58 protein-coding genes and 1 tRNA gene (2 of these 59 cut by a window edge) are annotated in these 56,414 nt (G+C 61.2%); 20 read left to right on the top strand and 39 right to left on the bottom strand.

Going from position 1 to position 56,414, the window contains the following annotated elements; genetic code table 11:
• From yut to AC3WQS_RS15010, 23 genes are all read right to left on the bottom strand, one after another.
• Positions 1-881: the 5' portion of an urea transporter gene (gene yut, locus AC3WQS_RS15120; protein WP_020905834.1), read on the bottom strand. The gene continues 163 nt to the left of window position 1, outside the view; the window shows 881 of its 1,044 coding nt (coding positions 1-881); its start codon is at positions 879-881; its stop codon lies off the left edge, out of view.
• A 34-nt stretch (positions 882-915) separates the two neighbouring features.
• Complete coding sequence (locus AC3WQS_RS15115; protein WP_080910535.1) at positions 916-1,863, bottom strand: urease accessory protein UreD; 948 nt, start codon at positions 1,861-1,863, stop codon at positions 916-918.
• Positions 1,860-2,501, bottom strand: coding sequence for an urease accessory protein UreG (gene ureG, locus AC3WQS_RS15110; RefSeq protein WP_007731713.1), 642 nt, complete (start codon positions 2,499-2,501; stop codon positions 1,860-1,862). The genes AC3WQS_RS15115 and ureG overlap by 4 nt, the downstream gene beginning before the upstream one ends.
• 10 nt (positions 2,502-2,511) lie before the next feature.
• A complete protein-coding gene (locus AC3WQS_RS15105; RefSeq protein ID WP_060939555.1) occupies positions 2,512-3,225 on the bottom strand; it encodes an urease accessory protein UreF in 714 nt (237 codons plus the stop codon).
• Positions 3,209-3,856, bottom strand: a complete 648-nt coding sequence (locus AC3WQS_RS15100; protein ID WP_007731715.1) for an urease accessory protein UreE — start codon at positions 3,854-3,856, stop codon at positions 3,209-3,211. Before AC3WQS_RS15100 ends, AC3WQS_RS15105 begins: the two co-directional genes overlap by 17 nt.
• A 9-nt stretch (positions 3,857-3,865) precedes the next feature.
• Positions 3,866-5,584 (bottom strand): urease subunit alpha, encoded by a 1,719-nt coding sequence (locus AC3WQS_RS15095; RefSeq protein ID WP_003943847.1) that lies wholly within the window; start codon positions 5,582-5,584, stop codon positions 3,866-3,868.
• A 35-nt stretch (positions 5,585-5,619) separates the two neighbouring features.
• Positions 5,620-6,057 (bottom strand): urease subunit beta, encoded by a 438-nt coding sequence (locus tag AC3WQS_RS15090; RefSeq protein ID WP_080910534.1) that lies wholly within the window; start codon positions 6,055-6,057, stop codon positions 5,620-5,622.
• Positions 6,058-6,086: 29 nt separating this feature from the next.
• Positions 6,087-6,389, bottom strand: coding sequence for an urease subunit gamma (locus AC3WQS_RS15085; protein WP_020905830.1), 303 nt, complete (start codon positions 6,387-6,389; stop codon positions 6,087-6,089).
• A gap of 51 nt (positions 6,390-6,440) precedes the next feature.
• The gene (amt, locus tag AC3WQS_RS15080; protein WP_230091063.1) at positions 6,441-8,120 is read right to left on the bottom strand and encodes an ammonium transporter; all 1,680 of its coding nucleotides are present in this window, start codon (positions 8,118-8,120) and stop codon (positions 6,441-6,443) included.
• A 576-nt stretch (positions 8,121-8,696) separates the two neighbouring features.
• On the bottom strand, positions 8,697-9,692 hold the full coding sequence (locus tag AC3WQS_RS15075; RefSeq protein WP_080910533.1) for a prenyltransferase/squalene oxidase repeat-containing protein: 996 nt from the start codon (positions 9,690-9,692) through the stop codon (positions 8,697-8,699).
• Between the two features lie 92 nt (positions 9,693-9,784).
• The gene (locus tag AC3WQS_RS15070; protein ID WP_241896127.1) at positions 9,785-10,480 is read right to left on the bottom strand and encodes an Imm52 family immunity protein; all 696 of its coding nucleotides are present in this window, start codon (positions 10,478-10,480) and stop codon (positions 9,785-9,787) included.
• Complete coding sequence (locus tag AC3WQS_RS15065) at positions 10,477-10,656, bottom strand: hypothetical protein (RefSeq protein ID WP_133053434.1); 180 nt, start codon at positions 10,654-10,656, stop codon at positions 10,477-10,479. Before AC3WQS_RS15065 ends, AC3WQS_RS15070 begins: the two co-directional genes overlap by 4 nt.
• 40 nt (positions 10,657-10,696) lie before the next feature.
• Entirely contained in the window at positions 10,697-11,116 is a 420-nt protein-coding gene (locus AC3WQS_RS15060; RefSeq protein ID WP_029254248.1) for a hypothetical protein, read from the bottom strand.
• A 60-nt stretch (positions 11,117-11,176) separates the two neighbouring features.
• Positions 11,177-11,998, bottom strand: coding sequence for a hypothetical protein (locus tag AC3WQS_RS15055; RefSeq protein ID WP_133053433.1), 822 nt, complete (start codon positions 11,996-11,998; stop codon positions 11,177-11,179).
• A 280-nt stretch (positions 11,999-12,278) separates the two neighbouring features.
• The gene (locus AC3WQS_RS15050) at positions 12,279-12,557 is read right to left on the bottom strand and encodes a hypothetical protein (protein ID WP_029254246.1); all 279 of its coding nucleotides are present in this window, start codon (positions 12,555-12,557) and stop codon (positions 12,279-12,281) included.
• Between the two features lie 338 nt (positions 12,558-12,895).
• Positions 12,896-13,447: a hypothetical protein gene (locus AC3WQS_RS15045; protein ID WP_133053432.1), complete on the bottom strand. Its 552-nt coding sequence runs from the start codon at positions 13,445-13,447 to the stop codon at positions 12,896-12,898.
• Positions 13,398-13,616, bottom strand: a complete 219-nt coding sequence (locus tag AC3WQS_RS15040) for an HNH endonuclease signature motif containing protein (RefSeq protein WP_080910531.1) — start codon at positions 13,614-13,616, stop codon at positions 13,398-13,400. The genes AC3WQS_RS15045 and AC3WQS_RS15040 overlap by 50 nt, the downstream gene beginning before the upstream one ends.
• A gap of 365 nt (positions 13,617-13,981) precedes the next feature.
• Entirely contained in the window at positions 13,982-14,755 is a 774-nt protein-coding gene (locus AC3WQS_RS15035) for a hypothetical protein (RefSeq protein WP_020905821.1), read from the bottom strand.
• A 3-nt stretch (positions 14,756-14,758) separates the two neighbouring features.
• A complete protein-coding gene (locus tag AC3WQS_RS15030) occupies positions 14,759-17,593 on the bottom strand; it encodes a Tox-REase-5 domain-containing protein (RefSeq protein WP_492713207.1) in 2,835 nt (944 codons plus the stop codon).
• Complete coding sequence (locus AC3WQS_RS15025; RefSeq protein ID WP_492713206.1) at positions 17,590-17,928, bottom strand: hypothetical protein; 339 nt, start codon at positions 17,926-17,928, stop codon at positions 17,590-17,592. Before AC3WQS_RS15025 ends, AC3WQS_RS15030 begins: the two co-directional genes overlap by 4 nt.
• Before the next feature lie 62 nt (positions 17,929-17,990).
• Positions 17,991-18,383, bottom strand: a complete 393-nt coding sequence (locus tag AC3WQS_RS15020) for a hypothetical protein (RefSeq protein ID WP_029254241.1) — start codon at positions 18,381-18,383, stop codon at positions 17,991-17,993.
• Positions 18,384-18,475: 92 nt separating this feature from the next.
• Complete coding sequence (locus AC3WQS_RS15015; RefSeq protein WP_059016389.1) at positions 18,476-19,159, bottom strand: MspA family porin; 684 nt, start codon at positions 19,157-19,159, stop codon at positions 18,476-18,478.
• Between the two features lie 590 nt (positions 19,160-19,749).
• Entirely contained in the window at positions 19,750-20,601 is an 852-nt protein-coding gene (locus tag AC3WQS_RS15010) for a glycoside hydrolase family 43 protein (RefSeq protein WP_225320427.1), read from the bottom strand.
• Between the two features lie 250 nt (positions 20,602-20,851).
• On the opposite strand from AC3WQS_RS15010, the gene AC3WQS_RS15005 reads away from it, so the two are divergent.
• Both AC3WQS_RS15005 and AC3WQS_RS15000 read left to right on the top strand, forming a co-directional pair.
• Positions 20,852-21,346, top strand: a complete 495-nt coding sequence (locus tag AC3WQS_RS15005; protein ID WP_492713205.1) for a YfbM family protein — start codon at positions 20,852-20,854, stop codon at positions 21,344-21,346.
• Between the two features lie 403 nt (positions 21,347-21,749).
• Positions 21,750-22,130 carry a hypothetical protein gene (locus AC3WQS_RS15000; protein WP_019746448.1) on the top strand — a complete coding sequence of 127 codons (381 nt, stop codon included), beginning with the start codon at positions 21,750-21,752 and terminating at the stop codon, positions 22,128-22,130.
• Positions 22,131-23,370: 1,240 nt separating this feature from the next.
• Here the strand turns inward: AC3WQS_RS15000 and AC3WQS_RS14995 are convergent.
• Entirely contained in the window at positions 23,371-23,772 is a 402-nt protein-coding gene (locus AC3WQS_RS14995; protein WP_020905813.1) for a hypothetical protein, read from the bottom strand.
• A gap of 35 nt (positions 23,773-23,807) precedes the next feature.
• On the opposite strand from AC3WQS_RS14995, the gene AC3WQS_RS14990 reads away from it, so the two are divergent.
• On the top strand, positions 23,808-23,966 hold the full coding sequence (locus AC3WQS_RS14990) for a hypothetical protein (protein WP_155250639.1): 159 nt from the start codon (positions 23,808-23,810) through the stop codon (positions 23,964-23,966).
• 414 nt (positions 23,967-24,380) lie between these two features.
• Here the strand turns inward: AC3WQS_RS14990 and AC3WQS_RS14985 are convergent, their stop codons facing one another.
• The 7 genes from AC3WQS_RS14985 to AC3WQS_RS14955 all read right to left on the bottom strand — a co-directional run bounded on the left by AC3WQS_RS14985 (position 24,381) and on the right by AC3WQS_RS14955 (position 31,008).
• Positions 24,381-26,747: a hypothetical protein gene (locus tag AC3WQS_RS14985; protein ID WP_258955662.1), complete on the bottom strand. Its 2,367-nt coding sequence runs from the start codon at positions 26,745-26,747 to the stop codon at positions 24,381-24,383.
• Positions 26,744-27,085, bottom strand: a complete 342-nt coding sequence (locus AC3WQS_RS14980) for a hypothetical protein (protein WP_050768562.1) — start codon at positions 27,083-27,085, stop codon at positions 26,744-26,746. Before AC3WQS_RS14980 ends, AC3WQS_RS14985 begins: the two co-directional genes overlap by 4 nt.
• An 84-nt stretch (positions 27,086-27,169) precedes the next feature.
• Positions 27,170-27,565, bottom strand: a complete 396-nt coding sequence (locus tag AC3WQS_RS14975; RefSeq protein WP_020905809.1) for a hypothetical protein — start codon at positions 27,563-27,565, stop codon at positions 27,170-27,172.
• Positions 27,566-27,694: 129 nt separating this feature from the next.
• Positions 27,695-28,378, bottom strand: coding sequence for an MspA family porin (locus tag AC3WQS_RS14970; RefSeq protein WP_047888765.1), 684 nt, complete (start codon positions 28,376-28,378; stop codon positions 27,695-27,697).
• 697 nt (positions 28,379-29,075) lie between these two features.
• Positions 29,076-29,165 (bottom strand) — tRNA-Ser (locus AC3WQS_RS14965).
• Positions 29,166-29,215: 50 nt separating this feature from the next.
• Positions 29,216-29,641: a MarR family winged helix-turn-helix transcriptional regulator gene (locus tag AC3WQS_RS14960; RefSeq protein ID WP_020968140.1), complete on the bottom strand. Its 426-nt coding sequence runs from the start codon at positions 29,639-29,641 to the stop codon at positions 29,216-29,218.
• Between the two features lie 128 nt (positions 29,642-29,769).
• On the bottom strand, positions 29,770-31,008 hold the full coding sequence (locus tag AC3WQS_RS14955) for a lactate 2-monooxygenase (protein ID WP_492713116.1): 1,239 nt from the start codon (positions 31,006-31,008) through the stop codon (positions 29,770-29,772).
• Here AC3WQS_RS14955 and AC3WQS_RS14950 point away from each other — a divergent pair.
• Entirely contained in the window at positions 31,007-31,996 is a 990-nt protein-coding gene (locus AC3WQS_RS14950) for an NAD(P)H-quinone oxidoreductase (protein ID WP_134998578.1), read from the top strand. The two genes, AC3WQS_RS14955 and AC3WQS_RS14950, sit on opposite strands and share 2 nt — an antisense overlap.
• A gap of 15 nt (positions 31,997-32,011) precedes the next feature.
• Here the strand turns inward: AC3WQS_RS14950 and AC3WQS_RS14945 are convergent, their stop codons facing one another.
• A complete protein-coding gene (locus tag AC3WQS_RS14945; RefSeq protein ID WP_007731767.1) occupies positions 32,012-33,214 on the bottom strand; it encodes a cysteine desulfurase-like protein in 1,203 nt (400 codons plus the stop codon).
• A gap of 132 nt (positions 33,215-33,346) precedes the next feature.
• Here AC3WQS_RS14945 and AC3WQS_RS14940 point away from each other — a divergent pair, with 132 nt between their 5' ends.
• The 6 genes from AC3WQS_RS14940 to AC3WQS_RS14915 all read left to right on the top strand — a co-directional run bounded on the left by AC3WQS_RS14940 (position 33,347) and on the right by AC3WQS_RS14915 (position 38,721).
• Positions 33,347-33,916: a bacterial proteasome activator family protein gene (locus AC3WQS_RS14940; protein ID WP_003943894.1), complete on the top strand. Its 570-nt coding sequence runs from the start codon at positions 33,347-33,349 to the stop codon at positions 33,914-33,916.
• A gap of 64 nt (positions 33,917-33,980) precedes the next feature.
• The gene (wzm, locus tag AC3WQS_RS14935; RefSeq protein ID WP_020905804.1) at positions 33,981-34,853 is read left to right on the top strand and encodes a galactan export ABC transporter permease subunit Wzm/RfbD; all 873 of its coding nucleotides are present in this window, start codon (positions 33,981-33,983) and stop codon (positions 34,851-34,853) included.
• A gap of 10 nt (positions 34,854-34,863) precedes the next feature.
• Complete coding sequence (gene wzt / locus AC3WQS_RS14930; protein WP_020905803.1) at positions 34,864-35,670, top strand: galactan export ABC transporter ATP-binding subunit Wzt/RfbE; 807 nt, start codon at positions 34,864-34,866, stop codon at positions 35,668-35,670.
• Positions 35,667-36,563 carry a galactofuranosyltransferase GlfT1 gene (glfT1, locus tag AC3WQS_RS14925; protein WP_019746444.1) on the top strand — a complete coding sequence of 299 codons (897 nt, stop codon included), beginning with the start codon at positions 35,667-35,669 and terminating at the stop codon, positions 36,561-36,563. The genes wzt and glfT1 overlap by 4 nt, the downstream gene beginning before the upstream one ends.
• A gap of 198 nt (positions 36,564-36,761) precedes the next feature.
• Entirely contained in the window at positions 36,762-37,847 is a 1,086-nt protein-coding gene (gene rsgA, locus AC3WQS_RS14920) for a ribosome small subunit-dependent GTPase A (RefSeq protein ID WP_492713117.1), read from the top strand.
• A 46-nt stretch (positions 37,848-37,893) separates the two neighbouring features.
• Positions 37,894-38,721, top strand: coding sequence for a TylF/MycF/NovP-related O-methyltransferase (locus AC3WQS_RS14915; RefSeq protein WP_197941341.1), 828 nt, complete (start codon positions 37,894-37,896; stop codon positions 38,719-38,721).
• A 3-nt stretch (positions 38,722-38,724) separates the two neighbouring features.
• Here the strand turns inward: AC3WQS_RS14915 and AC3WQS_RS14910 are convergent, their stop codons facing one another.
• A complete protein-coding gene (locus AC3WQS_RS14910; RefSeq protein WP_047888763.1) occupies positions 38,725-40,578 on the bottom strand; it encodes a glycosyltransferase in 1,854 nt (617 codons plus the stop codon).
• Positions 40,579-40,713: 135 nt separating this feature from the next.
• On the opposite strand from AC3WQS_RS14910, the gene AC3WQS_RS14905 reads away from it, so the two are divergent.
• A complete protein-coding gene (locus tag AC3WQS_RS14905) occupies positions 40,714-42,933 on the top strand; it encodes a hypothetical protein (protein ID WP_041815503.1) in 2,220 nt (739 codons plus the stop codon).
• Here AC3WQS_RS14905 and AC3WQS_RS14900 read toward each other — a convergent pair.
• Positions 42,888-43,568 (bottom strand): class I SAM-dependent methyltransferase, encoded by a 681-nt coding sequence (locus tag AC3WQS_RS14900; protein WP_492713118.1) that lies wholly within the window; start codon positions 43,566-43,568, stop codon positions 42,888-42,890. The genes AC3WQS_RS14905 and AC3WQS_RS14900 overlap by 46 nt on opposite strands.
• Before the next feature lie 108 nt (positions 43,569-43,676).
• Here AC3WQS_RS14900 and AC3WQS_RS14895 point away from each other — a divergent pair, with 108 nt between their 5' ends.
• Both AC3WQS_RS14895 and AC3WQS_RS14890 read left to right on the top strand, forming a co-directional pair.
• Entirely contained in the window at positions 43,677-44,705 is a 1,029-nt protein-coding gene (locus AC3WQS_RS14895; protein WP_241896020.1) for a glycosyltransferase, read from the top strand.
• Positions 44,706-44,707: 2 nt separating this feature from the next.
• Positions 44,708-45,634: an NAD-dependent epimerase/dehydratase family protein gene (locus AC3WQS_RS14890; RefSeq protein ID WP_020905795.1), complete on the top strand. Its 927-nt coding sequence runs from the start codon at positions 44,708-44,710 to the stop codon at positions 45,632-45,634.
• Here AC3WQS_RS14890 and rfbB read toward each other — a convergent pair.
• Positions 45,631-46,638 (bottom strand): dTDP-glucose 4,6-dehydratase, encoded by a 1,008-nt coding sequence (gene rfbB / locus AC3WQS_RS14885; protein WP_024488303.1) that lies wholly within the window; start codon positions 46,636-46,638, stop codon positions 45,631-45,633. The genes AC3WQS_RS14890 and rfbB overlap by 4 nt on opposite strands.
• 107 nt (positions 46,639-46,745) lie before the next feature.
• Between rfbB and rfbA the strand changes: the two genes are divergently transcribed.
• From rfbA to AC3WQS_RS14855, 6 genes are all read left to right on the top strand, one after another.
• On the top strand, positions 46,746-47,621 hold the full coding sequence (rfbA, locus tag AC3WQS_RS14880) for a glucose-1-phosphate thymidylyltransferase RfbA (RefSeq protein ID WP_020905793.1): 876 nt from the start codon (positions 46,746-46,748) through the stop codon (positions 47,619-47,621).
• A 1-nt stretch (position 47,622) separates the two neighbouring features.
• The gene (locus tag AC3WQS_RS14875; RefSeq protein WP_223257871.1) at positions 47,623-48,234 is read left to right on the top strand and encodes a dTDP-4-dehydrorhamnose 3,5-epimerase family protein; all 612 of its coding nucleotides are present in this window, start codon (positions 47,623-47,625) and stop codon (positions 48,232-48,234) included.
• Positions 48,234-48,704 (top strand): GtrA family protein, encoded by a 471-nt coding sequence (locus tag AC3WQS_RS14870; RefSeq protein WP_047888762.1) that lies wholly within the window; start codon positions 48,234-48,236, stop codon positions 48,702-48,704. Before AC3WQS_RS14875 ends, AC3WQS_RS14870 begins: the two co-directional genes overlap by 1 nt.
• Positions 48,701-49,531 (top strand): glycosyltransferase family 2 protein, encoded by an 831-nt coding sequence (locus AC3WQS_RS14865; RefSeq protein WP_020905790.1) that lies wholly within the window; start codon positions 48,701-48,703, stop codon positions 49,529-49,531. The genes AC3WQS_RS14870 and AC3WQS_RS14865 overlap by 4 nt, the downstream gene beginning before the upstream one ends.
• A 69-nt stretch (positions 49,532-49,600) precedes the next feature.
• Complete coding sequence (locus AC3WQS_RS14860; RefSeq protein ID WP_492713138.1) at positions 49,601-50,692, top strand: S1C family serine protease; 1,092 nt, start codon at positions 49,601-49,603, stop codon at positions 50,690-50,692.
• Positions 50,693-50,726: 34 nt separating this feature from the next.
• Positions 50,727-51,503 (top strand): ATP-grasp domain-containing protein, encoded by a 777-nt coding sequence (locus AC3WQS_RS14855; RefSeq protein WP_492713119.1) that lies wholly within the window; start codon positions 50,727-50,729, stop codon positions 51,501-51,503.
• Between the two features lie 71 nt (positions 51,504-51,574).
• On the opposite strand, the gene AC3WQS_RS14850 is transcribed toward AC3WQS_RS14855, so the two are convergent.
• Genes AC3WQS_RS14850 through AC3WQS_RS14835 form a run of 4 tightly spaced genes read right to left on the bottom strand, consistent with a single transcriptional unit; the run spans position 51,575 to position 56,131 of the window.
• Positions 51,575-53,122 carry an AMP-binding protein gene (locus AC3WQS_RS14850; RefSeq protein WP_492713120.1) on the bottom strand — a complete coding sequence of 516 codons (1,548 nt, stop codon included), beginning with the start codon at positions 53,120-53,122 and terminating at the stop codon, positions 51,575-51,577.
• Positions 53,119-54,357, bottom strand: a complete 1,239-nt coding sequence (locus AC3WQS_RS14845) for a thiolase family protein (RefSeq protein ID WP_020905787.1) — start codon at positions 54,355-54,357, stop codon at positions 53,119-53,121. Before AC3WQS_RS14845 ends, AC3WQS_RS14850 begins: the two co-directional genes overlap by 4 nt.
• Entirely contained in the window at positions 54,354-55,286 is a 933-nt protein-coding gene (locus AC3WQS_RS14840; RefSeq protein WP_019746428.1) for a fumarylacetoacetate hydrolase family protein, read from the bottom strand. Before AC3WQS_RS14840 ends, AC3WQS_RS14845 begins: the two co-directional genes overlap by 4 nt.
• A 53-nt stretch (positions 55,287-55,339) precedes the next feature.
• Entirely contained in the window at positions 55,340-56,131 is a 792-nt protein-coding gene (locus tag AC3WQS_RS14835; protein WP_070385939.1) for a cyclase family protein, read from the bottom strand.
• Positions 56,132-56,340: 209 nt separating this feature from the next.
• On the opposite strand from AC3WQS_RS14835, the gene AC3WQS_RS14830 reads away from it, so the two are divergent.
• On the top strand, positions 56,341-56,414 hold the beginning of the coding sequence (locus AC3WQS_RS14830; RefSeq protein WP_492713121.1) for a TetR/AcrR family transcriptional regulator. It continues 535 nt past the right edge of the window; only the first 74 of its 609 coding nucleotides appear in the window; the start codon lies at positions 56,341-56,343; the stop codon falls past the right edge of the window.

Below are 56,414 nucleotides of genomic sequence, written 5' to 3'. Positions count from 1 at the left end.
ACCAGCGTGCCGTGGATGACAACAGTGACCAACACTCCGAAGACGGTGTAGACGAACACACGCCACGACGGGTTGTAGAACACCGATCCGAGAGCAATTGCCGTCAGCACCGAACTGAGCCCGTAGAGACCATTCCCGATGTCGACGGTGTTGGCGCCCAGCGCCAGTACCGAACCCATCGCTATCGCGGAACCGATGAGCGCGAACAACGCCGCCCAACGCGACGCGACCAGCAGCGCGATCACGAAGATAATGCCGGTGACAGTGTTGTTGATCAGAAAGATCTGGGAGACGTTGCGAAACAGCGTGTCCCACAAGAAGTTGAAAGTGATGTCGGCATGAACCGACGCGTCCCCGATGTGCTGGGGAAACTGGCCGGCGCTGAGGTCCGACGTTTCGATCCGCAGGAACTGGAACGCCGCGAGGAGGAAAAACCAGTTGACGAGGTTGAACGGAAAGGTCAGCGCCGGTACGCCCCAGGTCTTGAAGACATTGGCGACAGCCAGGAACGCGATGGTCGACGCGGCAGCTCCCACCACGAGGTAGATCCACAGCATCACGCCACCGGCAAGGAACGTCGGAAAGGCAGCTCCCACAAGAATTCCGTTGTATCCGTACAGGCCGATACGCATCGAATCGTCGTCGGAGTGCAGCATCATGCCGGTGACGGTGGATACCACCAGACCCACCACGGCACCGATCGCGACGGTGATCGTGTCCGCGGCTATCGCTCCCCAGAAGATACCGACCAGAAACAGCAGGCCCGTCAGCGCATTGCCCTGGAACATCACCTGCCCGGAGCCTTTGAGATTGGTGTCGATGAATCTGAGCACGACGTTCTTGTCCGCGACGTCGTCCCACGGTTTGGTGATGGTGGTCATCGCACGTCCCTCGATCCTTCTCCGGCGATCCGCGTCATCCCCAGAGCGGGACGGGCGGAATGGTGGTGTCCAGAACTGCCTTTCGCACCAGAGCCCAGAAATCACGAACCTTTGCCTTGACGGGTTCGCTCTCCGGACCGAGGACTTTGAAGATGAGACCGGCGTCGTTCGGTAGCCGACTCGCTCCGGAAACGACCTTGCCGTCACGGCCCGGAACTACCTCTTCGAGAATCGCGTCGGCATGCTCCTTCGGTGTCAACAAGATGACATTGCCGAACACGTCGTGGTCACCCATGATTCCGCCGTATCGCACGGGGAAGCGTGCCGGTTCGATCACCAACTTCTCGGTGAAGAGGTTCTTCCCGTCCGGACGCTCCGCCTTGATCATTGTGGAGTACAGGTCGTAGACGAACATCTCTCCGCCGTCGTGGTACTTGCGACCCGGCATCACGATCTCCGAGAACAACAGCGTTGCAGTCGGATCCACCGTGATGTCGGTGCGCGCGTAGTACCTCGCGTTGCGGTGTGGGATCGTCACCCCCGGCATCAGTTCGAGATACGAATTCTCCGCGAGCACCACTTTCTGGAGTTGCGACGCGTGATTCGCATCCATCCGGTGAACCTTGGTGGCCGACTGAGTGGTCACGTGCGCGAGAGAACCCGGCTCCATCTCGATGGTCAGGAACAGTCGATCACCTTGCAACACACTGCCGGACGTCGAGATCATGTAGACGCACGGCATGGTCGGCAACGCTTCGTCCCAGTACAGCGCCTGCTGAACGAGCAACGGTGTCTTGCGGTACATGTCCCGCAGAATCGTCTTGTCGCCACGGTCGACAAATCGCATCTCGAGAACGCCGGTCTTCCCGACCTTGCCGGCCGGAGCCTGCTTCGGCTGGTCCTGGTACTGGTCGAGTTCCGGGATGGTCGGGATCGGACCCGGGAGCGCCCGCGATGCTCCCGGGGCGGGCGGTGCGCTCACGGTGCGCTCGCTCCCACTTCCTCTTCGTCGAAGAGGACTCCGTGCACGATGAGGTCCACCACTTCCTTGATGCCTTCCCCGGTCATGCAATTGGTGAAGACGAACGGCTTGTCTCCCCGCATTCCCTTGGAGTCGCGATCCATGACTCCGAGATCGGCGTTGACGTACGGTGCGAGATCGGTCTTGTTGATGACCAGGATGTCGGACTGCGAGATTCCCGGACCGTTCTTACGCGGAATCTTGTCGCCTGCGGCCACATCGATGACGTAGATGAAGAAGTCGACGAGAGCCGGACTGAATGTCAGTGTGAGGTTGTCGCCACCACTTTCGATGAAGACCACGTCAGTGTCAGGGAACGTCTTCTCCATGTCCTCGACGGCCGCGAGGTTCATACTCGGGTCTTCGCGAACGGCGGTGTGCGGACAGGCCCCCGTCTCGACGCCGACGATGCGTTCCTCCACGAGAACACCTTTGAGAGCCTTGCGCACATGCTTGGCATCTTCGGTGGTGACCACGTCGTTGGTGATGATCAGAACGCTGGTGCCCCGCTTGATGAACTCCGGCGTGATCGCCTCGATGAGTGCGGTCTTACCCGAACCCACGGGTCCGCCGATTCCGATGCGCGTTGTCTTCTTCATCGTTCTCCTTCTAGTTCATGAACATTCGGACGTGCGCCTTGACGTGAACCGCAGCCAGAATGTCGATCATCGGGGCGAAATTGGACATGTCGTCGAGTCCGTAATCACGCACTGCGGCGTACTCACGGCCGGCGCTCTGATTGACCTCGAACAGAATCTCCTGTGTCGCAAGGTGATCTACTCGGACGATGCGAAGGGCAGCGCCGAGCAACGTCATCGCGACACCGTACTGATTGACCGTGAAAGCGTCCTCCTCCGGAGAACCCATCTCCGCGAAAGCAATTCCGAGGCCGACGGGGTAGGTACCCGGCGTCTCCCCCGATGCGATCGCGGCCAACCACTTGTTGAACAGGGTCTCACCGGCCAAGCGCCCGCCGAGTTCGGCCAACTTCTTACCCATCCGGGTACTCATCGTGCGTGCTTCTTCGTTGAGCTTGCGTTCGATCACTGCATGATCAGCGGCGAGGATCGCCGAGAAGTCACCGGCGGTCGCGCCCCGGTGCGCCGCGAGTACGGCGATACCGTCGCACGTCGCACCCTGATGGGTGGCCGAGAGCACAAACTCCCGCAGCGACGGACCGCCCGTGACAATTCCTTGCGCCACGGCCGATTCCAAACCGTTGGAGAACGAGAAGGAACCGACCGGGAACATGGAATCGGAAAACTGCATCATCCGCATCGCGCGGTTGATGCTGAGCCCGGATCCCTCAGACGAGAGGGTCATGGGTATGCCCCTCGCCCTCACGCGCGGCCGCACCGAACAAACGGCGTGCCTCGTGTGGAGCGATGTAGGGAATGACCTCGGCGCCCGGGATGAAGGTGTACTCGATGCCCTCGAAAGCATGTGTCCGCATCACCGAGCCCATGACCGCCTTGTCGACGGTCAACGGAACGTAGACCTTCATTCCCTTCACCACCGCAGGCCAGTGCTGGTTACCCACGGCATGTCCCAACTCCAGGCACGTCTGAATCATCTTCTCGGGCGTGACGTCGACCAGCGCGCTCAGGTCGATCTCCAACACGTCCTTGAGGTTGATCCTGGCCACGACCACGGTGTTCGCCGGCTCGTCCCACAGCAGAATGTCGCCGTCCTGCAACTGAATACCCCGATCGAGCGAGACGGCCAATTCACGGCCACCGATCGTGGTGCGTCGTAACCGACTCTTCTGCGCTTCCCACTGATCGAGCGACAAGACGTCGACTACCGCATTGTCGAGTCGACCGGCCCACTCCTCGTCGGTCTCCTTCCCGAGCAGCGCGTCGACTCGCGTCGGCTTTCCGCTCGGCGCGGTCATCTCGCCGTGCGTGTGTGGCGTCGCATCGGCGCCGTGCGTGTGTGTGATTGTTCCCGACACAGGAGACCCCTAACTGAAGAAGTAAAGTTGGTTCAAGCGAATGGATTCGGCAGGTTCGACGTATGCGTGGACGCCGTCCGCAGTCACCGCGAAGGTCTCCGGGTCCACCTTGATTTCCGGAGTGGCCGAGTTGCGAACCAGATCACGCTTGGTGACTGTTCTGGTCCCCTCGACAGCAACAACCTGACGTTCGAGACCGAGCCGGTCCTTGATGCCGTCGTCGAGTGCCGCTCGCGAGACGAACGAGACCGAACTCTGCGGCAACGCCTTGCCGAATCCACCGAACATCGGCCGGTAGATCACCGGTTGTGGTGTCGGGAGCGACGCATTCGGATCTCCCATGGCGTGCCAGCTGATCAGACCGTTCTTGATGATCGTCTTCGGCTTCGCACCGAAGAATGCGGGCTCCCAGAGAACAAGATCCGCCATCTTCCCGACACCGATCGACCCGACCACATGCGAAAGACCGAACGTCAACGCGGGATTGATCGTGACCTTCGCGACGTAACGCAACACGCGGAAGTTGTCGTGCGTCGGCGAATCCTCGGGCAGCTTCCCGCGGGACCGCTTCATGCAGTCCGCTGTTTGGATCGCGCGTAGCCAGTTTTCTCCGACGCGGCCCATCGCCTGTGAGTCACTCGAGAACATCGAGATGACGCCCATGTCCTGCAGTACGTTCTCGGCCCCGATCGTCTCGGCGCGAACGCGGGACTCGGCAAACGAAACATCGGAGGGCACTTTGGGATTGAGGTTGTGACAGACCATGATCATGTCGAAGAGTTCGGCCTGAGTATTGATGCCGTACGGCAACGTCGGATTGGTCGACGCCGGAAGTACGTTGTCCTCTCCCGTCACCCGCAGAATGTCGGGTGCGTGACCGCCGCCCGCGCCCTCGCTGTGATAGGTGTGAATGGTACGGCCTTCGAAGGCCGCGATGGTGTCCTCGACGTATCCGGCCTCGTTGAGTGTGTCCGTGTGAATGGCGACCTGAACGTCCATTTCGTCTGCCACCCGCAGAGACTCACGAATTGTGGCCGGGGTTGCGCCCCAGTCCTCGTGGACCTTCAGTCCGGCCGCACCGGCCTTGATCTGTTCGACCAACGACTGATGCCCGGACGAGTTGCCCTTGCCCAGCATGCATACGTTGACCGGCAAACCCTCATTGGCCTTGAGCATCATCTCCATGTTCCAGATACCGGAAGTGATGGTGGTGCCGTTGGTTCCGTCGGTCGGGCCGATACCACCACCGATCAGCGTCGTCACTCCCCCACTGAGTGCGTGGTACGCCTGTTGTGGTGACACGAGGTGCACGTGCGGATCGATGCCGGCGGCAGTGAGAATCATCTGCTCACCGGAGATCGCGTCGGTCGCCGGACCGGTGGTCAGCCCCGGAGTGACGCCTTCCATCGTGCTGGAGTTTCCCGCCTTGCCCCAGCCGACGATCTTGCCGTCCTTGATTCCCACGTCAGCTTTGACGACCCCGATGGTCGCATCGACGATGACCACGTTGGTGATCACGAGGTCGAGCGCACCGTCGATGCTGCACGACTCCGGATCCTGGCCCATGCCGTCGCGCAGCGTCTTGCCGCCGCCGTAGATCGACTCGTCTCCGATGGTTCGAAGATCTTCCTCGACCTCGATGTACAGGTCGGTATTACCCAGTCTGATCTGGTCACCTGTGGTGACCCCGAACAGACCTGAATACTCTTGTCTCGAAATGCTTGTCATGGGTGTTGCTCTCCTTCGTCCGCCGTGAACGAGAATCAGTCGGTTTGAGGTTCGGACAGGAAGCCGAGTTCCTCGGCACGCTGGACGGCTCCGGGAAGCCGAGGGCGGTAGGCGGCGTGGGTCGGCGCCCAACCGTCGACAAGTCCGTTGAAGCCTTGAACCCGTTGCTTGCCGCCTAACGGCACCAACGTCACTTCCTTTTCGTCGCCCGGCTCGAATCTGACCGCCGTGCCCGCTGGAATGTCGAGGCGCCAGCCGAAGGACTGTTCACGATCGAAGGACAACGCGCGATTGACTTCCATGAAGTGATAGTGCGAACCCACCTGGATGGGACGGTCACCGGTGTTTCGGACTCGCAACTTCAAACGGGGACGGCCCTCGTTCAGTTCGATCGGCTCGTCCCGCAACACGTATCCGCCGACCGGCACTTTCTTCTCGCCGCCGGAATCCTTCTTCGTCGATTTGCTTGCCATCTTGGAGTGCTCCTGACATCTCGGTCGGGCTACTGGATCGGAGAGTGCACGGTGACGAGCCGGCTACCGTCGAGGAACACCGCCTCGACCTGCACACGCGGAATCATCTCCGCGACACCTTCCATCACGTCGTCGACCGTCAAGGCGTGCGATGCGTCGGCCATGACCTCCTCGAGAGTCTTGCCCTCCCGAGCTCCCTCCAGAGCGGCTGCAGTGATGACTGCGACGGACTCCGGATGGTTGAGTCTGAGCCCCTTTGCCTTTCGCCTCAGTGCGACATCCGCCAACATGAGAATTGTCAGCTTGTCGAGTTCTCGCGGTGTCAGATGCATTCCGAACGCTCCTTGTCGATCATGCGGTAACTCCCTGTCGTCGAATACATGTCAGCTCCCCTGTTCCGTCGCTTCGGTGAGTGGTTCGGCCGCTTGCTGGACAAAACCGCTCCTCCTGCCGCCCGAGTACTCGTTGATCGCGTCCAGGACCGCCTGGGCATGTTCCGAGGCGACCAACACTTCGACACGCAACCGCTCGGTGAACACGACGTCGTTGCGTTGCCCGCGGAACTTGAGCGAGGCCGAGTCACTCGCGGAGACATGCGCTTCCGATACGACTATCGACTCCGCTCCGGCAGCCAGCAGCGCCTCCCGAAGCTTCTCGGACTCGATGGTCTGCAATACCGCGGTGATGAGTTCGTGCTTCGGGGCGGCGAGGTTCGGAACAAGTTTTGTCCCCTCGACCAGGACCCCCGAGTCGAACCCGCTGGTCTGCGGCGCACCACCGGCGTCGACGAACGCGGCGTTGTAGCGGTATGCGTCCATGCCTTGCTGACGACGGTCGATGTCCACCTGGTCTTTCGGGGCCAACTTGAGACCGATGGTCTTCTCGATGCCCGTGGCGATCAGCCAGGTCACTACGAACGAGAAAGCGATGACGACGATCAACGCCAACGCCTGCTCGCCGAGTAGTCCGGCGCCGCCGCCGAAGAAGAGTCCGTCGCGGCCGATCGAATTGATCGCCTTTTCGCCGAACAAACCGAGGAGGAGTGAACCGAGGATGCCGCCGATGAAGTGGACCGCGATGACGTCGAGCGCGTCGTCGAACTTGAAGATCGACTTGAGCGCGAGCGCGAAGTGGCAGACCAGTCCGGCAAGCGCGCCGATCGCCAACGCGGAGAAGGTGCTGACGAAGCCGGCGCAGGGGGTGACGGTCGCGAGACCGGCTACCGCGCCGGTGATCCCACCGATCGCCGTGGCCTTGCCCTCGGTATACCTTTCGATGACGAGCCAGACGACCATGCCGCCCGCTGCGGCTATGTGAGTGTTCATCAAGGCTTGTGCCGCAACACCATCGGCGGCCAATCCGTCGCCTGCGTTGAATCCGAACCAGCCGAACCACAGGATGCCTGCGCCGATCAACGCCAGGGGCACCGAGTGCGGGACTGCCTCGGCGTTGGGCCATCCCGGGCGTTTACCGACCACCAGTAAGATTGCCAGGGCGGCGGCACCGGCGGATGCGTGGACGACAATTCCGCCGGCCCAGTCCTGAGCTCCGCGGAGCGCCAGCCAGCCTTCGGGATTGAAGAGCCAGTGCGCAATCGGGGGGTAGACGATGATCGACCACAGCACGAGCAGAACGGCCCAGCCCAAGGGCTTGAGCCGGTTTGCGGTCGCACCGGTGATCAGCGCGGGCGTGATGATCGCGAACATCATCTGATAGACCACGAACGCCAGAGTCGGTACCGCGACTGCACCTTCGATCAGGTGGAAGCCCGGGGCGGCGGCTGTGTGTATGTCCTGCAAGCCGAACAATTTGAGGTCACCGAGGAAGCCGGAACCCCAGTCTCCACTGAACGCGAAGCTGTATCCGAACACGACCCAGGTAATCGAGACGAGTCCGAGTGGGACGAGGTTCTGCTGCAACATGACGAGCGCACTGCTACCACGCACCAGACCGGCGTAGAAGAAGGCGAGTCCGGGAACCATGAACAGAACCAGGCCCGCGGAGATCAGCACCCATGCCGTGTCCCCACTGTCTATCACTGCTTCGGCTAACACCATTTCCATCGACATCGACGACCTCCGAGCATTATTCGGACCTGAACAAAGTCATTGGTTAGAGCAGCAATTCGCGATGTTCCGGTTCGCTGCGACAGTTACGCTACGCCCCATAGTTGCACCTTCTCAGCAAAATCGGGGGAACATCCGGTTTTCACGTTTAGTAGAGCATTGTTCTGGGAAAAGATGGGACTTTGCCTAAACATTGCGGACGCTCCACAACCTACAATTGCGGGACCAATTCTCGCCGAAAGTGGTTTAAGTCTTGCAAAATGGGGAACGTAGCCGCAGGTGAGCGACACTTTCGAAGCAGAAATGCCGTTTCCAGCTCGGGACTTAGCTCCCTAACCAAGACAGCCGCGAGCGCCCTATTTGATTACCAACGTCGGTGACCCGCCTATCCAATCGGGTAGGTAATTTCACCGAACATCTTCTCACCTGTTCAGATGATTAACCTTCACCGCACTGAGGGCAATCCTGTCGTTAATATGTTCTTCATCCGTACTGGATATTTCGACCGGAAAGTCGAAGATCACCTTTCGATAACCTTTAAAGGTGAAAAAAACTCTCGCTGTAACTCTTTTGTTATGCGGAACCTAGAGGGGAGGATTGATCCCACCAGGCGAGCACTCGGATGCCGGACAAAGTCAGCCACTTCGACGGCTCCCCCGCCTCTGTGTCGACCTCGAACCACACCCGCCCCGGTTGGCGACCGGCCTGGAGCCACGTCCCATCCGAGGCTCGAGCGGCCCGGATCATCTCGATCGCGTCCGCCATTCGCGGATCAGGCTCATTTCCATACGACAACGACGCTTCACGGAAGTAGTCGGCTGCGTTGAGCACGTTGTAACGCCACCGGAACGGGTACGCGAACCGGCCGACCCAAGGCCCCACCGGTTCGCCGGTCGAGAGTCGCCGGAACAGACCGCGCTGCAGCAAGAATTCCTCACCGGATCGTCGAGCCGCGCTCGTCTCCTTTGTTCCCCCGGTCGCGATCTCGTACGCGAGAAGCCCTTTGAGTGAATTGAGGGACGAATGAAACGACGATCGCGTCGAACCTTCGATCCACTCGCAGTTCCACCCGCCATCCGGAAGTTGATGCTGCACAAACCAATCAGCCAGTTCATCAACACGCATGTCGAGCCACACACCGTTTGCCACCGTCCAGGCGTTGATGCAGCAATCGACCTCACCGTCCCAGTACGGCCGGCCCTCGTACTCCCAGCGACAGTTCTCCGCGAGCAGTTCTGCGGTACGACGCTCCCGCAGAACACCGGCATCGAGGCCCCACTCACGCAAGGAGTTGAGCGTCCAAGTAGTTGCCGTCCAGGGTTGCGGACCTTGTTCTGCTGCTTCGGGTCCCGCAAAGTCGAATTCTGCCGGGAAAAACGCCCCACCCGCCCATTGGCCGTCTCGATCCTGCAATGAAAGCAGGCGTGCACCAAATCCTTTGGTAGCGATCGACGCGCGCGTCGCCACCCACACAGTGGGCGCTTCGTTCAACAGATCGCGCTCCACCTGCCACCGAATCGCTGGATCCGAATCGAGGAGCCACGCGAGCAAGTCGGTTCGGAGTGCCATCTGACGATACTATCGAAAGGCGAAGCAGGCCATCCGGTTAACACATTTCTCGACGTCTGATGCAATGGTGAACTCCGGACCCATTGCGGGGCCTACACCGGGTAACCCAACGCCGCCCGCACCGCCACAATGTCGGCGGCAGCGACCTCCATTGGCTTGTCCCCCAACCGAATCAACGTGCCATTGAGCAGATCCTCTACCACCGCAGACTGGGGCAGCGCGCTGCGATCGAACGTAACTCCGGAATGGAAGTACGTTTCCCATCCCACCTCGACCTCACCTTTCGACCGATTCTGAAGGTGCCGGTAGTCTCCGATGCTCCACCGAGCTCGCTCCGGTTCCCAATGCTTGACGATCACTCTCATGATCGCGTCTCCGATATCCGGGTCGAGCAACCGCCGGGTACTGTCGGTGAGCTGCGTCTCCGTCGGCAACGACACCAGGACACTGTTGGGAGCACTGGTTTCCAGCCCGCCGACCCAGGCACCGACCCGGCGCGCGGTCCCATCTTCGGGTGACAAGTCGATGTCGTAGCCCGGTCCCGGGGTGTCCGAATACCCCATCTCCTTCGAGCGGGAATGCTCGAAGGTACGCACCAACCCGTCCACACTGAGATCTGCTGGCACCTTGTCGAACTCGGCAGTCGAGACCAACGACAACGCCAACTCCGGGTCGATCGCTTCCAGGTCGTCGAGGAAAGCGCGCATCGTCTGCGCCACTTCCAGACTCGACTGCACCCGCGTGCCCCAATATCCGGCTACCGTCGGCCGCCGCCCAAACATGCTCATCGCCCCGTCCTTTCCAATCCGACCTGATCTCCATAGCCCGACACTGCGCGCACTGCCACGATGTCGGCGGCACCGACGTGCATAGGCTTGTCTCCCAACCGGATCAACGTGTCAGTGGGTAGTTCCTCGATCACGGCGACTTGGGGGAGCGCGCTGCGCTCATGGCATGCCATCACATAGTTTCACCACGGCAAAGCATATGTTGGGCAAGTTGGTTCAGCCGAGCCATTCGGAGATGGTGGCGTTGTCGATACCGCCACCGAAAGAGTGGAACACCAGCAACGCTTGCCCCGACATCACCAGGCGACCGTCCTCGGTGAGGCCGATATCGAGCATCCCCGCTTGCCCATGCACCTGACACCACACAAAGTCGGGAACCCGCAACAACCCCGACGCCGGGTCCGTATCGAGGTCCGCCGGATGAAGGGACACTTCACCGAAGACGTTGTCCTCGAGCGCTTCCGCGGTCTCACGGTCCACCAACACCAGCGGGCCCGCACCGATCAGTCCGTCGGTAGGTTGCCGCGTGAACACGAAGTGCGCCCTCTCCACCGTCGGCGGCAAGGTTGCGGTATCGACAACTGTACGATCCCCGACAAACCCTGGCTCTTCCGGGACGACGACCCAGTAGTCCATTAATTTCTCCCCTTGAAGTGTTGTGGTCGAAGCAAATCCGAGATTCTTGCACTCACATGACTAACCGTCGCCCAGGTCTTCGAGAACATCGGCGAACACCGAATCCGGTAACGGGTAGTGCTCACGCACCGTGGCACGTCGATGCTCGTCGAGCCACCGCAGTGTCCTCTCTCGATCACCGGCAGCAGCGACCTCACGAAACTGTTCCCAGAACATCACAAGTGGACCTGCCGGGTCGGCAGCCCGGCTGCGGAGATAGTCGAGTTGGCTGTCGATGACCTCGAGCGGTGACCCGGTGTCGGTGATCACGCGATACGCCGCCAGAAACCTCCAGCTGGTGCTACGCGACTGGTCTCGGACCAGATACTTCTCCTCCAGAAATGCCGAGAAAAGCTCAGCAGGCTTGGTGTCGAATAGTTGCATTGCTGGGCCCTGAGCCCACTGCGTCACTGTTGCCGCAGCGGAGGCGGTGTCGAAGATGTCGATCTGCAGTCGGCGGAACTCCTGGTCCTGAAGCCTACTGTCGGGAATGTCCTGCCTCAGAGTGATGGCACGAGGAATGAGCGGTTCGAAGAGCCGGACATGGCCGATGGTCAGTTGTTCTCTGTTGGGGATCGGATCGATCCCGACGGTGTCGAACCACCACCGAACTGGCGTGTGCAGCAGTTCCGCTCGCAAACCGCTACCGATGATCGTCCAGTTGGGCCCGAGCTTCTTCACCGCCGTGCCCAGCACCTTCTCCCACGCAGCGCCTCTTCCTTTCTTCGGAGTCAAGTCTGCGATCGCATCTTTCGCCATCTCCCGCAACTGATCCCGGTCCGTTCCCAGGGACTCGAGCACCTCAGTGACCGATTTCGGTGGCTTAGGCTTGTCATCGCTCATGTGCATGCTTGCCATAAAGGACCATTCATATTATTTGGTAGACGAAAAGGAGCGACTGTGCGCACCGACAGCGGTTTCTCCGACGCGGCGCGCGATCCATCCGATTCCACTCCCTCACGCCTACTTCCCTCGGCTACGAGTCCTCAGTACGGAAAATCACATCGGCAAACGCAGAATCCCGAAGCCCGTATGCATCCTTTACAGAACGACGTCTTTCTTCGTCCAGCCACTGCAATGTCGCTAGTCGGTCTCTGTTTTCCGCGACCGCGCGAAATTCTCGTCAGAAACTTTGGACGTGGCCACCGACGTCACGGCGAGCCAACTCCCAGAGGACGCTGTCGATGACCTCGATTGGCGAACCGGTGTCAGCTATCACCCGCAGTCCAGCCGAAATCATCCAATCCCGGCAAGGCTCTTCCTTGCGGTCGGCATAAGCCTGCTCGTCTGCAGCTACCGAGTCGGGAAGCGGCGGTGCAGCAAAGAACTTGGTGGACGGACCGAGCGCCCACCAGCGCACGATCTCCGCAGCACCGCGGGTATCGAAGATGTCCATCTGCATGTTCGGTGGTCCAGAATCTGTGGGACCAGATTGATATGAACTCTGCCGAAAGGTGATAGTGCCCGGCGTGAATTCTCTCATCAGGGGCACATGACTGAAGGTCAACTCTTCCCGGTTCGGTTTGGGATCCAACCCAATGGAATTGAACCACCATCGCACTGGTAAATGGATCAACTCCCCCTAGGTGCCAGATCGTGCCACAACCCACTATGGGCCAAGGTTGCTCGCCGCAGCCTTCAACACCCGCTCCCATGCAGAACCGCGCACCTTCCTCGGGGTCGCCATGGCCAAGCCATCGATTCCCTCGAGGATGGAAGCCAACTTCGCTCTCCGGTGCATCAAACGATCGAGCGCTGCCAGTGGCCTTCTCCAGGTAAATCACGATAACGCAGCAAGAAGTCGGAAATATTCCGCCCCACGATAGGCCAGTCCCCACGTCCGTCGAGAGTTGAAGCTAACAGAACATTGAAGTCGTTTTTTCTTGTGTCGAATACAATGAAATCTGGCTCGACCACCATTGTGCCGATTATTATGTCACTCTTCAAGAAGCGCCCATCCTCGTCATCCCAGAATTCCAGCTCGCGTTCCGTAACTTCTCGAGCTTTGGGCGGAGAAAGGAGTGTTATTCCACCCTTTCCTGAGCCCCTATCGTGGTGAAGTCTGCATTCTCTCGCGCTTCTCCATAAATCGAAGAGATCTCTCGGCAGGGTATCTAGATTCCAATACTGAGACACCTCTTCAGCCTCTGCCGGCGGGTCGTAGGTGTTGCAGATGTCGAATGATCGGCCTGGATGCGTCGGGACTAGGAACCGCTGGATGTCGGAATAGGACTCCAGCGCATCAGTTATAGATATCGGCATAAAATTCCCACCATCGAGTGAAGAGTGCATGTATAGAAGTGGGCAGGGGAACTAGATTCCAGAATTCATTCGTACCTCCGTACTTTCGGGGAAGTATGTGATGCACCTCCCAGCGCCTTCGACCGCGCCGGAATCTCCCACATCGACTGGATCGCCGAAGGGTTCGACGCCATAGACAAAGGCCGCAGCCGGCCGCCAGCCTTCGAAAACGGTATGGTCTCCGCTGACCGCCTCACTACCGACCCACGAATCATCCGCACAATTAGCCCCGGCCTACCTGGCAGTCCGGACATCATCCCTCAGTATCAAGCACTATCTGCGAGGGTTCCGGAATCGCGGGATCCGGGCGTGCAGGTTCATTCACGGACGGAACAGAGGGTTGATCATGCTCGGCAGGTGGAACTGTGCCGTCCATGGCGGGTATGCCGCGCGGTGGCACTCCACCCGGAGCGTCGATCAGCTGGTGCGTAGCCGGATCGGGATCGTGGCGCAGTAATTGCGGGCAGGCTGGTCGGTCCGCGCCATCCTACCTGCAGGCAGCCCCGAGTGCGCCCAACGTAGGGCTCACAGCCGTCTGAAACCTTTGGGTAGAGGAATCTCCGGTCGTTCGGTCGGCAGTCCTGCTGCTGCGCGGATGCTTCGGATGTCCTCGACGGTTAACGGCGTGGACAGATTCTTCTGGATGACGATTGTGCCGTCCTGGTAGGGAAATGCCTCCACGCTGGGCGGGAGCTGCGTTTCCTTGATCGGCAACTCAGGACCGAAGTAGGTGCAACTGCCCACGATTGCGTCACCCGGTACGTTGCGCTGAGGCGATGATTCGGTTCGGCGGTAGAGCACGGTGACACGCGAGTCCCAGATGTCGGCTAGTCCCTGTACGAGCTTCGATGCCAGCGAAATCAGTGATTCGTCGGCAAAGGCACATGCGAATGCGCCGGACCCTGAGGTGCCCCCGAAACTAACAACGACTTTGACGTCTCCAGCGGGTGAATACAGGGTCATATGTCGTCCCAATGAGAGGGGATACATACCGCCGGTGGCATCAGGGGATCGTCTGCGCTCGATCAATGCGGCTTCGATCGATTTTTCCGTCGGAGGTACAAGGATCTGACGGATATTCGACGCCAAGGCTTGCTCGACTCCGGCACCGTCGGGGAGGGCATCGCCTACTGTTTGGTACAAGTCGACGTCGAAGACAGGATCGATGTCGCGAAGCAATCGTAGCGAACGTGCAACGAGCGCGGCCGTGACGGCCTCGCTTTCAGGCGCACCCTTTCGTGGAATGACCTTCACTGTCAAGCCCGCCGTAGGATTGCGGCGCAGTGATGATGTAGGCACTCTTCACTCCCCTCCAAATACGATGATGTTGATGTTCTCCAGCCCGATGACCTCGTCGAACGCATCCTCCATTATCTGCGCAGCTTGTTCTTGCAGAAACACCCATTGGAGGTGTGCATCGCTGCCCGCAAGAGCTATGGCTCGGACCTGTCGCTCAGCTTGCTCAAGCATGCCATCGACAATATTGTCGCGCATGAAGTCTGGTACATGCGGTCTGAACAGCATGTCGTAATTACCTTTGACCTCTTGAAGCATATTGAGTTCTTGGATCCAGTTGTCGATACTGATGCGCCCGGTTGGTCTGAAAGGCGCCGGAAGGTAGTAAGTGAACGCTGGGTCAACTCCGGTAACAAACTGCTGAAAAGCTGCGTTGGGTGTCAAATTGCCGTTCTGGTCGAACATCGACGCGATCTCTGATGGATAGGCGTTGTCCCAAATACCGTGACCGCCCTCAGGATCTCCGAGTATCGGAATACGACCTGCAGGAACGTCTGCGGGTTCACCGGTTTCGATTCCGCCAGGATCCGTCTGCGTGTTGGTAATCGGAAGCGATACGCCTGGTTCGCCAGAATCGGGCTGTAGCGGCGGGGTAGCGACAGTCGGCCGGTCTGTCGGACCTGGAATAACACCTGGCTGCTCGATCGTGCTCGGATCGGTGGCGAAGGGGTCGAATTCCGGTGGTCCGGGTTGCTGCGGAGCGCCGGGAGCATCCGGATTCACCGGCACATGACCGACATCGGGCAAAGTCGGCACACTCGGTTCCTCGACGTGACCTGGCGAGGGAGCCTTCGGTTCTGGGTTCGACCCCGGATCAGCAACCTCACCGGGCGAGGGTGATTCCCACTCGCCACGATCGGGATCGCCGGGCGAAGTGGGTTGCGAGGGTTCCGGAATCGTGGGATCCGGGCGTGCAGGTTCATTCACGGAAGGGATCGTGGGCTGGTCATGTTCGGCAGGTGGAACGGTGCCGTCGATGACGGGTATGCCGCGCGGTGGCACTGTGCCCGGCCGGGGAACACTCTGCGCCGGAACAGCCGGTGAAGTAACCGGGGGGCGGGTCGGTGCTGTCCGGTTCGAGACGATCAGGTCTTCGGCCCGGACTGCGCCAGCAATCAGACGCCCCCCACGCAATGGTGGGAGAACGAAGCTCATGATCTCGCCGGTGTAAGGCTGATCGTAAGCGACACCGGGGTCCAGATGCTGCGCGTCGCCTATCCGAACTGGTTCGCCGGTGCTCCAGTCGTACAGGGACAGTTCCGAGTTGGAATGGTCGAAAACCTGGTAGGGACGTCCCTGCTCGTCGTAGGTGACCTGCAGGTCGTGCTCTTCTCCCTGCGCGTCGGTGTACGTCCAACTCCACACGTTCGGCACCTTCGAGGGTGTGCCGGACCAGTTGGTTCCGTTTTCGTCCGTGAAGGAGGTGTCAGTGACGACAGGTTCTGTGGTGTAGTCCTGCCCGCCGATGTTCGAAGTGATCGGCTCCTGCGTTTGATCGGCGAGTATCGCGTCGCCGACAGGGTTTCCGGTTCCTGTTTCGGCGATCGGTGGTTCGGAGACCTCGTGGTTGGGGTCACCGACCATGAGCTGGCCGAGGTCTGAATCCGCCGACTCCGGAGGGTTGGCGGCGAGGACGTTTTGTGCGTCCCGGCGTGCTTGTTCGCCCTCCGGGGTCATCGGGCCGATGAAGTTCGCCTGCGCTTCGAGCGCAGCACGTTCTTCCGGTGTCAGCTCCGGGTCGGCGAGGATCGGGTACAGCAGGTTCTCTATGCCTGCGGTGTCGACGAACTGGACGAGTTGCCCGTCCCGGATCTCGTAGTGCGTCGGGATGGGTGTGCCGTTGGCGTCGTACGCCCACGGGGCATCGATTGTCGAGACCGGGTTTCCGTCGGCGTCGAAGACGGTGACCGTGCCATCGGGGTTGACGCTCATGTGACCGCCGGGCGGCACCGTCACCGGAATCACGGATTCGTGCGACGACGTTTCGTCGTGGATCAGGAAGAAGAACCGGCTTCCGCCGGTGATCGGATCGAACACCCGCAACGAGGACTGCCCGCCAGGTGCGTACGCAGTCAACGGCGACGCGACAGTCCCGACCGCCTGGGAGAGTACTGATTCGGGCGTGCGGGGGCTGAAAGGTCCCGGCCGCCCGCGCACTCCGATACCCGCAGCGGTGAACGCTGCAGCGCCGATCAGGGTGAGTTCGAGATACCGGTCACGGCCCGAGTCCTCCCCGTCGGTGGAAACATCTGCTGCCGGGTCCGGAACCGTTTGGGCCGGTGCGGTATTCGAATCCGAATCCGTGGGGATCGGTCCGGGACCACGATCGGTGGTGGTTCCCTCACCCGGGGTGGGTGTGGGTGAGGGAACCGCTGATGCCGATGCATTGGGGAATGCACCGACACCAGTTTCCGAGGCCGGGGACTCGGAAGCAATGGGCGGAACCTCGATCGTCGGCACAGGGACGATGGGGGTGCCGTTGTAGGTGGGAAAGTTCGTCGGAGCATTGGCCCCGACATTTGGGCCACCGCCTGGAGCCTGCGCACCGGGGAGCCCGACAGTGGTCGTCGGCGCAGTGGTCGACGTCGTGGACGGCGCACTCAGGCACGGGTTGATGATCTCTGGCGGGATGGGCGCACCAGGTGGCAGCGACGCAATGAGATTCAGGTAGATCTGATGATCACGTGCCCGCACCGCCGCGCAGTCTTCTTCCGGCGTCGCGTTCGCCGGAGCGGCGGAGAGTGCGATTCCCGCACCGATCGCTCCGGCCGCTCCGGTCAACAGCGCCCCGGCGGCAAGCACTCCCGCGAGAGTCCGGCGAAGTCGTCTACCGGACTTCACCGGTGCGCACCACGATTGTCACTCTTCTTCGTTCGGAGTAGCGCGATGAGTTTGTCGGCGCCCCACCAGAACAACCGTCCGGAGATCGACATCCACAAGAAGAATGCCAGGTAAACCAGGATCGTCCCGTAGTCGTTCGCCCAGCCGGCGAGCTTCCCGATCACCGCGAATGCCGCGATCAGCAACCCCAGTCCGACTGCGGTGGCGATCACAGCCTTGGAAAGTGGACTGAGTTCGCTGTCCGGATCCCAGTCATCAACGTCTGCAACGTCTTTAATATCGACGGCAGTGGATTCCGACTGGACACTGCGGCGTTCGGCGTTGTTGACGGTCATGGCTGGAACTCCAAATAGGAAGGGAGAGCGGGGACAACGGGTCGCCGGCGTTCGGCCTGGTATCAGTTCCAGTACTGCTCCGTCAGCACTATGTGCCCCTCACTGGCGGGGTGATTCGGGTCGGAGACAAAGACATTGGCATGCCCACCACGCGCGGCTGCTTCACCGAGCACAGCTCCTTCGAGGGCGTCGACCTTGCCATCGGTAACAGTTATCGCGGAACCAGGCGCCAACCAGACCCCCCTCAGCGAACCTGGAACGATGTTCGCAATCGCATCAGGAATCGGGCTCGCCGCCAGCGCCGCCGTTTCGGCGTTCGAAAGTGAAAGTCCGATCCGGCCATGTTCCGGTTGCACGATCGGAGTTGCAGCAGATGCCACGCCGGCGCCGAGAACACCGATCAGGGCGATACCTGCGGTGAGGGTTCCGGCAGTGGCCAAGGTACGAATCTTCATGATTTCTCCTCTGTGAGCGTGATGAGTAACCACCCCGGGACGGGACGGATCAGGAATTGCTCGCCAGCAGCGCTGACGACGGCTGCTCGGGGTTAGAGCCAGGTGGGATCGGAGTACACGAACAACGTGTTATCCGACGTCGCCGTCGACACCGAGAGTTGTGCATACGAGCGGATCGTCACCGGCCCCATGCACGCATCAACCTTCACGTGCACGTTCTCTGCCGTGATCGACGCCTTCGACGACTCGAGATCCTTCTTCCCCAACGGAATCGTCGTGATCGTGCCCGGCGCAATCGTCGACTGAATACTCGGATTCACCGACGCATTCACACCCACGTTCGCCGACGGGACACCCGAAATACTCACACCGACAGAAGGGCCGAGCGAAAAGCCAAGCCCCAAGCCAAGTCCGGAGGAGACATCGATCTGGCAGCCGATCTGCAATCCCTGCTCGACATAACCGGTCTTCACTGCCGAATCGCCCGCACCACCGATCGTGCCGGTCACCTTCGCCGACACGAACCCCTCACGGGTGAACGCCGTCGTCGCCAGATTCGGCACCGGGTTCGCCGACAGTTTCGTGGCGGCAAGATCCAACGACCAGCCGTCATCGGTGATCGTGCTCGCGAATTTGTCCGACAACGCCGTTGGCGTTGCCGATGCGCTCCCTGCGAAGACCACACCAGACGACAGCGCGGCAACCGCACACGCCGCGAGCCCTACCGCGGCCCTCGATCGACGATGGGATACGCCGTTTTGCGATTCGATCGACATGAACTGCTCCTCCACGTGACACAGCAACCAGAGCGGTAGCCGACAACTAACTGAATTAGTTACCGGACGGTACCAATCGTCCTGTTTGCCCGCCAGCGCGCCATCTCCCCCATCTTGGATTTAGGGTGAACTTTCGGTAACAGATATATATCGACAGCCTTATCAGCTGCGAAAAGGACCTAGGTCCCACTATGAGCAAGGTCACGGTTTAAAGGTAAGAAGATCCCTCGGAAACGGTGCGGCAAACCGGACTGAACCCACATTTCGCGGTCCTCAGTGCAGTTGAAGGCCGAAAGTGCGGGTACCAGGCCGGTGCGCGTACTTGAATATGAAACTAACAGGCATTACTTGGCAATCAATCGTGAAGTACGGCGCCCGAGCGGGGCCTGGGAGCGCAACTCTGCACAGCTCACGCGGAGATACTCACTTCGTGGTCGGCGCGAAATCGTAGAACCCACTGGCATCGCATCGTTAGCTTGTCAATCACTGATTCGCGCAGACTACGCACACAAGTAGTACGCAAGTACGAGAAAAGGCTCTGACCAAGACCGGAGTCCTTGATCAGAGCCCTACCAACTCGGGGTCGAAAGTTATGCCGGTTCTCTCATGATGCCGAGATGCCGTGCAGTCCCGGACACCCCAGGAACCTCTTGCACCGGAGACCAGGTGTTCAGCCCGTCCGTGCTGTCGGAGTAGAGATACTTTCCTTCGGTATAGGCGTCGAGATAGATCCGCCAGTCGCCGCTCGGCAACTGAACCACGGCCGGACCTTCGACAAGCGAACCCCAATTTCCGGGCGGGACAAACGAATAAGGTCCCGTCACCGAAGGAGCGACCGCATGCTCGACGACCTTCTTCGTCTCGTTCTTGGTGAACGCATGATAGGTCGATCCGACTTTGACCACGGTGGTGTCGATGTGGTCCGCACCGATCCCGGCGAGCGGAACAGGCGGGCTCCACAACCGGAGCGACGGTTCCAACGCCGTCATCAGATACGGCACAAATCCTCCACCGGTCGACATCGACAGGATGACGTTGACGCGATCGCCGTCCACAAACCATTCAGGCGCCCAGGCCTTGGTGACGAATGGTGACAGCGACGGTCCGTCGCTGAATCCGGCCGAACCCGAGAAGCCCGGGGGGCTCGCAGAACCGGTGCCATCTCCCGTACCAGGCATCAAGGCGCAGCAAAACGGAACCGGATAGTTCCCCAGCGGCGTCCAGTTGATGCGGTCGCTGCTGCGTGCGAACCCGATGTTCGCCCCACCACCCGTCGTGTAGGTGAGGTAGTACAACCCGTCCGTGTTCCGGAAGATGCTCGGATCACGCACGAGCCCAGACGGTGGCCTGTACGCCGACTGCTGGACGAGCTGAAAGCCGGTGCCGTCGACCGACTCGTAGACATCCATGTCACGGTCGCTGGCATTGCTGAACGCCACCATTGTGTATTTCCAGTCAGGCGGCGGCGCGGCGCTGCTGGCAGGGGCTGCGACCAGCAACCCCGCGACGACGAGGATCACCAGCGATACAACAGAAAGGCCGGTCCGTTTTGTCGGAATCACCGATGAAGTATGTATGACAGCAGGCCCACCATGGGTAACTTCGGTCGGAGGCAGAGCAGGATCGTTACCTAAGTCGATTCGTCTTGTAGTGACGGCGGGACGGCGGCAGGTCGGCCGTTAGCATCACGCCATGGAACTTGGGGTGCATTTCGCGCTGTCAGACAGCGTGGCAGCGGAACTTCTGAACGCGCGCGGCGACGACGACAAACTCGGCGCTGTGGTCGAGGACATCGAGGAGACGGGCCGATCCGAGTTCTCGTGCGACACGGACAAGGCGTGGGATCCGATCCTGTGCGCCCTCTCCAGCACGGGGTACGAGCGCGTGTCCGAGAACTGGCCGGCCTACGGCGTGATCCTGGGGGACGAAGACCTCAACACCGACACCGACGACCAACTCGTCACCTACCTGGCACCCGATCGGGTCGCCGAAGTCTCCTCGTACCTGGCGGAAATCACCGAATCCGAGTTCGGCGTGCGCTACGACGCGATGCCACTCGACGACCGCAACCCGGAGTACGGTTCCGACGAGCGCGGGTACGCCTGGGGCTGGCTTCAGGAAGTGGCGGACTTTTTCCAGCGCGCGGCCCGCGAGCGTCGCCACGTGGTATTCACCGTGCGGTTCTGACAGTCGAGAGCCCACTGCCGAAGCAGCGCGCCCTCGAAGAATGAAAGACCGCTTTGACAGTGGCGCTCAACTGCGGAGAACCCACTGCGCGGGTTCTTGCTCTGACAATTCCTGTGCCGCAGCGTTTCTGGGTGACCGCGTACGTGCCCTTCTCGCAGCCAGACTGAGTAGTAACGGAACCGTAACGACAGCCCGCGCGCTTCTCCGGCATTCACGATCTTGACCAGCAGTTTCACTGAAACAGTTTATTCTTCAACGGATTTCCAGTAGTGAGCTGCATCTCAAACCAACCCAATGGATTGCTCATTGTTTGCGACATGTCGTTGACTGTTACCGGAAGAATCAGACAAAGTGGCCCGTGGAGGCGCCAACTCGAGTGGGCCACCGACGAGGGAGAAGCCGAATGACGCACCTACGCAAGATGATTACCGCGGCCGCATTGATACCTGCCGGTATCGCAGCCATCGCACTCAGCGGCGCGGGCGCCGCATCAGCTGTTACTCCGATCGCCGACAACGGGCGCATCGGCGTGCAACTGAACCAAGGTGAGACGGCATTGTTCGGCCAGCTCAATGCCGGCGCTGCGATCGAAAGCATCACTAACTCCAACCAGATCGGCGTGCGCCTCGCACCAGGATCGCGCTTCGAGAGCGGCCCCAACGTCGTCTGGGGACGTCTCGACCAGTTCGCCAACGAAGCAGCCTCCCGTGGTGGAGAAATTTCTCTCGGCGTACTCAACCCGGCGAGGGGTTCACAGCAGTTCTTCTTCATTCAGAACTGGTAATACGCTCCGCCGTCGAATTGATGCTTCACTCTTCCTCCGGCGGGGCGGAGCATTTTTCGTTTCCCGTGGCAATGTTCGTCGCCGAGTGTTGAACAGGCGACGTTATCCCGGACGACTTTTGCGAGGACTGCAAACGGGCACCGATGCGTGCGGGAAATTCCCTGTGCCGCTGCGTAATAACGCATCCACAACCGACCCCTGAGGCGAACGAATGAGCTGGACTCGAAAAGAGATAGCGATCATCGTGACCGCCACCGCGGTGAAACGGGTGCTGCCGTCATGGTGCGAAATGGTGTGACGCTGTTCCCAGCAGGATCCGGTCCCACAGGGTTCAGCGTGTGCATGGTGAATGGTAAGCAAAACAGCAGCGCGGGACCATCGCTGAGGTGGTCAAGACCGTCTTTGATTAATCGTCCCCGGACCGAACAAAAAGGACTACGGAAGCAATTCCAAGAATTCTTGGATAAATTCTCGAACTGCCGTCTCATTTTTGGATGCCTTCGCGGGATCGTCCCACCGCACCGCATTTACTATTTCAATCTGAAACCACGCACCCCTCAATTCCTCGAAATCGGGCGCATTTTCGGATTCACGTGCGTCCACATAACTCTCAAATATATCGACGAGCGTTTGTAAGGATATTTTACCTTCCCTGTAATCACGACTAACTTGCTCGCCTTCAGTGCGATATTTTCCGTTTCCCGTCATATCAACTTCACTTTCCTCTTAGCCGACCAAATGAGGTCGTCACAACTGTACCGACCTCGTTAACGACGACTGATAGGTTATTTGCCGAATCATAGAATACGATCGTTGCGTCGCTGCTAGGGGTGGCCACCCCATTTCGAATTGCCTGTTCGACAAGGGAGGGGAGGTTGCCGCGCCGCTGCATTCGATCAAACGCATGCCCAGTGTATTCGCGACCGTTGACCACTCCCGGAGGATTGGTTCCTGGCTTTACGTCCAATTCGCGGCGGATGCTCGAAAAAATGGGATGAGCTGCAGAGACTAGGGGAAGAGGACTACCGCTCGCGATGGCGTTGACAGCTACTGAATTGGGCTGCGCGAAGAGCAGTTTCGAGCCATCGATCATCCTGGTTGCTGTACAGCTTGCGCAAACCGGGCGCGTGTACGCCGCCATGTGGAAAGTACTGTTTCCCATGGCATCTCACTACAAGCTGTTCGGGTACGCGCGAGGGTGGTATTGAGGACATCACGTCAAAGCGCTCTACGCGCCGGCTCAGGTGTTGACCTGATTTCCGTCAGAATCGGTATCTCGTGCTTGGCGGTCAGTGTCTTTGTAGTGCAGTTTGTCGTACCTGTTTACCGGAGGTGCATCCTTCTGCTCGCGGTAGAGCGCCCGTGTCAGCCAAGCACCGAAAACATCGTTGAATCCGGTGGGATGCCTTCGCGTGAGGAAGGGGGTCCACCACCACGCCACGAACACAGCAGCGAAACCGCACAAAAGGACAGGTCCGAGAATCGACCGCTGAGGAGCGGTGAGCCAACCGAAAACGATGGTCAGGATCGACGAACTCCAGTAGATCGTTCTCGCATGACTGCGGTACATCACGTAGGGCGTGGATGCGATCAACGCCACAGCCCCTGTGGTGATCGCACAAATTGCATAAAAGGTGGTCATGGTGCCGATTCCGCTTGAGGAACGGTGTGTTGTCGGTGCACAGGACTCTTCTGCTGGACGCTGCTGTACAGGTAGTCGGTTTTACCTGGAATCATCAGGATGTGGTTGTGTTCCTCTGGGATGCGGTAGGCGAGGTAGTCGTGATCGGCGATCAGGGCAAATGGATGGCCACCCTCGAAGGCGAAGACGTCTGAACCGTCAGCCTGCGAATCCTAATCTGCTCCCACATCACAATAAGCAACTGCTGGCCAGTGTCACTTGACATGACACTGGTCGCGCAAGTGAGTCAAAGCCTGCCTTGATTAGTCGCCCCTGGACCGAGAAAAGAGACTACGGAAGCAAGTCCAAGAATTCTTGAATAACTTCTCGCACCTCCGACTCATTTTTGCTCGAATTCGAAGGATCATCCTGGTTAATTGCATTCATTATTTCAATTTGACCCCAGGCCCCCCTCAGGGTTTCGGAATCTGATGCACGCTCCGATTCGCGTTCTCTGACGTACCTCTCGAATATTTCAACTAGCGCATGCAAGGATATTTTTCCGTCACAATAATCGCGATTAACCTGCTCAGCTTCCAGGCGGTAAATTGATTGATCCGTCATGTTTTTCACTTTCCCGATAAATTGCCAAATGAGGTGGTCACAACTCTGCCCGTTTCATTGATGATAACTGATAGGTTGTTTATCGAATCATAGATCACGGTCGTGTTTCCTCTGCTCGGGGTCGCCACCCCTTCACGAATGGCCTGTTCAACCAGGGATGGGAGTATGCCGCGCTCTTGCATTCGGTCGAACGCATGCCCCGTATATTCACGACCGTTGACTATTCCAGGACGATTGGTTCCGGGCTTTACATTTATTTCGCGATCTCCGCGCCCACCCACAGGCGTCGAGGCCGGTCTGTCTCCGACGGGAATAGTCGGATCGCTAGGGGCTCTATTCCCGGCCTCACCGGCGGTGGCGGCTGCCCTGCGACCTGCGGCTTCGGCGTCTGCGGCGGTTCCGCCGCGCCGCAGAACAGCCTCCACCGCTTCTTGCACGGCAGCTCCGCCGACTCTGCCTCCTGTGCCTACGATCGGAATGAGGGAGACGATATTTGCTGCTGCGGCAGCGATCTCAGCCGGAGAATGCTCGGGTGAAGGTTGTGCTCGTTGGCCGCGATTGAAGCCGAACGGATCGACGGCGGCATCGTGCACGGGGACTACGAGGAAGTTTCGCCACGCATCTCCGAGCGTTCCGACGCTATCGACTGTTGTGTCGACGGCACTTTCCCCGACACCCCACGCGGTGTCCCATACTTTTTGCGGGAACGATCGGTCGTCGGGCGCGTTCGGATCTGGCGGGATCGGCACATTGCCGGTGAACCCGGCAGGCACGTCCCCGTGCGCTTCGGCAAGCTGGTTCGCAGCTTGTTGACGTGGACTGACAGTGGGTTTGGGGCCCGGACTGGTTGTGGTGCGTGGCGACTGATTTGGTTGCGCGGGTTTCGAAGGTGCAACCGGAGGGACTTCGCCGTGTGCTTGGGCGAGTTGGTTCGTTGCTTGTTCCTGAGAGGTCGGCGCGGGCTTCGGTCCAGGTTTGGTGGTGGTGCGCGGTGACTGATTGGGAGATGCAGGTTTCGTGACCGGAGCGGAGCCTTGGGTGGTGATCCCGGCGTACTTACCAGCGGTGGTGCCGCTGTTCGTGGCTCCGGAAGTGTTGCCCGAGTTCGTGTTTCCACTGTTCTGCGGTTTCTGCGGACTTGTGCGCGAGGTCATCGAATTCGGCTTGGGTGCGGCGGTGTTCGTATTTTTCTGGACTTGTTTCGAAGCGACAGAGGTGGGTGCTTTCGCCTTCTTTTCCGGCGGATCAGCCAAAATCGGGTACGCGGTCGCTTCGTCGGCGTACACCGTCTGAATCAGGCGGCCGTCGCGAACTTCGTAGTCGGTGGGAACAGGATTGCCGTTGGCGTCGTACGCCCACGGAGCTGCGACGACCGAGATCGGGTTTCCGTCCGCGTCGAAGACGGTGACTGAGCCGTCCGGATTAACGCTCATATGCCCGCCGGGCGGGACGTCGACGGGGATTTCCGCTTCGTGTGAGGACGTCGCGTCGTGGATGAGGAAGAACGTACGACGTCCTCCGCCGGGTTCGGTGACTGTGATCTTCGACTGGCCACCCTTGACGTACTGCATCAGCGGTGAGGCGAGGGTACCGACTGTCTGGGAGAGGATCGATTCCGGCGTACGCCCACCCAACGGTATGCGTGGGCCGAACGGTGAACGACGCCCACGTACTCCGATCCCGCCGGCTGTGAATGCGGCGGCACCGACCAACACGAGTTCGAGGTACCGGTCACGGCCGTCGCCTTTGTCGAGCCCCGAGGGGGTGACCGTGGGATTTGATTCCGATTGCCCGGGAGCACTATTCGGCGTTCCAGAGGGAACAGGTCCGGGACCACGATCGGGGACCGCTGTGGGTGCGGTCGATCCAGCGGGTTGGGGTGTGGTCGGGGCAGGTCCGCTGGTGGTCGTCGGAACCGGGACTCCTGCAGGGTTCTCGATACCAGATGGTGTCGGCGTATTCGGCTGTCCAGGCAGCGCGGCGCCGGGGACGGGGACGATGGGGGTGCCGTTGTAAGCGGGGAAGTTCGTCGGCGCGTTCGCGCCGACGTTCGGGCCACCGCCCGGAGCCTGTGCACCCGGTAGTCCGACGGTGGTTGTCGGGGCCGCCGTCGGAGTCGTGGTGGGTGCGCTCAGGCACGGGTTGATGTACTCGGGCGGGACGGGGGCACCGGGTGGCAGTGACGCGATCAGGTTCAGGTAGATCTGATGATCACGTGCCCGCACCGCCGCGCAATCCTCCGCCGGTCCCGCAGTCGCAGGTCCAGCGGTCAGCGCGATTCCCGCACCGATCACCCCCGCCACCCCGGTCAACAGTGCTCCGGCGGCGAGTGCTCCCGCGATGGACCTGCGCAGCTTCAGCACGGACTTCACCGGCGATCGCCCGTGTTCGACTTCTTCCGCGCCTCGGCGATGAGCTTGTCTGCGCCCCACCAGAACACCCGGCCCGCGATCGACATCCACAGAAAGAACGCCAGATATACGAGAATCGTCCCGTAGTCAGCCGCCCAGCCCCCGAGCCGTCCGATCGCCGCGAACGCCGCAATCAACAATGCGAGACCGAAGACGGTGGCGATCACGGCCTTCGAGGTTTCGCTCAGCTCGCTGTCGGGGTCCCAGTCGTCGGTATCCGCACTGCGGGCGCCGCGAGCAGTGGCCGGCGGCTCAGTCATCGGGCGGGACCGAGCGTGTTCAGCGTTGCGGATGGTCATGACAGAAACTCCAAACGGCGGATAGGTGAAGTGAAACAACGAGTTCGGCGGCAGCAGTCAGGGTCTGGGTTTACCGGCCCTAGTTCAGTTCCAGTGCTGGTAGGTCTGCACGATGTAGCCCCCGGTGACGGGATTGTTCGGGTCGGACACGTAGATGTTGACGTAGCCACCCGGATGCGCAGCAGCTTCGGCGATCACGACCCGATCGGGGGCGCTGGCCCTGCCGTCGACGTTCGTGATGACCGAACCCGGTGCCCGACCAACCCACCGCTGCGAGCCGAGAACAATGTTCGCGATTGCATCGGGGATCGGGCCCGCCGCCAGTGCTGCGGTTTCCGCATTCGAGAGCGAAAGCCCAATCCGACCATGATCCGGCTGCACGATCGGGGTGGCAGCCGATGCCACGCCCCCGCCGAGAACACCGATTACGGCGATGCCTGCGGTGAGCACTCCGGCTGTGGCCAAGGTACGAATCTTCATGAACTTCTCCTGTGATGGTGATTGATGGGCAGACCCATGCCTAGGGCCTCGCCTGATGAGTGCGCGCGGACACGGCGACTTGCACGGATCGGATTTCGACGGCAGCCCTGACGGTGCCCCGTCAGGCGTCTAGAGCCAGGTCGGATCGGAGTACACGAACAACGTGTTGTCCGACGTCGCCGTCGACACCGAGAGTTGTGCATACGAGCGGATCGTCACCGGCCCCATGCACGCATCAACCTTCACGTGCACGTTCTCTGCCGTGATCGACGCCTTCGACGACTCGAGATCCTTCTTCCCCAACGGAATCGTCGTGATCGTGCCCGGCGCAATCGTCGACTGAATACTCGGATTCACCGACGCATTCACACCCACGTTCGCCGACGGGACACCCGAAATACTCACACCGACAGACGGGCCGAGCGAAAAACCAAGCCCCATGCCAAGTCCGGAGGAAACATCGATCTGGCAGCCGATCTGCAATCCCTGCTCGACATAACCGGTCTTCACCGCCGAATCGCCCGCACCACCGATCGTGCCGGTCACCTTCGCCGACACGAACCCCTCACGGGTGAACGCCGTCGTCGCCAGATTCGGCACCGGGTTCGACGACAGTTTCGTGGCGGCGAGATCCAACGACCAGCCGTCATCGGTGACCGTGCTCGCGAATTTGTCCGCCAACGCCGTCGGCGTTGCCGATGCGCTCCCTGCGAAGACCACACCAGACGACAGCGCGGCAACCGCACACGCCGCGAGCCCTACCGCGGCCCTCGATCGACGGCGAGATGTTCGTGCTTTCAATTCGGTTGCCATGAGTAACTCCTACGTCGCGGACCAGCAACCAATTCGGTAGCTGAACACTAACTAAATGCAAGTTACCGGACAGTACCAAGCGTTCCGTTTTATCAACAGGCTCCCGCGACCAACTATCGGAGACTTGCGGTGAACTTCCGGTAACAGATACATATCGACAGGGCTCAGAGCAGGGAATGGGACTTAGGTCCCAATGTGGCGAACGACACCAAACTTGGACCATCCGCCCAGTGGTGACAGTCGAGCAAACGTGCAAACAAGGCACGATCCGGAGCATTTCAGCAGATTGCATGCAACGCGGTCTCTGGCGATATGGCCACGCAAACTTATTGAACGGTCAACAGTTAATTGGTGGCGCGCAGCTCATTCGGACACCAAGCGCAAGGAGGCCGCGTAAACCACGAGCCCATCTAGCCAAGGAGGGAATCGAATTGACCACCAGCCGCACGATGCGATCACCTGGAACTCTCGTCGCCGAGCGCCGCAATGGCTGATCGTTCACCACAGCACAACGAGAACCGGCAGATTGCCGCAACATCGGACGTAGCACCGAAGTGGCGAAGCCATTGCTTCACCCGGCGACCCCAGGGCGGCAAAGATTGCTACACATCCGACTCCTCGACGCTCCTGCGCTTCGTAGGGCACGAAAAAACCCAGCCCACGCTTTCGCGCGGGCTGGGTTTGAACAACGAACATTTGGCGGAAGCGGAGGGATTTGAACCCCCGGTGGGTTTAACGCCACGCTCGCTTTCAAGGCGAGTGCATTCGGCCGCTCTGCCACGCTTCCGTGGGCGATCCTATCGGGTGTTCCCACGGACCGCGAAAACGGCTCCGGCCTCAGCGCTCGCCAATGGCTTTGTCGACCTTCTCGAAGACGTCTGCCAGCACGTCCAGTTCCTGGGGAGTCAGCAGATCGACCAGATTGTTCCGCACTCCGGCCACGTGAGTAGGCGCTGCCTCGGCGAGACGACGCCTACCCTCTTCCGTGATCCGCGCGAGCACCCCGCGACCGTCTTCGACGCAGGTGTCTCGCACGACGATGCCCTGGGATTCCATCCGCCTGATCTGGTGTGTGAGGCGGCTGCGCGAAGACAGCACGCCGTCTGCCAGGTCACTCATCCGCAACGACCCGTCAGCTGACTCCGAGAGCATGACCAGAATGCGGTAATCGGCCAACGACAGGTCGTGTGAATCCTGCAGTTCGCGGTTGAGAACCTCCATGAGGCGCTGATTACCGTCCATGTAGCCGCGCCATGCACGCATCTCGCATGGCGTCAGCCACGGTGTCTCACCGTGCGCCGCCTGCGAGGTCTCCTCGGTTGTCGCTTCAGCTGTCACAGGTTCCAAGTTTAGACCTGTGTCCGCCCGTCACAGTAAGACTCACCCTAAAGTCACGAATTGGACATCAGGATCGAACGGTCGATTTCGGCGACCGATGCCAGCCCCGCCAGCCCCATGGTGAGATCCAGGTCGGCCAGGAGACTGCGCAATGCATGACGCACTCCGTCCGCTCCGGCCAATCCCAACCCGTACACCCACGGCCGCCCGTACAGCACTGCGTCGGCACCCAAGGCCAGAGCCTTGATTACGTCTGCGCCACAACGAATTCCGGAGTCCATCAGAATGTCCACCTCATGCCCCACCGCATCAGCGACAGGACCGAGAGCATCGAGTGCCGAAATCGACCCGTCGACCTGACGCCCACCATGGTTGCTCACGACAATGCCGTTGGCGCCGGCCGCGACGGCCTCACGTGCGTCGTCGGGATGGACAATTCCCTTCACCGCGATCGGAAGTGTCGTCCACTGGCGAAGTTTCGCGATATCCGCGATCCGCACCGCGTGATTGCCGAACAACGACACCCACGTGAGAACCGCGATCTGCAGGGCTTCTGCGCTCTCCTCGGGCGGCGCCGCCAGTTTGGCGCGGAACACCGGATCCGACAGGTAGTTGGCAATACCCTTCGCCTGCAGGAACGGAAGGTGACCGAGTTCGAGATCCCTTGGACGCCAACCCATACCGGGAGTATCGGCAGTCAGGACGATAGCCTTCGCGCCCGCCGTCTCCGCCCGACGGACAAACGACTCGGCAAGCTCGTCGTCGGCCGGCCAGTACAGCTGGTACCACCAGTTCTCGCCGGAGGCCGCCGCTACGTCTTCGATGGTCGAGGATGCCGCCGTCGAGAGAATCGATCCGATCCCCAACTCGGCAGTGACCGAACCGACCGCAACCTCGGCGTCGTCGTGGACCAAGCCGAGCACGCCCACCGGAGCCGTCAGGATCGGTGCAGCCAACCGCGTCCCCAACACCTCGACGCTCAGATCACGCGCGTCGGGCGCCGCAGTCCCCCGCAACATCCGCGGCACGATCGCATGCTTGTCGAACGCCCGCAGATTCGACACCGCGGTTCGTTCGGTCGACGCGCTACCGGCGATGTACCCGAAGGCCTCCGGTGAGAGTTGCTCGCGCGCGGCATCTTCCAAGCCTGCCGCAGTCATCGGCAAAGCCGGCTTCGCGCCGCTCAGTCCAGTCAGATAGATCTCGTTCTGCATGTTCCCGAAGTAAGTCACGTCCGCGACGGTAGCGGCAAAACACCCGTCAGCGGGGAGATTCGCTAGCGTCGTATCCATGTACGCCATAACGATCGATCAGCCCGGCGGTCCCGAGGTCATGAAATGGGCGCAGCAGCCCGATCCTGAACTACCTCGCGGGCACGTACTCGTCGAGGTCGCCGCGACCGCAGTCAACCGCGCCGACCTGCTCCAACGTCAAGGCTTCTACCCGCCGCCGCCCGGCGCGAGTGACATTCTCGGCCTCGAATGCTCGGGTGTGATCACCGAACTCGGCGAAGACGTCACCGGTTGGTCCGTCGGCGACGAAGTCTGCGCACTGCTGGCCGGCGGTGGCTATGCCGAGAAGGTTGCGGTCCCGGCAACACAACTTCTCCCCGTTCCCGCTGGCGTCGATCTCCGTGTCGCAGCGTCACTGCCGGAAGTTGCGTGCACAGTGTGGTCCAACGTCGTGATGCGCGGCGGACTACGACGCGGACAGGTACTACTCGTCCATGGCGGTGGCGGCGGAATCGGCACCCACGCCATCCAGGTCGGCAAAGCCCTCGGTGCCCGCGTCGCAGTTACCGCGGGTTCGGAGGACAAATTGAACCGCTGCCGCGAATTGGGCGCGGATATTCTCATCAACTATCGCGACAGCGACTTCGTAGCATCACTCGCCGAAGCCACCGACAACCACGGCGCCGATGTGGTTCTGGACAACATGGGAGCGTCGTACCTCGGGCGCAACGTCGACGCACTCGCGATGGATGGCCACGTCGTGATCATCGGAATGCAGGGTGGCCGCAAGGGCGAGGTCGACATCGCCAAGCTGATGGGAAAGCGCGGAAACATCACGTCGACGGGCCTGCGCGGGCGTCCGCTCACCGGCCCCGGCGGTAAAGCGGACATCGTCGCCGACGTCCGTGCGAAGTTGTGGCCGTTGATCGCCGACGGATCGGTTCAACCGATCGTGTCGACCGAACTTTCGATCACCGAGGCGCCATTAGCCCATCAGTTGCTGGATTCGCCGGAAACCGTAGGCAAGGTCATCCTCACCGTGAAGTGAGCCGAGCGGGATCGATCAGCCCAGGGCGCCGAGTTCGGCGACCAGCTGATTGATCTCGTACCGAGTCGTGTACGGCGCAAGGCCGACAGTGACCGCGCCGCCTTCGTCGTTGACACCGAGGGCGTCGAGCAGCCTGGAACCACCATGCGTACCGCTGACCGTTGCGATGCGCTTGTCGGCCAGGTGCGCGGCGACCTTGTCTGCCGCCATCCCCTCGAGCGTGAAGCTGAGCGTCGGCACCCGCGTGGGTGCGCCGCCGATCACCATCACGTTGGGCAGGGCTGCGAGAGAACGCATGAGGTGATCGAACAGACCGTCCTGATAGTCCTGCAGCGAGCTGATCGAGGTTTCGAGGCGCTCACGCCTGGTTCCCGTTGCCGATTCGTCCAAGCCCGCCAGGAAATCGATCGACGACGTGAGACCGGACAGCAGCGCGAACTGATGACCGCCCACCTCGAGTCGCTCGGCGCCACGCGCGTACGGGTTGAGCGACACGGCCGGAATCCGGTCGAGCAGTCCGGGATCGCGGAAGACGAGTGCGCCCACCTGTGGACCGCCCCACGACGGCGCGCTGACGGCAACGATGTCCGCCCCGAGATCAGCCATGTCCACATGCGCATATGGCGCTGCACCGACGGCGTCGACCACCATCAGTCCGCCGAATTCGTGCAGACGATCAGCTGCGGCACGGACGTTCGGAGCCGAACCGACGACCGGTGATGCGGCCGTCAAGGCCACCAAGCGAGTCGTCGAGGTGATGAGATCGTTGAACTGCCAACTCGGGAGCTCACACGTTTCGATTTCGACCTCGGCCCATCGCACCTGAGCGCCGTAGCGACTGGCCACACGAAGCCAGGGCGCGACGTTCGCCTCTTCGTCGAGGCGCGAGAGCACGAGACCGGTTCCGAGTCCCAACCGCGAACTCAGCGACTCGGCGAGCCAAGCCAACAGTACCGCTCGGTCTGATCCGAGAACGACTCCCGCAGGATCTCCGCCGACCAGATCGGCGACCGCGGTGCGCGCACTCTCGAGAATGGCAGCACTACGACGGTTCGAGACGTGGCGACCGGAGGAAGAAGACGCAGAGGCACGGAACGCGGTGGAGACCGTCCGCGAGACGGCGTCCGGGATCTGCATTCCGGCCTGCGGATCGAGGTGGATCCAGCCGTCACCGAGTGAGGGAATCAACCCCCGTACGCGGGCAACGTCGTAAGCCATGCTCGACACTCTAGGTGCAGACGCCCGCTTAGTCGAAGGCAGTCACCCAATTACCCGTCAGTACAGTTATTCGATAGCTAACTTTTTGGGGGTTACGCGGCGTTTGTCGCCCACACACGACAAGATGGAAGCATGACGAACCCCGACAAAGAGCAGGTACTCGTTATCGGACCCGACGGTCGACCCGTCGCGATGCCGGCGGCCGAGGCAGAGGCCTCCACCTCCGGCACCACCGAAGGCGCGGAATCCGAAGCCGAGTCCGTCGCCGAGATGGTCGAGCAGCCGGCGAAGGTCATGCGAATCGGCACGATGATCAAACAACTCTTGGAGGAAGTGCGCGCCGCGCCGCTCGACGACGCCAGCCGCAAGCGCCTCAAGGACATCCACACCTCGTCCATCCGAGAACTGGAACAGGGCCTGGCACCCGAACTCCGTGAAGAACTCGAGCGACTGAGCCTCCCGTTCACCGACGACTCCATTCCCTCCGACGCCGAACTGCGAATCGCGCAGGCCCAACTCGTCGGCTGGCTCGAAGGACTGTTCCACGGAATTCAGACCGCACTGTTCGCCCAGCAGATGGCAGCGCGCGCTCAGCTCGAACAAATGCGTCAGGGCGCACTGCCTCCCGGCATGAGCATCGGGGCTCCGCATTCGCCTGCACATCCGGACCAACAGAGCCCAGGAACCGGCCAGTATCTGTAACCCGGACCACCACTAGGTCCGAGGGAAATCCGGCGCCGACGCCAGGCCGGTAGGCTCGACCTCCGTGTCAGCATCCGCAATCGAATCCGAGACGCCGGACGCACCTGCGCCCGTGTCCGACTCCCAGACGTTCCGTCGTGCGTTCAAAGACCTTCGCGACGGTCTGAATCAGCGTGAGTTGTGGCTCAGCCTCGGCTGGCAGGACATCAAACAGCGCTACCGCCGGTCGGTGATCGGTCCGTTCTGGATCACGATCGCCACCGGCGTCCAGGCCACCGCCATCGGCATTCTGTACGCGGCCCTGTTGGACATGCCGCTCCAGGAGTTCCTGCCGTATGTGACGGTGGGCCTGATCGTCTGGAACCTCATCAATGCCTCGATCATCGAAGGCTCCGAAGTCTTTGTCGCCAACGAAGGCCTGATCAAACAGCTGCCATCAGCCTTGAGCGTGCACATCTATCGACTGGTGTGGCGGCAGATGTTGTTCTTCGCACACAACCTGCTGATCTACGTGATCATGGTGATCGCGTTCGGGGTCTGGCGGAACCTGAGTTGGGCGTCGTTGGCTGCGATCCCGGCGTTGGGACTGATCGTGCTCAACGCACTGTGGGTCTCGATCGTGTTCGGAATCTTCGCCACTCGATACCGTGACATCGCACCGATTCTGTCTTCGCTGACGCTGCTGCTTTTCGTGCTGACACCGATCATGTGGACAACACAAAGCCTCGAGGCTCAGGGCGGCGCGGTCCGAGATCGTGCAAAGATCGCCGAACTCAATCCGCTGTTCCACTACCTGGACATCGTCCGCGCGCCGATGATCGGGCAGCCGCAAGAGCTTTACCACTGGTACATCGTCATCACGATCACGGTGGTCGGCTGGGCCGTCGCATTGCTGGCGCTTCGCAAATACCGGGCCCGCGTGCCCTACTGGGTTTAGGGACATCGCAATGACCGAACATGTGAACATCTCAACGCACAACGCCTGCGTCGACTTCCCGATCTTCGACGCGAAGTCCCGGTCGATGAAGAAGGCATTCCTCGGTAAAGCGGGTGGCGCCATCGGCCGCAACAGTTCCGACGTTGTGGTCGTGGAAGCCCTGAAAGACATCACGATGACGCTCAAAGAGGGCGACCGTGTAGGGCTGGTCGGCCACAACGGCGCCGGAAAGTCCACCCTGCTGCGCTTGCTCTCCGGGATCTACGAACCCACCCGGGGATCCGCCACCATTCGCGGACGCGTCGCACCTGTTTTCGACCTCGGAGTCGGCATGGATCCCGAGATCTCCGGCTACGAGAACATCATCATCCGCGGCCTGTTCCTCGGTCAGACCCGCAAGCAGATGCTCGCGAAGATGGATGAAATCGCCGACTTCACCGAACTCGGCGACTATCTCGACATGCCATTGCGCACGTACTCCACCGGCATGCGCGTGCGCATCGCTATGGGCGTGGTCACCAGTATCGATCCCGAGATCCTGCTACTCGACGAAGGCATCGGTGCCGTCGACGCCGAATTCATGAAGAAGGCCAGAGTTCGGCTGCAAAAGCTGGTGGAACGCTCCGGCATCCTGGTATTCGCCAGCCACTCCAACGAATTCCTCGCTCAGCTGTGCAACAGCGCGATGTGGATCGACCACGGCCAGATCCGCATGCAGGGTGACATCGAGGATGTCGTGCGCGCCTACGAAGGCGACGACGCCGCCGAACACGTGCGCCACGTCATCAAGGAGATGGAACGGGAGAACACCCTGTGAGCGCACCCGAGAAAATCATCGGGGTTGTCGTCACGCACAAGCGTCGTGAACTGCTGGCCGAATCCTTGAAGGTCCTCAGCACCCAGTCGCGGCCGCTCGATCACCTGGTTGTCGTCGACAACGCCGACGAAGCCGATGTGAAAGAGCTCGTCGACAACGCTCCACTGCCGACGAGTTACATCGGTTCTCAGCACAACCTCGGCGGTGCCGGAGGATTTGCTCTGGGCATTCTCTACGCACTTTCGCTCGGCGCCGACCGCGTCTGGCTCGCCGACGACGACGGGCGTCCGGAGGGCCCCGAGGTCCTGGAAACCCTGCTCGACTGTGCAATTCGGAACGACCTGGCCGAGGTCTCCCCCGTCGTCTGCGACATCGACAACCCAGACCGCCTCGCGTTCCCCTTGCGCCGCGGCACGTCGTGGCGCCGGTTGCGTTCCGAACTCGGCGACGAGGATCTCCTGCCAGGCATCGCGTCCCTCTTCAACGGTGCACTGTTCACCGCCGATGCGATCGATGCTGTCGGAGTTCCGGATCTACGCCTGTTCGTCCGCGGCGACGAGGTCGAGGTACATCGTCGCCTCGTGCGCTCCGGCCTGAAGTTCGGTACCTGCCTGCAAACTGCTTACGTCCACCCCAACGGCGCGGACGAGTTCAAGCCGATTCTCGGCGGACGTATGCACACGCAGTACCCCGACAACGACACGAAGCGCTACTTCACTTACCGCAACCGTGGATACATCCTCGCCCAACCGGGAATGCGGAAACTGCTTCCGCAGGAATGGGTTCGGTTCGGCTGGTACTTCCTGATCACCCGCCGCGATCCGGCAGGACTACGCGAGTGGATGCGACTGCGCAAACTCGGCCGGGAAGAAAAGTTCGAACGCCCGAGTTAAGTCAGTCGTCCTGAGTTGAAGCAGTTGCCCAAACATCTTTTAAATCAGTTGCACAGTCGCGTCTGCGGCTGAGACGATTCTGATCCGACGCATGGTGCGTCCTGAGAATTACGAGGAGTGAGTATTGATGACTGTCGTGTTCCGCAGTTTCAGCGCCGTCAACGTTCACACTTCTTCGTACTCGAGGACACAATCACCATGCCGGAAAACAACACGCTCCTGACCGAATACGGTTGGAACGCAACACTCTCGAACACATTCACTACCCTGGCCCCACCGGACTCCGCACCCGGGCGCGTTCTTCGCGTCGACCGCGGCCGGTGCGACGTGGCCGTCGCCGAAGGCACAGTTCGCGCACTCACCGGCAGTGATCCGCTCGCTACCAGCCAACTGTGCACGGGTGACTGGGTGGCCGTCGCCGAGGTACTGAACTCACGCGAACCCGAGATACACACGGTCACTTCAATACTCCCCCGATCGAGCAGCATCGTTCGATCCTCGGCGTCCGGAAAATCGGAAGGCCAGATTCTGGCTGCGAACGTCGACACCGTCGTCATCGCCACGGCGTCGGACGGCGACGTCGATCTCGGGCGCATCGAGCGACTACTCGCACTCGCCTGGGAAAGTGGCGCAACACCTGTCGTCGCACTCACCAAATCGGATGCAGCTCAATATATCTCCGACACTCTAGCTGAGGTCTCTGCCATTGCGCCCGGCGCAACAGTGCTGGCCGTCAGTGCCGAGACCAACGAAGGAATGGATGTACTCGATGCAGTTCTGGACGGCACCGTGGCGATACTCGGTCCATCCGGCGCCGGTAAGTCGACGCTCGCGAACGCACTCCTCGCGGACACCACAGGCGCCGATCGACTCGAGACCGGCCGCGTTCGAATCGGCGATGGAAAGGGACGCCACACCACAGTCACGAGAGAACTGATCCCCTTCTCCGGCGCCCGGACGTTGATCGACACACCCGGCCTGCGAGGGGTTGGCATGTGGAATGCGGCGGAGGGAATCGACAAGACGTTCCCCGAGATCGAGGAACTGATTGCAGAGTGCCGGTTCTCGGATTGCGCACACAACTCCGAGCCGGGATGCGCAGTCCTGACCGCACTCGGGCGCGGCGATCTGGACGAGCGGAGACTTGCGAGCTACCGGAAACTACAGCGAGAGAACGCGTGGAACGCCGCCCGAAGCAATGCTCGTCTGCAGGCAGAGAGGACGCGGGAGATCAAGGTGATCTCCCGACATCTCAAGAGTCACTACCGCGGTCGGAACCGGTAGCGAACAAAGCCTGGCAGCATGGAGGTGATCCCGACGAGAGGTTGCCATGTTCGAGCGGTTCCGTTCCAGCGCCAGGACCAAGCTTCAGCGTGCGGTATCCGAGGTGGTCGAGACCGCCGACCGTCGCAACGCCGATCGCACGCAGCAGATCCTCGACGCGCTGGCACTCTCACGTGACGAACTGGCCGAGGCCCGCGGTGACATCGCGGGCCTCCGGTCCAGGATCGACGAGCTGGAATTTCGCCAGCGTCGGGATCTGGCCTACGCCGTGGATCTAGAAGCGACAGCGTCGACTGCCGAGTTCATCCTCGAACACCTTCGAGTCGCGGAGACATTCGGCCACCCGCACGACACGCTGCGCCATGCACTGGGCTTGATCGAAATCCCCGGCATGGCACTCGAATTCGGTGTTGCCAGCGGAACCACACTCAGGATCGTCGCGGAGGCTTTCACCGAACGCGAGGGGACCGTCGCAGGTTTCGACGTGTTCTCCGGCCTTCCGGAGACCTGGCGCACCGGGTTCCCGGTCGGCGAGTTCGCTCAGGAATCCATCCCCGAAGTGCCTGGAGCGCAACTTGTTCCGGGCCTCTTCGAGGACACCTTGCCCTCGTTCCTGAACGACGAATCCGGCCCCGTTGCGTTCCTGCACCTCGACGCCGACCTTTACTCGTCCACCAAGACCGTGCTCGATCTCCTCGGCGACCGACTGGTCCCCGGGTCGATCGTCGTCTTCGACGAGTTCTTCAACTATCCCGGATGGCAGCAGCACGAATACCGGGCGTGGACGGAGTTCGTCACACGCACCGGCATCTCGTTCGAATACCTCGGGTACACCGTCGACAACGAGCAGGTCATCGTCGAGATCACCAGCTGAGAATCACTTCTCGTACAGACGTGCCCAGTTCTCTCGACTCGTGAGTTCCGGCATCGCAGCACGGTACTTCGCCGACACGGCAGGTGCTTCCTTCTGGAATCGACGCAGTAGCTTCACCGTTCGGATCAAGAGAGCACGCGCCGTAGCCTTGTCTCGCTGCCGGATACGTACCCCCGACTGCGAAGCATCGGTGACGACTACATGGTCGAACTGCGAGATGTGCCACCAGTGCGCATCCTCGCGCGGAATATTGACCAAACCGCCACGGGTGCGCCCCAGCCACTGATTCAACCCACGTTTGGCCAGAATCACTCGCATCAGGCTCGGTTCACCACCGGCACGCTCGGTGTGGAGTTCGTTCGAGGCGATCGGGGCGGTAGCCGCATCGTGTTTGATCGTCTCGGCATACTGCGCTCGGCCGGCACGGATGCTTGCCATGGCCTCGATGCCGCCGTCCCGCAACGCTTCCGGACCGTCGAGATAATCCTCGATGCCCTTCAACGTCGTGAAGGCAAGGCCGTATTGCATTCCGACGAGGAATTCGGAAATCTGGCGGAAGAACTGACGTGAAAGTCCCTTGGTGTCGAGATCGCTGTGCAAAGACCCGACGACGAGGGAGTTACGCGTACTGAAGTAGCGGGCCCAGTCGTCGAAGTCCTTCCAATAGAAATCGGCATGCCACACAGCGGCGTTGGGCAACGTGACGGTGACAAACCCTGCTTTCCGGGCCCTGATTCCGTACTCGACGTCATCCCACTGAAAGAAGATCGGAACGGGTAACCCGATGGCTTCGACAACTTCGGCGGGGATCAGGCACGTCCACCAGGCGTTGTATCCCGCATCGACTCGACGCTCTTGACGCTTCTTGAGCATGCTCGTGTTGATGAGAGCCTTGGGCACTCGTTGCCCGTGATGGAGAGTCTTCAGATCTACGTCTTCGGCACCGACATTGAGGAAATCGGGATTGAGCAGATACATCATCTGCGCACCCACCAATGTCGGTTCCACCGTCATATTCGCAAAAGCGTTGAGGCGCAACACTGTTTCTGGTTCACAGAGAATATCGTCGTCCATCAGGATGACGTCGGCGAGATCTGCCCCCTCGGATGTAGCCTCGAAAAGCCCACGTGAAAAACCGCCCGCTCCGCCGAGATTCGGCTGCTGCAGATATTTCAGCTTCTCACCGAGCTTGTCTGCCGCCTCGACGAAGCGCGCCCGATCTTTCACCAGGTCGTTACCCTGATCGACGACGTACACGGAGCTGACGAGGTCACGCACAGTGGCATCGGAAGCCAGTGCAGCAACAGTCTCGGCACAATCGTCGGCCCGATTGAAGGTGCAGATCGCCACCGAGACCGGGCGAACCGTCTCCGGAGCGGCCACGGTCCATTCCAAGTGGTCGATCGTCATCGGAGCGTCGACAGAATCCACCTCGAGCCAGAGGGCGCCGCCGTCGACGAACTTGTCCAACGATGTGGTCAACGTGACCTCCGAGGACCCCGATCCGTCGCGGGTCTCGAGAATACGGCGATGCCCGGCGATATCCGAAGCAACCATCCGGACGCGGAACCGACCCTCGCTCTCGATCCGCAGCGAAGCCTCGACCTCAGTGACAGTCGTCCACCGCTGCCAGTAGCTGGCAGCGAAACGCCCGAAATAGGTGTTGGTGCTGATACGTGCGCCCTTGTCCAGAGCGACTCGGTGCCGGGTCCGCTCACCGGAGCCCTTCCGGAACTCGACGTACAGGTCGTCGTTGACTATCGGCGACATTCCGACGAACACGCCGCGCTGGACCACCAAACGGCGAGCCATGACCTGCCCGTTCTCCGGCACCCCCACCTTTACCTGCTCGGGCATATGACTCCTACGTGAATCTTGAAAAAGCTGTACCTGTCACTCGCAGGGTATCCGAGGTGGAATTACCCCCGAAACTCGAAAACACAGCCTCGGCTACTGTCTCTGGTGCATCCACCCGTGCGACCTGGAGATCCCTTGACACTCGAACTACCCGCTCCCACCCGTCGGGAACGCTGGAGCTGGGGCGCTGTGATCCCAGCAGTCGTGTGCCTCGCATTCTTCGCGATCGTCACGGTGGACCCTCGCTACTTCTATGTCGACGACACCGAATCCGGTGCGGTCGGCAACTGGGTTCAGCTGGGCCATCTGATGCGAGAGGGACAATTCCCCTCGCTGGTTCTGGATCAGTGGATGGCTGGAAACTATCCGGTCGAGGGTCAGGGTGGGCTGTGGAACCCGGTCCAGATCTTCATCAACTACATCGCACCGTCCGTCGACAATCTCGCTTTGCTGGCCACGCTGGTGAAGTTGGCATTCGCGATCATCCTCGGATGGGGCGTCTATCGAGTCTGCCTCGAATACGGCGCGCGCCCCTACTGGGCGGCCGTCGCCGGAAGCGCAGTGCCCTTTGCCGGGTTCACCCTGTACTTCGAGTACCCGTCGTGGGTTACCTCGGTGATCGGAATGGCCTGGGTGGTGCAGGCGTGGGCCAGCGGAATTCGCTATGCCCGCGGCCGGTCGGGGCCGATACCCGTCTTCGTCTTCCTCTATCTCGCGATCAGCGTCGGATACGTCCATGCGGCATTGATGGCCGGAGTGACCGTCGGGGCACTGATGGTGGGCGAATACGTCCGCAGTCCGCAGTGGCGGACAACAGTGAAGCTCGGACTGGTCGGCGTCTCGGCCGCAGCCTGCGGCGCGATCACCTTTCTTCCCGGTCTGCTCTCCTCGGCCGTCACATGGCGCACCGGCGAAGAAGGTACGTTCAACGACAATTTCCTGACGGCACCGTGGTCGGAAACACTCACGGCGAGTATTCCGTCGTCCGTCTCGAGCATCGAGTCCTGGACGGGCGAAACCACCTACGCACCGATCACCTACATCGCCTGGTTCGCGATACCGGCACTGGCATTCATCGGCTGGCGGAAAGCACAGGGTTCGCTGCGAGAGTTGGTGACCCCGCTGCTGCTGTTGGCCTTCATTCTGCTGTTCACCGCGGGCCCCAGCGACATCGGCCAGATTCGGTGGCCGGCACGACTACTTCCCTTCGTCGCGGTGTTCTCCCTGGTACTACTCGGTGTGCTGCTGAGCCGATTCGGGACTTTGGACAAACTGCGATCACGCGTCATCGCTGCATCGTTGATCGTGTTCGTCTTGATGATTCGCGCCAGTTCTTCGGGTCCGCAGTACTTCATCCGGCATCTCACCTGGGCTGTCGTGATCATCGCCGTCGGAGCACTCGCCATCTACCTCGGTCGTAGATACGGCGCCCCGGCGATCGCAGGTCTACTGATTCTCACCATCGCTCCGGTGACTCTGTATCAAGTGATCGCGTATCCCCAGGCGCTGAACAAGTGGTACCTGCCGACCAGCCAATCCGAAGCCAAGGCGAACTTTCCGGATTTCCCGGGCACGACCCTTCAGCTCGGCAATCGCGCACTGATCCGAATCGACGCCGAAACAACCGAACTCCCGTGGACTTCGCAGGTGTACGGAAACTACGCCAAGGTGCTCGATCTCGACTACGTCAACGCGTACACCCCGGTCGGCCACGCGGACTTCGCTTCGCTGCTGTGTATGGGATTCGACGGGTCGACGTGCGACGACGCCTACCGAAACGTGTTCAGGCCGGATGAATACACCGGTCGAACCAGCGCAGACCTGATGCTGCTCGACCGCGTCGTCCTTCAACGGAAGCAGTACCCGGGCGCTGACAACGAACCCGCCCCACCCGGGTGGCACTGGGCAGAAGTGCCCGAGGTCGCCCAGGACCAGATCTACATCCTCGAACGCGACGCCGGCCCGATCTCCGGTCAACCGGGCCGTGTGTCGGCAACTGTCAATGCCGACGCACAGTCCGAGTACATGAGCGTCAAGAACGAGCGTGTGCGAGTCAGTTCACCGGGCGGTGGCAGCGTGGTATTCGCACGGTTGGCATGGCCGGGCTACACCGCGACCCTCGACGGCGAACCCATCCCGACCAAGGGCCTTGGCGGAACGTACCTCTACGTCGATCTGCCGCCTGGCACCGACAACGCGGAACTGGTGATCAACTTCCGTTCCCCAGGACAGAGGATCGGCTATGTCGGTATGGGCTTCGGGCTCGTTATCCTTGCCGGCCTCTCCGTGATCTACTACCGCGACAGGCGTCAGAGCCGGGACGGGACCTCCGCGATCACCACAGACTCGTTGTAGATGAACGGCTTTCCCATCCACCGCGGAAACGGGAACGACAGCGAGCGCCTGACTACAAGACCGTTGTCCGCACAGATCTTTTCGAGGTCGACGCCGTCGAGGAAGACGGTATGCGTGGGATCGCTGGCGAAGCCACGTTCCTGAGGGCAGATCAGCATGACGGTCGCACCCGGTTCCAGGAATGGAAGGTACTCGGCGACGATGCCGGAAGCTTCTCCCGCCGGCAGGTGCTCGAGGAGATGCGCCATCAGCATTCCGTCGAAGGTTCGCTCATCGCATTCGGAGTGAAATTCCGCAGATGAGTACGCCTCGAACCCGAGCGATCGACAGAACTCCACCGAATGTTCGTTGTGGTCCACCCCGACACTGCCAGGGGGAAGATTTCGCAGATTTCGGCCGATCCCGCAGCCGACGTCGAGCACCTTCCGGCCGCCGAGGAAACGTCGGATATTCCACTGATACGGCGCTTGCACGTTCAGAACGCGCTTCCATTTGGCGCCTTGAAGCTCACGCAACCGAGCCGTGTACTCGGTGTCGGTGGTATCACCGCTACCCGTATCGGCTCTCCCAGGAAGGCCTGTGTTCTCGCGATTGTTCTCGCGTCGATCGTTGGTGTGATCTTCGAACTCGGCCACTGGAGACTCACTTTCGTCGAGTGATCCGGATCATAACTTCACGATTCTCCGACATGTACGCCCCCACGCCGAGAAGCCGACCCTCGGCGACGTATACACTCCCCGCCTGTGAAGACCGATGGCACACCCGAGTCGGTGCAACCGCACCGAATTTCCGTCGTCGTGCCGGTTTACCAGGGCGAACACACTCTCAATGCACTCATCGACGAGATACTTCCCCTGACGAAAACCCAGACCACTCCCGGCGGGCGGCTGTTGGTCGTCGAAGAAGTCCTTCTCGTCTTCGACCACGGTCCGGACGGATCAGCTGCGGTCATCCGTGAACTCGCGAGACAACATGACTTCATCCGACCCATCTGGCTCTCGCGCAACTTCGGCCAACATCCGGCAACACTGGCGGGAATGGCGTCGAGTGGTGGCGAATGGGTTGTCACCATGGATGAAGACGGCCAGCACGACCCGGCCGACATCGGTGGACTCCTCGACACTGCACTGGATCAACAGGCCACCCTCGTCTACGCGCAGCCCGTGAACGCGGCACCCCACGGTGCGCTACGCAACGCGGCGTCGAAGTCGTCGAAATGGTTGACCACCAAAATTCTCTCGTCCGAGAACTCCGTGAAGTATCAGAGCTTCCGACTGGTCCTCGGAGAGGTCGGACGGTCGGTCGCCGCATACGCCGGATCCGAGGCTTACCTCGACGTGGCTCTGGGCTGGATCGCGGGAGAGGTCACCACCAGCCCGGTTCAACTGCGTGAGGAACGCGGACGCGCATCCGGATATCACCTCAGAAGCTTGCTGTCGCATTTCTGGCGAATGGTTCTCTCCAGCGGCACCAAGGGCCTGCGAATGGTCAGCTTGATCGGCTTCCTGTTCGCTGTCGGCGGTCTCGTCATCGTCCTCTACGTATTGGCGTCGTACGTGTTCTTCGACGCCGGCGTCGAGGTACGGGGATGGGCGTCGACGATGATCGTGATGCTGTTCGGTTTCGGGGCAGTGCTCTTCTCGTTGGGTGTGATCGCCGAATACATCGGTGTCGCAGTCAAGACGGCAATGGGAAAGCCGCCGTACCTCATCGTCAGCGACCCCGCGTCAGGCCCGTTGGGGCGCCGGAACGCCACCGAGCCACCCGCGTAACAATGAATGTCCCCACGTGGGTAGTCGGCAGCGGCGGCCTCCTCGGCAGCTCCGTGGCCCGCGAACTCGAGCGCCGTGGGGCCGACATCCGCACCAGCCGCGTCCCGTGGGGCGAACCCGCTCTGGCCAGAGAAATCCTGTTCGCCGATGCCAGGAAACTGGTTACTGACGCCGCCGGCGGCCCGTGGCGAATGGCGTGGTGCGCCGGTGCAGGTGTGAACGGTACGAGCAGTGACGAATTCGCTCGCGAGAACCAACTCATGAAGGACGTTCTCGACGAGCTGGGGACGGCGGACGCAGGCGTCGGGACCGTCTTCCACGCTTCGTCTGCCGGCGGCGTCTACGCCGGAGCTCCCGGAGCACCGCACACCGAAACAAGCGCGACCAATCCACTGGCCGACTACGGGCGAGCAAAGCTCGATGCCGAATCGATTGTTCGCGAATTCGGCTCCAGAAGCGGAACCCGGACTGTCATAGGAAGATTCGCAAATCTCTACGGCCCGGGTCAGAATCTGGCGAAACCCCAAGGCCTGATTTCGCACCTCTGCCGAGGCTATCTGCTGTCGATGCCCATTTCGATCTACGTTCCCATGGACACGCTTCGGGACTACGTTTACGTCTCCGACGCGGCCGAAATGGTGGTCGACAGCTTCACCCGAGCGGAAGCGTCGCAGGAACCGACGGTCACCAAGATCTACGCGTCCGGACGCAGCGTCACCATCGGGGCGATCCTCGGCGCGTGCCACACCGTCTTCAGAAAACGCCCCAACGTTGTGCTCGCCAGTTCTCCACTCGCTTCGGCGCAAGCCCGAGACCTACGGCTGCGATCGATCGTGTGGACTGATCTGGACCAGCGCACACATCGCCCGTTGCCTGCCGGGATAGCGTCGACCCTCGACTCCATCCGCCGCAATCTGGCTGCACGCTAGGAAGTGGTCTTCTCGCCGGCTGCCACGTATGCCTGCTCGGTCGCGTCCTTCTGCGGACGCCACCACTGTTCGTTGTCGCGGTACCAGTCGATCGTCGCTTCCAGACCACTGCGGAAGTCCTCGTAGCGCGGGGACCAGCCAAGTTCTTTCCGGAGCAGACTCGAGTCGATCGCGTACCTCACGTCGTGCCCCGGGCGGTCGGTGACAAAATCGAACTCGTCGGCGCCACGGCCCAATATCTGCAGAATCGACTCCATGACAGTTCGGTTGTTCACCTCACCGTCAGCGCCGATCAAGTAGGTCTGACCGATCCGGCCACCGTCGATGATCGCCCAGACCGCGCTGTTGTGATCGTCGACATGGATCCAGTCACGGACGTTCAAACCGTCGCCGTACAACTTGGGACGCAATCCGGCGAGAACATTGGTGATCTGCCGCGGGATGAACTTCTCGACATGTTGATAAGGGCCGTAATTGTTCGAGCAGTTCGACAGGGTGGCCCGGACGCCGAACGAACGGGTCCACGCGCGCACCAACATGTCGCTCGATGCCTTCGTCGACGAGTAGGGGCTCGACGGGTTGTACGCGGTCGACTCCGTGAAACGGTCCGGATCGCCCAGTTCGAGGTCTCCGTACACCTCGTCGGTGGAAATGTGGTGATACCTGACGTCGTGCTTGCGCACAGCCTGCAGGAGCGTGAAGGTTCCCACGATGTTGGTCTGCACGAACGGCCACGGATCAGCGAGCGAATTGTCGTTGTGGGACTCGGCAGCAAAATGAACGACGACGTCGGCAGCGCCCACCAGTTCGTCGACGAGAACTGCGTCGGTGATGTCGCCGTGAACAAACGTGATGCGGTCGGCTATCGAATCGAGCGAAGACTTGTTGCCCGCGTAGGTCAGCGCATCGAGCACCGTGACCTCGGCGTCGGGGCGCTCTGCCACCGTCTGATGGACGAAATTGGCGCCGATGAAGCCTGCACCGCCAGTCACGAGAACTCTCACGTTTGCGCCTCCACGATCACCGAATCGAACCGATCTATCTACCGGCCACGCACGATACCGTGCGCCCGAGATTTGTTTCTCCAGCGAACACTGGAACACTTCGAGGCATGCGCGGAATCATTCTGGCGGGCGGCACGGGGTCGAGGTTGCACCCCATCACGCTCGGCGTGAGCAAACAGCTGGTCCCCGTCTACGACAAACCGATGATCTATTACCCACTCAGCACCCTGATGCTGGCCGGGATTCGCGACATCATGATCATCACCACAGAAGACGACGCACCGCAGTTCCAGCGGTTGCTCGGCGACGGCTCGCAGTTCGGCGTCGACCTGACCTACCAGATCCAGCACGAGCCGAATGGTCTCGCACAAGCATTCGTACTCGGAGCCGGCCACATCGGTTCGGAATCCGCGGCCCTCGTCCTCGGCGACAACATCTTCTACGGCCCAGGTCTGGGCAGTAAGCTCACGCGTTTCGAGAACATCGACGGTGGCGCCGTATTCGCGTACTGGGTTTCGGACCCCACGGCTTACGGAGTCATCGAGTTCGACCGCGAAGGCAAAGCCGTCTCGCTCGAGGAGAAGCCGGCGAATCCGCGCTCCAACTATTCGGTGCCTGGCCTGTATTTCTACGACAACGACGTTGTCGCCATCGCCAAGGACCTCGAACCATCGGCACGCGGCGAGTACGAGATCACCGACGTCAACCGTGCGTACCTCGAAGCTGGTCGCCTCCAGGTCGAAGTACTTCCTCGCGGCACCGCGTGGCTCGACACCGGAACTTTCGATTCGCTTCTCGACGCATCGAACTACGTGCGCACGATCGAGGAGCGTCAGGGACTCAAGATCGGCGCGCCCGAAGAAGTTGCGTGGCGGCACGGATTCATCACCGACGACGAGCTACGCATTCGTGCTGAGAAGCTCCTCAAATCCGGATACGGAAAATACCTTCTCGAACTTCTCGACCGCGGCAAGGACTGGTGACATGGCAGATACTCACGTGATGAGCCAGTATCGCGAACTGAAAGTGCCAGGGGCCTGGGAATTCACACCCAAACAGTTCGGCGACGACCGTGGAGTCTTCCTCGAGTGGTTCCGTGAACCCGGATTCTCCGAGATCACCGGCCGCACCCTCGACCTTCAGCAGGCCAATTGCTCGGTCTCGGCTGCCGGCGTCCTACGAGGCATCCATTTTGCCGACGTCCCTCCCGGACAGGCCAAGTACGTCACGTGTGTCAAAGGCGCGATACTCGACATCGCCGTCGACCTCCGCGTGGGATCGCCGACCTTCGGCCAGTGGGATTCGGTCCTTCTCGACGACGTCGACCGCCGAGCGATCTTTCTGTCCGAAGGGCTCGGGCACGCCTTCCTGTCCCTCGAGGACAACTCGACAGTGGTTTACCTGTGCTCGACGGGATACGCCCCCGAACGTGAGCACGAAGTTCACCCCCTCGATCCCGACATAGCGATCGACTGGCCCACCGTGGGTCGCAGCGGTGAGCCCCTGAACATCACGCTCTCCGCGAAGGACACAGCGGCACCGTCGCTTCAAGATGCCGTGTCGGCAGGGCTGCTGCCCACGTTCGGCGAAGGCTGATGGCTTCACCGGATTCGACTGCAACACCCCCCGCCGGAATGACCGGCAGGCCGGGTCCGTTGATGCGCGTCGTCAAGAATCAGGCCCTTGCCTTTCTGCTCGTCGGTGGCGTCAACACGGCGCTCGGAACCGCCTGGTTCATTGCCTGGCAGATCGCGCTCGGCGATGAATTCGGCTACCACTTCGCGATCGTTGCCGGGTACGTCTGCAACCTGCTGTGCGCTTTTGCGATGTACCGCTACCTGGTCTTCGAAGTTCGCGGTCACTTCCTCCGTGACTTCTGGCGATTCGTCGTCGTCAATTTCGGAGCCTTCGTGATCAACCTCGCGCTGATGACCGTCGCGGTCTCGGTCCTGCACTTTCCTCCCATCCCGTCACAACTCGTCATCACTGCGGTAACCGCAACAGCAAGCTTCTTCGGTTACCGCGATTTCTCGTTCAGTCGAAACAAGAGAACAGGCAACTCATGACTCCGCGTGTTTCCGTCGTCGTCCCGGCTTACAACAATGCCGACTACATTGCCGAGACGATCGACTCGATCCTGAATCAGACCTACCAGGACTTCGAACTGATCATCTCGGATCATTCGTCGACCGACGACACCGTCAAGGTCCTGGCGCGATACGCCGACGATCCGCGGATCGAGATCCTGTCGACCGAGGCCGGCGGCGGAGCGAAGCGAAACTGGGACCGGGTCAGCGAAGCCGCGAACGGAGAGCTCCTGAAACTGGTGTGCGGTGACGACACCATCTACCCCGAGTGCCTGGCGGAACAGGTCGCGGCTTTCGACGAGCACCCCTCGGTGGTACTCGTGGCCTCGCAACGCAAACTGGTCGATGCAAACGGAAAGACCATCCTCTCCGCGCGCGGACTTGCAGGGCTGAAGGGACGGGTCACCGGGCGCGACGCGGCCCGAAAGACGGTAACGGCGGGAGCGAACATCTTCGGCGAGCCCGGATGTGTACTCATGAAGCGATCCGCCTTGAAGGCCATCGGATGGTGGGACGACACCAACCCGTACGTCATCGACGAAGCCACGTACACCGCCGTCGCACTCCAAGGCGACGTCTATGCGATCGCCAAGCCCCTCGCGTCCTTCCGCGTCAACGCCGGACAGTGGAGTGTGCGTCTGGCCAAGGATCAGGCACGCCAGGCAGCGGCATTCCACAAAGATCTCCGGGAATCGGATCCGACTCTCGTCTCCGCAATGGACGTCCGAATCGGCGACGCACGCGCACTCGCCACCTCGTTCATGCGTCGCGGCGTCTACATGCTGTTGCGCCATCGCATGTCTTGATCGTTGCCGGTTGGGTAATCTTCACCTTTCACACTCGATGGGATGACGACCGGCGGGACGGACGGCTGGATGACCAAACGTGCGGGCAGACGCGGTCTGTGGACGGCCGCCGTTCTCGCAGCCGGACTCGGCGCCCTCGCACTGGTCGCACCGCCTCTGACGCCTGGCACGATCGAGTCCGCCCCCGTCACCGTCATCACGACCACCCCACCGGCGTCGGTTGTTCCGCTCACCCCGGAGGAGCTCTCGGCCCAGGTGGTCCCCACCATCGTCACCATCACCGCGCCGGCCGGATTCACCACCACCGCCGGAACCGGGATCGTGCTCTCCCCTGACGGAGTTGTGCTCACGAATCACCACGTCATCAGCGGAGCCTCGGACGTCACTGCCGTCAGCATGTCCAACGGACTGATCTACGACGCCGAGATCCTCGGGTACGACAGCGTCAGCGACCTTGCCGTCCTTCGACTCGCGGGCGCCACGGATCTGCCGGTGGCTGTGGTCGGCAAATCAGCAGAAGCCACTCGTGGGGATTCCGTCACCGCAATCGGAAATGCGGAAGGCGGCGGAGTACCCGTCCCAGCTCCCGGCGTCATCACCAACCTCGGTGTCACCGTCAACACCCGCAACGTGTCCGACGGATCGCGAAACCAGTTGAAGGGCCTCATCGAGGTGGACGCGGACATCCGGCCTGGCGATTCCGGTGGCCCCCTGGTCAATGCCGTTGGCGAGCTGATCGGCGTCAGCAGCGCGGGCAACGCCGTCACCGACCGCACCGAAACCTCGCCGGCGCCTCAGTCCTACGCGATACCGATCGACACCGCGCTGCCGATCGTCGAGCAGGTACTCAGTGGCCGCTCCTCCGAAACCGTGCGTGTGGGACCGACGCCCGTGCTCGGTGTCGCAGTCAAGGATCACGCGGAGATGCCGGCCGGCGCGGAAGTTGTTGCCGTGAGCTTCGATTCGCCGGCCGAGCGGGTGGGGCTGATCAAAGGTGCGGTCATCACCGAGTTCGGTGGCAGCCGGATCGCGTCGTCCGCTGATCTCAACGCGGCGATGAGCTCGCGCCGCCCCGGCGACACCGTCGCAGTGACGTGGGTGGACGCAACGGGGCAACCCGGGACCGGTTCCCTGGTCCTCGACGAGGGGCCACCTCGCTAGTCGTACAAGGCGCCAGCCGTGAAAGCATCGTGGCATGACCACGGTTCTCCTGCTCACCTGTGACGGCGCCGCCCGCGAGGCGGATGTCGAAAGCAAACTCGTCATGGAAGCTCTCACCTCCTACGGCATCGCGTCGACGATGGCGCCGTGGTCGAGCCCGTCCCTCCTCGATATCGACGCCGACCTGGTTCTGATCCGGTCGACCTGGGACTACACCCAGCGCCTCGACGAATTTCTTGCCGTTCTCGATCAGCTGACCGCCCCGATCGCCAACCCGCTCCCGATCGTCGAGTGGAACGCCCACAAGGGATACCTCACCGAACTTGCCGCGGCCGGCGTACCTATCGTCCCAACCGCTGTGATCGCTGCCGGAAAGAGCGAAACACTCACCCTCCCTTCGTTCGAGGGTGCCGACGTCATCGTCAAGCCTGCAGTGTCCGCCGGCGCTGTCGGAGTGGGAAAGTTTGCCGCCGGGTCCGAGCAGGCCCACGCTCACCTCAGTTCAATCCTCGAGAGTGGCAACGACGCTCTGGTCCAGCCCTTCATCTCGGATGTCGTAGACGGCGAGCGCTCGATCATCCACCTCGGCGGACGCTACTCCCACGCCGTCCGGAAGATCCCGGCCACCAACGACTTCCGCGTGCAGGAGTTCCACGGCGGAACCAACCACGTCCACGAACCGTCCACCGCCGAACTCGCGGTGGCCGACGCGGCGCTGGCCGCAACCCCTTGCGGTCCCGGCGAATTGCTTTATGCGCGTGTGGACGTCGTGGGCCGGTGGATCAACCACTGCTCATGGAAGTGGAATTGATCGAGCCCGAACTCTTTCTGCCATTCGCCCCGGGATCTGCCGACGCCCTCGCACGGGCAGTTGTCGCGTCTCTAGGTCTGTGAAGCGCCTCGGAGTGCCTTCTTGTCGACCTTCCCCAAAGCAGTGAGCGGCAACGCTTCCACAATTGAAATCTCCTTGGGCGCCCAGATCGGGCCCTTGTGTGATCTCACGTGTGCGACGAGCTGCTCGGGCGTGACCGACCATCCCGTCTTCAGTACGACTGCCGCGGTAACCGCTTCTCCCCATTGAGGATCGGGGACACCGAATACTGCACAGGCGGCCACTGCGGGATGATGTCCGAGTGAGTCCTCGACTTCGCGCGGGTAGACGTTGAATCCACCACTGATGATCGTGTCCTTGATGCGGTCGACGATCGAGATGAGCCCAGTTTCGTCGATCCGAGCAACGTCGCCGGTGTGCAACCACCCATTCGCGAGCGCTGCAGCGGTTTGTTCAGGTTTGTTCCAATAGCCGTCCATCACGAGCGGACCTCGCACACAAAGCTCGCCGGGTACGCCCGTCGCGGTCTCGTTTCCCTGCTCGTCGAACAACACCACTTCGACACCTGGCATCGCGCGCCCACAACTCCCCAGAACTGCGGGATCGTCCGTGTGCTCACGTGTATCGAGCACCGTCAACGCATTCGGGGCTTCGACCTGACCGTAGTGCTGGCTCAGGATCGGCCCGAACACCGCCCCTGCCTGCGCGAGCCTGGTGGGGTCGATGGGTGCAGCACCGTAAAGCATCCAGTTCAGCCCGGACAGATTCGCATCCGACAGGCGTGGATGGTCGAGCAAGGCGTAGAGCATCGTAGGAACGACGAATGTAGCTGTGACTCCGTCATTTTCGATTGCGTCGACAACCCTGTCCGGGTCGAACGACCTGTGCAACTCGAAGCTTGCACCTCGCTGCAGACCGGGTGCGACGAGCAGACCGGCAGCATGAGACATCGGCGTGGTGAGCAGCATGGTGGTATCAGCCGGCCACTCCCACGTGGTGCAGGCCCAGGCATTGGCGACCAAAGATCGGTCCCTGAGCATGACGCCCTTCGGCTCACCGGTAGTTCCACCGGTGTAGAAGAGATACAAAGCTCGACCCTGACCGCCGAAGTCTGAACCTGTTCCCGCCGTAGCCAATTCACACGCTGATTCGAGGGCTGACAGTGACATCACTCGAGTCTGCGCCGCTTCGGCGCGCGTCTGGAACTGTCCGTCGGCAACCAACAGGAGATCGGTACCACTGTCTTTCAGCACCATCCTGTCGTTCTCTTCGGTCGCGAGCGGATGGAGTGCCGTGTAGCGCACGCCCGCCAGACACGCTGCCGCCATGACCGTGAATGCTTCAGGACACGGACCCGCAAGCAGGGCTACCCCGCCTCCGTCCGGCAGAGCGAGGCTACTGAGGACACCTGCAATCCGCTCGATCTGTTCCGCGGTCTGCCGATATGTCAGCTCGGCCCGATCACCGTTCCGATCCGTGAATCGAAACGCGATGTGGTCTGGTCGGCGTCGCAGCGCCGACAGAATCAGATCCGCATATCCCGCTTGCTCGTGCAAGCCTGGCGCCATCGGTTCATCGTTCATCATGTCCGCGTTCATCGTGGCCCTCCCAAGATCGTGACCGCGGCGACGGCTTCCTCGATGCCGTAGAGACCTCCGCCGTTCTCTGCGACCGCGATTCGAGCCCCGGGAACCTGTCGCCGCGCTGCTTGTCCACGCAACTGCGTGACAAGTTCGAAGACCTGCGCTAGTCCCGTTGCCGAGACCGGATGACCACGGGATTCGAGCCCACCTGACGGATTGACCGGACGCACGCCTCCCAATGAACTCGCACCGGACGCAGACCACGCGCCGCCCTCACCGATCGGGCAGAACCCCAAATTCTCGACCTGCTGTACTTCACCGAAGGCCGTGGCGTCGTGGACCTCTGCCACATCCACATCGCCTGGCCCGACTCCGGCTTCCTCGTATGCGCTCATTGCCGCTCGGCGACCGATGTGACTCTCGACGTCATCTGCGGCCCGATCCGTGCCTGACACCAAGCTGCAACCGAGTACCCGCGCCGCCCGCCGAGAGGAATCATGCCTTCGCGCAAAGTCTGCAGTGGTCACAACAATTGCCGCCGCACCGTCACTGACGGGCGAACACATCGGAACGGTCAGAGGCCACGCGACTCGCCTCGCGGCAAGCACCTCGTCGACAGTGAAGGGTTTGCGAAAGTGCGACCACGGATTGTGCACGGAGTGCGCATGATTTTTGGCTGCTACGGACGCGAGTTCGAACTCGGTCGTTCCGAATCTCTCCATGTGCGCCCGAGCAAGAGAAGCGTAGATCTCCATGAACACCGACCGCTCACCCTGCGATCCGAGTTCACCCGGCACCGGAGCGGAGAGTGAGGCAAGGCCGGCGAGCGTCTCGTCGCGATGCGCAACGTCGAGTGCACCGTCGAACACCTCCAGACTTCGAGCGGGATCCGAGCACACCAGCTTGTCCACCCCGACCGCCAATGCGACCTCGGACAGACCGGCGCGAACGTGGGCGATCGCCAGCCAGAGTGCCGTTGCCCCGCCGGCGCAGGCATTTTCGACATTGACGACCGGGACTCCACCGAAACCGTAAGGCCTCAAGGCAATCTGGCCTGGGATCATGTGCTGCCGGTCGATCGCCTTCTGACTGACGGTCGCGTAGAAGACTGCACCGACGTCACCGCGGGTCAGGCCCGCGTCTTCGACGGCGTCGATCGCTGCACGCCCCGCCAATTCCGAGGCCGAGGTATCCGCGTGCCGCCCGAAGGGAGTCGCGCCGACACCGAGAACCATGACTTCGCCGCTCACGCCACCACTCGATTCCTCAATACACCGAGGCCGGCGACCTCGAGTTCGACTACGTCTCCCGGTTCGAGGAACCGCCCGTGTTCCAAGCCGCATCCACTCGGCACGGTGCCGGAACAGAAGACTTCACCCGGGTACAGCCGCGTGGAAGTCGAGGCGAACGAAATCACGTCCTCGAAACGATGGTCCATGTCGGCGCTGGTTCCTCGGCTCACCTCGTCTCCGTTGATTCTCGCGGTCATCTCGAGCTGGTACGGGTCTCCGACTTCGTCGGCCGTCACGATCCAGGGGCCGAGGACATTCGCGTTCGAAAAGTCCTTGCTCTTACTGAGACCGAGTCCGGTGGAGATCTCCTCGAGCTGAGTATCGCGGGCGCTGAAATCGTTGAAGATGGTGTAACCGAAGATATGCGCAGGGGCATCCGCTCGTGAGATGTCGCTTCCACCGCGCCCCAACACACAGGCGAATTCGAGTTCGTAATCGCGCAGGCTCGAGTACTCGGGCCACACGACCTCAGATTCGTGTCCGGTCACCGCCAATCGGTTCGCTATGTAATACAGCGGGCGCTCCAACTGGATCTTCGGCAGTTCGACGTCCTCGAGTGCGACCCCTTGAATTCGGGCGCGAGCGTTGCGGAAGTGATCCATGAAGCAGCCGAAGTCTCGGATCTGGACCGGCTGAGGAAGCGGCGACATCCAGCGCACATCACCCGCGTCGACGATCGCACTTGCCGGCTGCTCGTCTGCCAGCCGATCCAGGATCTCCCGTGCCGCCGGACCACCTTCGATGATGGTTTGCATGGTTTCCAGTTCTGGAGCCGGTTTTCCCGTCACATCATGATGAGCTCGCTCGAGTAACAACAGTTGCTCGCCGCTGCCCGTCACCAGAGCCGTCTGCTGGGTCTTTTCGTATTCGACGGTCGCAAGTTTCACTGTGAGTCAATACCTTTCACTGAATTGTTCGTTAGGTGAGGCAGGAATTTTGCTCAGACGAACGCGACCACACGAGCCGGGGCAGCGCTGGCTCGCGCAAGCTTGATCGGGAAAAACGCCACATGAAATCCCGAGGGCGGAAGCGCGGCGAGGTTCGCCAGTTGCTGAACGATGAATACTTCACGTTCGCGTCCGGCCCGGTGCCCGTCCCAGAGAACCGAGTTGTCGCCGGTGTCACGAAATTTCTGTGCCATGACTGCAAAGCTCAAGTCCCAGCCGGCAGCGTCGGTGCCCAGCACCTTCGCGCCTTGCTCGGCGAGAAACAGCGTGCCTTCGCGACTCATCCCTGGATACTGAAAGAACCCTGGATCAGCCAAGGTGAAGCTCTCTTGTCCGGTACGGAGCAACACGGCACCATCCTGGGGAACGGACGCACCGTTTTCCGCCAGGGCAGCTTTCAGCGCGTCCACCGAGATCGGCTGATTCGCCTCGCACCGGCCGCGCAGGTCGAGCACCACTGTCTCGCAGAACAATTCATCCAACGCGATGTCTGTGATCGTGCGAGAAGGCTTACCCTCCGAGGTTGATCCGTAGTGCAACGGCGCGTCGACGTGTGTGCCCAGATGGCTGTTGAACTCACTCAACATCTCCGATCCCCACCCCTCACCGTCCGGAAGATCATGAACTCCGCACTGCAGTGCTGCCGCGAACTCGTCGCGTCCGGCACCCGCGGGGTGCGAGTAGGTCACCGAGGGGGCAACGACGGAAGCCAGTGCCTTCAAACCCTCGGGGAGCAATTCCCGATCGGCCGGATCGAGAGTTCTAGTCAGATCGATGAGTTCCATGTCCGCCCATTCCGTTAAGTTATTGGACGCTCAGCATAGAACTGGACGATCAACATAGGCAAGAGGGTGTCGCGAGAGGAATACGGCCGGTCGATGGCCGGCCTCGTAGCATGAGTGCGGTGCGCAGGTCTCGGCCCCGACGGGCACGTCGACGTCACCGCGTGCCGGAATTGGCTGCACTCGAGAACGAAAGAAGGCAGGAACACCGAATGGCGTCGACACGCAAGCAGGAGATTTCCGAGGAAACCAGACGGCGACTGGTGAAAGCCGCGGCCGAACTGGC

It is taken from the genome of Rhodococcus sp. FW305-130, from assembly GCF_058788335.1.
This window is presented reverse-complemented; position numbering and strand designations above follow the sequence as displayed.

Excerpts from the sequence above, each read along its gene's own strand:
- AC3WQS_RS15015 (WP_059016389.1), bottom strand. The coding sequence starts at position 19,159 with ATGTCGATCGAATCGCAAAACGGCGTATCCCATCGTCGATCGAGGGCC.
- AC3WQS_RS15005 (WP_492713205.1), top strand. The coding sequence starts at position 20,852 with ATGGAACTTGGGGTGCATTTCGCGCTGTCAGACAGCGTGGCAGCGGAA.
- AC3WQS_RS14955 (WP_492713116.1), bottom strand. The coding sequence starts at position 31,008 with ATGGATACGACGCTAGCGAATCTCCCCGCTGACGGGTGTTTTGCCGCT.
- AC3WQS_RS14870 (WP_047888762.1), top strand. The coding sequence starts at position 48,234 with ATGGCTTCACCGGATTCGACTGCAACACCCCCCGCCGGAATGACCGGC.
- ureG (WP_007731713.1), bottom strand. The coding sequence starts at position 2,501 with ATGAAGAAGACAACGCGCATCGGAATCGGCGGACCCGTGGGTTCGGGT.
- amt (WP_230091063.1), bottom strand. The coding sequence starts at position 8,120 with ATGGAAATGGTGTTAGCCGAAGCAGTGATAGACAGTGGGGACACGGCA.
- AC3WQS_RS15025 (WP_492713206.1), bottom strand. The coding sequence starts at position 17,928 with ATGACCGTCAACAACGCCGAACGCCGCAGTGTCCAGTCGGAATCCACT.
- AC3WQS_RS15085 (WP_020905830.1), bottom strand. The coding sequence starts at position 6,389 with ATGCATCTGACACCGCGAGAACTCGACAAGCTGACAATTCTCATGTTG.
- AC3WQS_RS14940 (WP_003943894.1), top strand. The coding sequence starts at position 33,347 with ATGACGAACCCCGACAAAGAGCAGGTACTCGTTATCGGACCCGACGGT.
- AC3WQS_RS15000 (WP_019746448.1), top strand. The coding sequence starts at position 21,750 with ATGACGCACCTACGCAAGATGATTACCGCGGCCGCATTGATACCTGCC.
- AC3WQS_RS15055 (WP_133053433.1), bottom strand. The coding sequence starts at position 11,998 with ATGAGCGATGACAAGCCTAAGCCACCGAAATCGGTCACTGAGGTGCTC.
- AC3WQS_RS14970 (WP_047888765.1), bottom strand. The coding sequence starts at position 28,378 with ATGGCAACCGAATTGAAAGCACGAACATCTCGCCGTCGATCGAGGGCC.
- AC3WQS_RS14910 (WP_047888763.1), bottom strand. The coding sequence starts at position 40,578 with ATGCCCGAGCAGGTAAAGGTGGGGGTGCCGGAGAACGGGCAGGTCATG.
- AC3WQS_RS14835 (WP_070385939.1), bottom strand. The coding sequence starts at position 56,131 with ATGGAACTCATCGATCTGACTAGAACTCTCGATCCGGCCGATCGGGAA.
- AC3WQS_RS14915 (WP_197941341.1), top strand. The coding sequence starts at position 37,894 with ATGTTCGAGCGGTTCCGTTCCAGCGCCAGGACCAAGCTTCAGCGTGCG.
- AC3WQS_RS14890 (WP_020905795.1), top strand. The coding sequence starts at position 44,708 with ATGAATGTCCCCACGTGGGTAGTCGGCAGCGGCGGCCTCCTCGGCAGC.
- AC3WQS_RS14860 (WP_492713138.1), top strand. The coding sequence starts at position 49,601 with ATGACCAAACGTGCGGGCAGACGCGGTCTGTGGACGGCCGCCGTTCTC.
- AC3WQS_RS14995 (WP_020905813.1), bottom strand. The coding sequence starts at position 23,772 with ATGACCACCTTTTATGCAATTTGTGCGATCACCACAGGGGCTGTGGCG.
- AC3WQS_RS15010 (WP_225320427.1), bottom strand. The coding sequence starts at position 20,601 with ATGGTGGCGTTCAGCAATGCCAGCGACCGTGACATGGATGTCTACGAG.
- AC3WQS_RS14875 (WP_223257871.1), top strand. The coding sequence starts at position 47,623 with ATGGCAGATACTCACGTGATGAGCCAGTATCGCGAACTGAAAGTGCCA.
- AC3WQS_RS15070 (WP_241896127.1), bottom strand. The coding sequence starts at position 10,480 with ATGAGCATGTTTGGGCGGCGGCCGACGGTAGCCGGATATTGGGGCACG.
- AC3WQS_RS14980 (WP_050768562.1), bottom strand. The coding sequence starts at position 27,085 with ATGACCATCCGCAACGCTGAACACGCTCGGTCCCGCCCGATGACTGAG.
- rfbA (WP_020905793.1), top strand. The coding sequence starts at position 46,746 with ATGCGCGGAATCATTCTGGCGGGCGGCACGGGGTCGAGGTTGCACCCC.
- AC3WQS_RS15095 (WP_003943847.1), bottom strand. The coding sequence starts at position 5,584 with ATGACAAGCATTTCGAGACAAGAGTATTCAGGTCTGTTCGGGGTCACC.
- AC3WQS_RS14855 (WP_492713119.1), top strand. The coding sequence starts at position 50,727 with ATGACCACGGTTCTCCTGCTCACCTGTGACGGCGCCGCCCGCGAGGCG.
- rsgA (WP_492713117.1), top strand. The coding sequence starts at position 36,762 with ATGCCGGAAAACAACACGCTCCTGACCGAATACGGTTGGAACGCAACA.
- AC3WQS_RS14865 (WP_020905790.1), top strand. The coding sequence starts at position 48,701 with ATGACTCCGCGTGTTTCCGTCGTCGTCCCGGCTTACAACAATGCCGAC.
- wzt (WP_020905803.1), top strand. The coding sequence starts at position 34,864 with ATGACCGAACATGTGAACATCTCAACGCACAACGCCTGCGTCGACTTC.
- AC3WQS_RS15045 (WP_133053432.1), bottom strand. The coding sequence starts at position 13,447 with ATGCACTCTTCACTCGATGGTGGGAATTTTATGCCGATATCTATAACT.
- AC3WQS_RS15050 (WP_029254246.1), bottom strand. The coding sequence starts at position 12,557 with ATGCAGATGGACATCTTCGATACCCGCGGTGCTGCGGAGATCGTGCGC.
- AC3WQS_RS14960 (WP_020968140.1), bottom strand. The coding sequence starts at position 29,641 with ATGCGTGCATGGCGCGGCTACATGGACGGTAATCAGCGCCTCATGGAG.
- AC3WQS_RS15075 (WP_080910533.1), bottom strand. The coding sequence starts at position 9,692 with ATGGCACTCCGAACCGACTTGCTCGCGTGGCTCCTCGATTCGGATCCA.
- AC3WQS_RS14975 (WP_020905809.1), bottom strand. The coding sequence starts at position 27,565 with ATGAAGATTCGTACCTTGGCCACAGCCGGAGTGCTCACCGCAGGCATC.
- AC3WQS_RS15020 (WP_029254241.1), bottom strand. The coding sequence starts at position 18,383 with ATGAAGATTCGTACCTTGGCCACTGCCGGAACCCTCACCGCAGGTATC.
- AC3WQS_RS15090 (WP_080910534.1), bottom strand. The coding sequence starts at position 6,057 with ATGGCAAGCAAATCGACGAAGAAGGATTCCGGCGGCGAGAAGAAAGTG.
- AC3WQS_RS15105 (WP_060939555.1), bottom strand. The coding sequence starts at position 3,225 with ATGACCCTCTCGTCTGAGGGATCCGGGCTCAGCATCAACCGCGCGATG.
- AC3WQS_RS14945 (WP_007731767.1), bottom strand. The coding sequence starts at position 33,214 with ATGGCTTACGACGTTGCCCGCGTACGGGGGTTGATTCCCTCACTCGGT.
- AC3WQS_RS14850 (WP_492713120.1), bottom strand. The coding sequence starts at position 53,122 with ATGAACGCGGACATGATGAACGATGAACCGATGGCGCCAGGCTTGCAC.
- AC3WQS_RS14950 (WP_134998578.1), top strand. The coding sequence starts at position 31,007 with ATGTACGCCATAACGATCGATCAGCCCGGCGGTCCCGAGGTCATGAAA.
- AC3WQS_RS15060 (WP_029254248.1), bottom strand. The coding sequence starts at position 11,116 with ATGGACTACTGGGTCGTCGTCCCGGAAGAGCCAGGGTTTGTCGGGGAT.